The 57,503-nt window shown below is 33.9% G+C and carries 67 protein-coding genes and 2 pseudogenes (2 of these 69 only partly in view); 15 read left to right on the forward strand and 54 right to left on the reverse strand.

The annotated features are described in order from the left end of the window. Positions 1 to 1,229, reverse strand: partial view of a germination protein YpeB gene (ypeB, locus tag PSR14_RS14060; protein WP_000943715.1) — the 5' portion only. The gene continues 112 nt to the left of window position 1, outside the view; 1,229 of the gene's 1,341 nt are visible here — the first part of the coding sequence; its start codon is at positions 1,227 to 1,229; its stop codon lies off the left edge, out of view. Between the two features lie 15 nt (positions 1,230 to 1,244). Further along, a complete protein-coding gene (gene sleB / locus PSR14_RS14065) occupies positions 1,245 to 2,024 on the reverse strand; it encodes a spore cortex-lytic enzyme (protein ID WP_001249248.1) in 780 nt (259 codons plus the stop codon). 144 nt (positions 2,025 to 2,168) lie between these two features. Here sleB and PSR14_RS14070 point away from each other — a divergent pair, with 144 nt between their 5' ends. Then, on the forward strand, positions 2,169 to 2,501 hold the full coding sequence (locus PSR14_RS14070; protein WP_000734898.1) for a DUF3889 domain-containing protein: 333 nt from the start codon (positions 2,169 to 2,171) through the stop codon (positions 2,499 to 2,501). Between the two features lie 112 nt (positions 2,502 to 2,613). On the opposite strand, the gene PSR14_RS14075 is transcribed toward PSR14_RS14070, so the two are convergent. The 4 genes from PSR14_RS14075 to kynU form a co-directional block, all read right to left on the reverse strand. Continuing rightward, on the reverse strand, positions 2,614 to 3,531 hold the full coding sequence (locus PSR14_RS14075) for a serine hydrolase (protein ID WP_048557912.1): 918 nt from the start codon (positions 3,529 to 3,531) through the stop codon (positions 2,614 to 2,616). Between the two features lie 116 nt (positions 3,532 to 3,647). Beyond that, positions 3,648 to 4,487 carry a tryptophan 2,3-dioxygenase gene (kynA, locus tag PSR14_RS14080; protein WP_000661965.1) on the reverse strand — a complete coding sequence of 280 codons (840 nt, stop codon included), beginning with the start codon at positions 4,485 to 4,487 and terminating at the stop codon, positions 3,648 to 3,650. Positions 4,488 to 4,520: 33 nt separating this feature from the next. Further along, the gene (kynB, locus tag PSR14_RS14085) at positions 4,521 to 5,150 is read right to left on the reverse strand and encodes an arylformamidase (protein WP_000858056.1); all 630 of its coding nucleotides are present in this window, start codon (positions 5,148 to 5,150) and stop codon (positions 4,521 to 4,523) included. Between the two features lie 2 nt (positions 5,151 to 5,152). Further along, positions 5,153 to 6,439, reverse strand: a complete 1,287-nt coding sequence (kynU, locus tag PSR14_RS14090; protein ID WP_073541721.1) for a kynureninase — start codon at positions 6,437 to 6,439, stop codon at positions 5,153 to 5,155. 159 nt (positions 6,440 to 6,598) lie between these two features. Here kynU and PSR14_RS14095 point away from each other — a divergent pair, with 159 nt between their 5' ends. Further along, a complete protein-coding gene (locus PSR14_RS14095; protein WP_000799604.1) occupies positions 6,599 to 7,210 on the forward strand; it encodes a TetR/AcrR family transcriptional regulator in 612 nt (203 codons plus the stop codon). A 35-nt stretch (positions 7,211 to 7,245) separates the two neighbouring features. Here PSR14_RS14095 and PSR14_RS14100 read toward each other — a convergent pair whose 3' ends face one another. The 13 genes from PSR14_RS14100 to PSR14_RS14160 form a co-directional block, all read right to left on the reverse strand. Next, complete coding sequence (locus PSR14_RS14100; protein ID WP_000028082.1) at positions 7,246 to 7,683, reverse strand: NUDIX domain-containing protein; 438 nt, start codon at positions 7,681 to 7,683, stop codon at positions 7,246 to 7,248. A 299-nt stretch (positions 7,684 to 7,982) separates the two neighbouring features. After that, positions 7,983 to 9,059, reverse strand: coding sequence for a hypothetical protein (locus tag PSR14_RS14105; RefSeq protein ID WP_406644230.1), 1,077 nt, complete (start codon positions 9,057 to 9,059; stop codon positions 7,983 to 7,985). An 82-nt stretch (positions 9,060 to 9,141) separates the two neighbouring features. After that, entirely contained in the window at positions 9,142 to 10,248 is a 1,107-nt protein-coding gene (gene menC / locus PSR14_RS14110) for an o-succinylbenzoate synthase (RefSeq protein WP_000635662.1), read from the reverse strand. Positions 10,249 to 10,301: 53 nt separating this feature from the next. Further along, positions 10,302 to 11,108, reverse strand: coding sequence for a GNAT family N-acetyltransferase (locus PSR14_RS14115; RefSeq protein ID WP_050587898.1), 807 nt, complete (start codon positions 11,106 to 11,108; stop codon positions 10,302 to 10,304). A gap of 41 nt (positions 11,109 to 11,149) precedes the next feature. Then, positions 11,150 to 12,289 (reverse strand): M20 peptidase aminoacylase family protein, encoded by a 1,140-nt coding sequence (locus PSR14_RS14120; protein WP_048557913.1) that lies wholly within the window; start codon positions 12,287 to 12,289, stop codon positions 11,150 to 11,152. Positions 12,290 to 12,306: 17 nt separating this feature from the next. Continuing rightward, positions 12,307 to 13,149 (reverse strand): MurR/RpiR family transcriptional regulator, encoded by an 843-nt coding sequence (locus PSR14_RS14125; RefSeq protein ID WP_000364407.1) that lies wholly within the window; start codon positions 13,147 to 13,149, stop codon positions 12,307 to 12,309. Positions 13,150 to 13,434: 285 nt separating this feature from the next. After that, positions 13,435 to 13,584 carry a hypothetical protein gene (locus tag PSR14_RS14130; RefSeq protein ID WP_001997635.1) on the reverse strand — a complete coding sequence of 50 codons (150 nt, stop codon included), beginning with the start codon at positions 13,582 to 13,584 and terminating at the stop codon, positions 13,435 to 13,437. A 149-nt stretch (positions 13,585 to 13,733) separates the two neighbouring features. Continuing rightward, positions 13,734 to 13,991 (reverse strand): DUF3977 family protein, encoded by a 258-nt coding sequence (locus tag PSR14_RS14135; protein ID WP_000873860.1) that lies wholly within the window; start codon positions 13,989 to 13,991, stop codon positions 13,734 to 13,736. A gap of 112 nt (positions 13,992 to 14,103) precedes the next feature. Then, a complete protein-coding gene (locus PSR14_RS14140) occupies positions 14,104 to 15,954 on the reverse strand; it encodes a sigma-54-dependent Fis family transcriptional regulator (protein ID WP_073541723.1) in 1,851 nt (616 codons plus the stop codon). Between the two features lie 123 nt (positions 15,955 to 16,077). Continuing rightward, positions 16,078 to 16,245: a hypothetical protein gene (locus PSR14_RS14145; protein WP_163258192.1), complete on the reverse strand. Its 168-nt coding sequence runs from the start codon at positions 16,243 to 16,245 to the stop codon at positions 16,078 to 16,080. Positions 16,246 to 16,268: 23 nt separating this feature from the next. After that, positions 16,269 to 16,607, reverse strand: a complete 339-nt coding sequence (locus tag PSR14_RS14150; RefSeq protein ID WP_000499969.1) for an NIPSNAP family protein — start codon at positions 16,605 to 16,607, stop codon at positions 16,269 to 16,271. 27 nt (positions 16,608 to 16,634) lie between these two features. Next, positions 16,635 to 17,177, reverse strand: coding sequence for a GNAT family N-acetyltransferase (locus PSR14_RS14155; protein ID WP_073541724.1), 543 nt, complete (start codon positions 17,175 to 17,177; stop codon positions 16,635 to 16,637). A gap of 12 nt (positions 17,178 to 17,189) precedes the next feature. Then, the gene (locus PSR14_RS14160; RefSeq protein WP_073541725.1) at positions 17,190 to 17,960 is read right to left on the reverse strand and encodes a DeoR/GlpR family DNA-binding transcription regulator; all 771 of its coding nucleotides are present in this window, start codon (positions 17,958 to 17,960) and stop codon (positions 17,190 to 17,192) included. A gap of 250 nt (positions 17,961 to 18,210) precedes the next feature. Here PSR14_RS14160 and PSR14_RS14165 point away from each other — a divergent pair, with 250 nt between their 5' ends. Both PSR14_RS14165 and PSR14_RS14170 read left to right on the forward strand, forming a co-directional pair. After that, positions 18,211 to 18,702: a hypothetical protein gene (locus PSR14_RS14165; RefSeq protein WP_073541726.1), complete on the forward strand. Its 492-nt coding sequence runs from the start codon at positions 18,211 to 18,213 to the stop codon at positions 18,700 to 18,702. 320 nt (positions 18,703 to 19,022) lie between these two features. Continuing rightward, entirely contained in the window at positions 19,023 to 19,619 is a 597-nt protein-coding gene (locus tag PSR14_RS14170; protein ID WP_000914447.1) for a hypothetical protein, read from the forward strand. A gap of 82 nt (positions 19,620 to 19,701) precedes the next feature. Here PSR14_RS14170 and lpdA read toward each other — a convergent pair whose 3' ends face one another. The 5 genes from lpdA to PSR14_RS14195 form a co-directional block, all read right to left on the reverse strand. Then, positions 19,702 to 21,081: a dihydrolipoyl dehydrogenase gene (gene lpdA / locus PSR14_RS14175; protein WP_061184437.1), complete on the reverse strand. Its 1,380-nt coding sequence runs from the start codon at positions 21,079 to 21,081 to the stop codon at positions 19,702 to 19,704. Positions 21,082 to 21,096: 15 nt separating this feature from the next. Next, a complete protein-coding gene (locus PSR14_RS14180) occupies positions 21,097 to 22,296 on the reverse strand; it encodes a dihydrolipoamide acetyltransferase family protein (RefSeq protein WP_073541727.1) in 1,200 nt (399 codons plus the stop codon). Between the two features lie 27 nt (positions 22,297 to 22,323). Next, positions 22,324 to 23,358, reverse strand: a complete 1,035-nt coding sequence (gene acoB / locus PSR14_RS14185) for an acetoin:2,6-dichlorophenolindophenol oxidoreductase subunit beta (protein ID WP_000198894.1) — start codon at positions 23,356 to 23,358, stop codon at positions 22,324 to 22,326. 17 nt (positions 23,359 to 23,375) lie between these two features. Then, positions 23,376 to 24,374 (reverse strand): acetoin:2,6-dichlorophenolindophenol oxidoreductase subunit alpha, encoded by a 999-nt coding sequence (gene acoA / locus PSR14_RS14190; protein WP_073541728.1) that lies wholly within the window; start codon positions 24,372 to 24,374, stop codon positions 23,376 to 23,378. Positions 24,375 to 24,543: 169 nt separating this feature from the next. Further along, positions 24,544 to 25,023 carry a DinB family protein gene (locus tag PSR14_RS14195; protein WP_000951610.1) on the reverse strand — a complete coding sequence of 160 codons (480 nt, stop codon included), beginning with the start codon at positions 25,021 to 25,023 and terminating at the stop codon, positions 24,544 to 24,546. A gap of 188 nt (positions 25,024 to 25,211) precedes the next feature. On the opposite strand from PSR14_RS14195, the gene PSR14_RS14200 reads away from it, so the two are divergent. Both PSR14_RS14200 and PSR14_RS14205 read left to right on the forward strand, forming a co-directional pair. Beyond that, a complete protein-coding gene (locus tag PSR14_RS14200) occupies positions 25,212 to 26,057 on the forward strand; it encodes an oxidoreductase (protein ID WP_212566750.1) in 846 nt (281 codons plus the stop codon). A gap of 41 nt (positions 26,058 to 26,098) precedes the next feature. Next, a complete protein-coding gene (locus tag PSR14_RS14205; protein ID WP_073535898.1) occupies positions 26,099 to 26,608 on the forward strand; it encodes a GrpB family protein in 510 nt (169 codons plus the stop codon). Positions 26,609 to 26,684: 76 nt separating this feature from the next. On the opposite strand, the gene PSR14_RS14210 is transcribed toward PSR14_RS14205, so the two are convergent. From PSR14_RS14210 to PSR14_RS14245, 8 genes are all read right to left on the reverse strand, one after another. Next, on the reverse strand, positions 26,685 to 27,065 hold the full coding sequence (locus PSR14_RS14210; RefSeq protein ID WP_000381562.1) for a DUF4181 domain-containing protein: 381 nt from the start codon (positions 27,063 to 27,065) through the stop codon (positions 26,685 to 26,687). Positions 27,066 to 27,084: 19 nt separating this feature from the next. Further along, the gene (locus PSR14_RS14215; protein WP_001082139.1) at positions 27,085 to 27,525 is read right to left on the reverse strand and encodes an NUDIX domain-containing protein; all 441 of its coding nucleotides are present in this window, start codon (positions 27,523 to 27,525) and stop codon (positions 27,085 to 27,087) included. Positions 27,526 to 27,560: 35 nt separating this feature from the next. After that, the gene (locus PSR14_RS14220; RefSeq protein WP_163258297.1) at positions 27,561 to 27,899 is read right to left on the reverse strand and encodes a DUF4181 domain-containing protein; all 339 of its coding nucleotides are present in this window, start codon (positions 27,897 to 27,899) and stop codon (positions 27,561 to 27,563) included. Positions 27,900 to 27,940: 41 nt separating this feature from the next. Next, positions 27,941 to 28,777 carry a PP2C family serine/threonine-protein phosphatase gene (locus PSR14_RS14225; RefSeq protein ID WP_000557569.1) on the reverse strand — a complete coding sequence of 279 codons (837 nt, stop codon included), beginning with the start codon at positions 28,775 to 28,777 and terminating at the stop codon, positions 27,941 to 27,943. Continuing rightward, complete coding sequence (locus PSR14_RS14230) at positions 28,761 to 29,246, reverse strand: HIT family protein (protein ID WP_002163623.1); 486 nt, start codon at positions 29,244 to 29,246, stop codon at positions 28,761 to 28,763. The genes PSR14_RS14225 and PSR14_RS14230 overlap by 17 nt, the downstream gene beginning before the upstream one ends. A gap of 102 nt (positions 29,247 to 29,348) precedes the next feature. Next, a complete protein-coding gene (locus tag PSR14_RS14235; RefSeq protein ID WP_001992228.1) occupies positions 29,349 to 29,519 on the reverse strand; it encodes a hypothetical protein in 171 nt (56 codons plus the stop codon). A gap of 296 nt (positions 29,520 to 29,815) precedes the next feature. Further along, a complete protein-coding gene (locus PSR14_RS14240; RefSeq protein ID WP_001084764.1) occupies positions 29,816 to 30,652 on the reverse strand; it encodes a proline/glycine betaine ABC transporter permease in 837 nt (278 codons plus the stop codon). Continuing rightward, positions 30,645 to 31,850, reverse strand: a complete 1,206-nt coding sequence (locus tag PSR14_RS14245; protein ID WP_000370624.1) for a glycine betaine/L-proline ABC transporter ATP-binding protein — start codon at positions 31,848 to 31,850, stop codon at positions 30,645 to 30,647. Before PSR14_RS14245 ends, PSR14_RS14240 begins: the two co-directional genes overlap by 8 nt. A gap of 170 nt (positions 31,851 to 32,020) precedes the next feature. On the opposite strand from PSR14_RS14245, the gene PSR14_RS14250 reads away from it, so the two are divergent. Then, on the forward strand, positions 32,021 to 32,878 hold the full coding sequence (locus PSR14_RS14250; RefSeq protein WP_001227647.1) for a glycine betaine ABC transporter substrate-binding protein: 858 nt from the start codon (positions 32,021 to 32,023) through the stop codon (positions 32,876 to 32,878). 45 nt (positions 32,879 to 32,923) lie between these two features. Here the strand turns inward: PSR14_RS14250 and clpP are convergent, their stop codons facing one another. Together clpP and PSR14_RS14260 are read right to left on the reverse strand one after the other, a co-directional pair. Beyond that, complete coding sequence (clpP, locus tag PSR14_RS14255; RefSeq protein ID WP_000991625.1) at positions 32,924 to 33,505, reverse strand: ATP-dependent Clp endopeptidase proteolytic subunit ClpP; 582 nt, start codon at positions 33,503 to 33,505, stop codon at positions 32,924 to 32,926. Between the two features lie 21 nt (positions 33,506 to 33,526). Next, complete coding sequence (locus PSR14_RS14260; RefSeq protein WP_000337494.1) at positions 33,527 to 34,213, reverse strand: RNA polymerase subunit sigma-70; 687 nt, start codon at positions 34,211 to 34,213, stop codon at positions 33,527 to 33,529. Between the two features lie 143 nt (positions 34,214 to 34,356). On the opposite strand from PSR14_RS14260, the gene PSR14_RS14265 reads away from it, so the two are divergent. The 3 genes from PSR14_RS14265 (at position 34,357) to PSR14_RS14275 (ending at position 35,886) form a co-directional block, all read left to right on the forward strand. Further along, positions 34,357 to 34,677 carry a 2Fe-2S iron-sulfur cluster-binding protein gene (locus PSR14_RS14265; protein WP_001125380.1) on the forward strand — a complete coding sequence of 107 codons (321 nt, stop codon included), beginning with the start codon at positions 34,357 to 34,359 and terminating at the stop codon, positions 34,675 to 34,677. Positions 34,678 to 34,681: 4 nt separating this feature from the next. Beyond that, positions 34,682 to 35,344: a ribose 5-phosphate isomerase A gene (gene rpiA, locus PSR14_RS14270; RefSeq protein WP_073541730.1), complete on the forward strand. Its 663-nt coding sequence runs from the start codon at positions 34,682 to 34,684 to the stop codon at positions 35,342 to 35,344. A 107-nt stretch (positions 35,345 to 35,451) separates the two neighbouring features. Continuing rightward, the gene (locus PSR14_RS14275) at positions 35,452 to 35,886 is read left to right on the forward strand and encodes a GNAT family N-acetyltransferase (protein WP_000555715.1); all 435 of its coding nucleotides are present in this window, start codon (positions 35,452 to 35,454) and stop codon (positions 35,884 to 35,886) included. 130 nt (positions 35,887 to 36,016) lie between these two features. Here PSR14_RS14275 and PSR14_RS14280 read toward each other — a convergent pair whose 3' ends face one another. The 9 genes and pseudogenes from PSR14_RS14280 to PSR14_RS14320 all read right to left on the reverse strand — a co-directional run bounded on the left by PSR14_RS14280 (position 36,017) and on the right by PSR14_RS14320 (position 42,692). Beyond that, a complete protein-coding gene (locus PSR14_RS14280; RefSeq protein WP_098487559.1) occupies positions 36,017 to 37,384 on the reverse strand; it encodes a lytic polysaccharide monooxygenase in 1,368 nt (455 codons plus the stop codon). A gap of 357 nt (positions 37,385 to 37,741) precedes the next feature. Next, complete coding sequence (locus PSR14_RS14285; RefSeq protein WP_000124899.1) at positions 37,742 to 38,935, reverse strand: macrolide family glycosyltransferase; 1,194 nt, start codon at positions 38,933 to 38,935, stop codon at positions 37,742 to 37,744. Positions 38,936 to 39,035: 100 nt separating this feature from the next. Further along, positions 39,036 to 39,242: pseudogene (locus PSR14_RS14290) on the reverse strand (hypothetical protein); the annotation flags it as partial. A 32-nt stretch (positions 39,243 to 39,274) separates the two neighbouring features. Next, a pseudogene (locus tag PSR14_RS14295) lies at positions 39,275 to 39,802 on the reverse strand (DNA topology modulation protein). Next, on the reverse strand, positions 39,789 to 40,715 hold the full coding sequence (locus PSR14_RS14300) for a phosphotransferase enzyme family protein (RefSeq protein WP_000389484.1): 927 nt from the start codon (positions 40,713 to 40,715) through the stop codon (positions 39,789 to 39,791). The pseudogene PSR14_RS14295 and the gene PSR14_RS14300 overlap by 14 nt, the downstream one beginning before the upstream one ends. A 15-nt stretch (positions 40,716 to 40,730) precedes the next feature. Next, positions 40,731 to 41,126, reverse strand: a complete 396-nt coding sequence (locus PSR14_RS14305; protein WP_001093430.1) for a DUF2809 domain-containing protein — start codon at positions 41,124 to 41,126, stop codon at positions 40,731 to 40,733. Positions 41,127 to 41,191: 65 nt separating this feature from the next. Continuing rightward, positions 41,192 to 41,899, reverse strand: a complete 708-nt coding sequence (locus PSR14_RS14310; protein WP_073541732.1) for a class I SAM-dependent methyltransferase — start codon at positions 41,897 to 41,899, stop codon at positions 41,192 to 41,194. 21 nt (positions 41,900 to 41,920) lie between these two features. Then, the gene (locus PSR14_RS14315; RefSeq protein ID WP_000994636.1) at positions 41,921 to 42,274 is read right to left on the reverse strand and encodes an MmcQ/YjbR family DNA-binding protein; all 354 of its coding nucleotides are present in this window, start codon (positions 42,272 to 42,274) and stop codon (positions 41,921 to 41,923) included. A gap of 13 nt (positions 42,275 to 42,287) precedes the next feature. Further along, positions 42,288 to 42,692, reverse strand: coding sequence for a GNAT family N-acetyltransferase (locus tag PSR14_RS14320; RefSeq protein WP_000288941.1), 405 nt, complete (start codon positions 42,690 to 42,692; stop codon positions 42,288 to 42,290). 253 nt (positions 42,693 to 42,945) lie between these two features. Between PSR14_RS14320 and PSR14_RS14325 the strand changes: the two genes are divergently transcribed. Both PSR14_RS14325 and PSR14_RS14330 read left to right on the forward strand, forming a co-directional pair. Beyond that, the gene (locus tag PSR14_RS14325) at positions 42,946 to 44,331 is read left to right on the forward strand and encodes an S-layer homology domain-containing protein (protein WP_000714654.1); all 1,386 of its coding nucleotides are present in this window, start codon (positions 42,946 to 42,948) and stop codon (positions 44,329 to 44,331) included. A gap of 2 nt (positions 44,332 to 44,333) precedes the next feature. Beyond that, complete coding sequence (locus PSR14_RS14330; protein WP_000820164.1) at positions 44,334 to 44,546, forward strand: DUF3006 domain-containing protein; 213 nt, start codon at positions 44,334 to 44,336, stop codon at positions 44,544 to 44,546. 141 nt (positions 44,547 to 44,687) lie between these two features. Here the strand turns inward: PSR14_RS14330 and PSR14_RS14335 are convergent, their stop codons facing one another. The 8 genes from PSR14_RS14335 to PSR14_RS14370 form a co-directional block, all read right to left on the reverse strand. Beyond that, complete coding sequence (locus tag PSR14_RS14335) at positions 44,688 to 45,104, reverse strand: GNAT family N-acetyltransferase (RefSeq protein WP_000680403.1); 417 nt, start codon at positions 45,102 to 45,104, stop codon at positions 44,688 to 44,690. Positions 45,105 to 45,136: 32 nt separating this feature from the next. Further along, positions 45,137 to 45,493 (reverse strand): hypothetical protein, encoded by a 357-nt coding sequence (locus tag PSR14_RS14340; protein WP_000828020.1) that lies wholly within the window; start codon positions 45,491 to 45,493, stop codon positions 45,137 to 45,139. Next, complete coding sequence (locus tag PSR14_RS14345; RefSeq protein WP_000450765.1) at positions 45,490 to 46,266, reverse strand: serine hydrolase; 777 nt, start codon at positions 46,264 to 46,266, stop codon at positions 45,490 to 45,492. The genes PSR14_RS14340 and PSR14_RS14345 overlap by 4 nt, the downstream gene beginning before the upstream one ends. Before the next feature lie 144 nt (positions 46,267 to 46,410). After that, positions 46,411 to 46,923 carry a GNAT family N-acetyltransferase gene (locus PSR14_RS14350; protein ID WP_000617502.1) on the reverse strand — a complete coding sequence of 171 codons (513 nt, stop codon included), beginning with the start codon at positions 46,921 to 46,923 and terminating at the stop codon, positions 46,411 to 46,413. Between the two features lie 34 nt (positions 46,924 to 46,957). Beyond that, positions 46,958 to 47,968, reverse strand: coding sequence for an HAAS signaling domain-containing protein (locus PSR14_RS14355; protein ID WP_001048848.1), 1,011 nt, complete (start codon positions 47,966 to 47,968; stop codon positions 46,958 to 46,960). Beyond that, complete coding sequence (locus tag PSR14_RS14360; protein WP_000339350.1) at positions 47,955 to 48,302, reverse strand: PadR family transcriptional regulator; 348 nt, start codon at positions 48,300 to 48,302, stop codon at positions 47,955 to 47,957. The genes PSR14_RS14355 and PSR14_RS14360 overlap by 14 nt, the downstream gene beginning before the upstream one ends. A gap of 169 nt (positions 48,303 to 48,471) precedes the next feature. Next, the gene (locus PSR14_RS14365; protein ID WP_000629057.1) at positions 48,472 to 48,804 is read right to left on the reverse strand and encodes a DUF952 domain-containing protein; all 333 of its coding nucleotides are present in this window, start codon (positions 48,802 to 48,804) and stop codon (positions 48,472 to 48,474) included. 82 nt (positions 48,805 to 48,886) lie between these two features. Then, complete coding sequence (locus PSR14_RS14370) at positions 48,887 to 50,962, reverse strand: 3'-5' exonuclease (protein WP_001059513.1); 2,076 nt, start codon at positions 50,960 to 50,962, stop codon at positions 48,887 to 48,889. A gap of 365 nt (positions 50,963 to 51,327) precedes the next feature. Between PSR14_RS14370 and PSR14_RS14375 the strand changes: the two genes are divergently transcribed. Further along, positions 51,328 to 52,182 (forward strand): type II CAAX prenyl endopeptidase Rce1 family protein, encoded by an 855-nt coding sequence (locus PSR14_RS14375; RefSeq protein WP_000127497.1) that lies wholly within the window; start codon positions 51,328 to 51,330, stop codon positions 52,180 to 52,182. Positions 52,183 to 52,221: 39 nt separating this feature from the next. On the opposite strand, the gene PSR14_RS14380 is transcribed toward PSR14_RS14375, so the two are convergent. The 3 genes from PSR14_RS14380 to recQ all read right to left on the reverse strand — a co-directional run bounded on the left by PSR14_RS14380 (position 52,222) and on the right by recQ (position 55,670). Further along, the gene (locus tag PSR14_RS14380; protein WP_001004313.1) at positions 52,222 to 52,959 is read right to left on the reverse strand and encodes a cyclopropane-fatty-acyl-phospholipid synthase family protein; all 738 of its coding nucleotides are present in this window, start codon (positions 52,957 to 52,959) and stop codon (positions 52,222 to 52,224) included. A 184-nt stretch (positions 52,960 to 53,143) separates the two neighbouring features. Then, positions 53,144 to 53,527, reverse strand: coding sequence for a gamma-glutamylcyclotransferase (locus PSR14_RS14385; RefSeq protein WP_000546576.1), 384 nt, complete (start codon positions 53,525 to 53,527; stop codon positions 53,144 to 53,146). 25 nt (positions 53,528 to 53,552) lie between these two features. Next, complete coding sequence (gene recQ / locus PSR14_RS14390) at positions 53,553 to 55,670, reverse strand: DNA helicase RecQ (RefSeq protein WP_073541734.1); 2,118 nt, start codon at positions 55,668 to 55,670, stop codon at positions 53,553 to 53,555. Between the two features lie 1,058 nt (positions 55,671 to 56,728). Between recQ and PSR14_RS14395 the strand changes: the two genes are divergently transcribed. Both PSR14_RS14395 and PSR14_RS14400 read left to right on the forward strand, forming a co-directional pair. Beyond that, positions 56,729 to 57,352, forward strand: a complete 624-nt coding sequence (locus PSR14_RS14395; RefSeq protein WP_000289004.1) for a hypothetical protein — start codon at positions 56,729 to 56,731, stop codon at positions 57,350 to 57,352. A 108-nt stretch (positions 57,353 to 57,460) separates the two neighbouring features. Further along, on the forward strand, positions 57,461 to 57,503 hold the 5' end (the start) of the coding sequence (locus PSR14_RS14400; protein WP_000606238.1) for a hypothetical protein. Its footprint extends 314 nt past the window's final position; the window shows 43 of its 357 coding nt (coding positions 1–43); its start codon is at positions 57,461 to 57,463; the stop codon falls past the right edge of the window.

Below are 57,503 nucleotides of genomic sequence, written 5' to 3' on the forward strand. Positions count from 1 at the left end.
TAGCAAAGTACTTCGTTATGCAAATCGTTTACTACCATTGCTTTTCGCTCTTCCATTACCTTTACATCAGGGTTTATTTTCTTTCTTGCTTCTGCTGCAGTTAGCTTTGCCGAAGGGATTGTTCGTTTTTGATGTGATGCTAAATATTCTTTCGCCGAAAATCCGACGATAGAACCGTCATCTAAAGCAATTTTCATTTGAATTGCCTCTGGATAAATTCGTACGCCATTCTCATTTACTACATACGTAAATACTCCAACATTATCATATTGTGAGCTATCATAAAGCTCCATATTATGAAACTTATGGTCCTTTAAGAATTTCAAACCTTTACTTCCTGCATCGTTTAAACTAATTTTCTGTTCTTTAATTTCTCGATTATTCATAACCCAAATTGGATATCCGCCTTTTCCGGTAATATCCATATAAAACTCATTATTCGTTGCCTCGTCTTTAATTTTCACACTATAGAAAGATTCTTTCGCACCTTTTCCGCTTTTCTCGACTTCTACTTTTTCATTTCCTTTTAAATTTAAAAACGATTTTGCAATTTTCGCCGCTTCATCTTTTGAAATTGCTTTTCCTTCTGCTTCAAATCCACCTTTTTTATTTTTTTGTGCACTTGTAAAGGTAGGTCCGAAGTTTGTAGATGAATACGATGTTACATTTTTTTCTACTGTTTTTAACCCGTCAATAATTGTATTGTCTGCAGGATCACGATTTGATGCGAGTGCCATCTCAACATCCATCCAGCGTAAATTGTTTTTCAAAACAAGATGTTGCACTTTTCTTAGTTCATCTTGTATATTCCCTGCATTGGAATATAAAGTTTGCAACGTTTTGTATTCTTGATCATTTAATGGTTCTTTTTCTAAATCACGAATGGCTGCACGGTAACTAAAATCACCGATATTCGCTAAAAATTCTTCCGTTTTATTAAAAGGCATTAATGTTAAAGGAAGTTGTCCTACATCCGAACGAGCTTCCGATGTTAATCTCCATACATCTGCTAATGCAGGCGATAAAGATGCGCGCGAATTCATCGCAAGCGTTGTTCCAATTTTATCGTGCAATAAATCAACCTCATACGCTAAATCATGAAACGCACGTTGATAGCTATTTTCTGCTCGAATTAATACTGCATTCTTTTCTTGGTGCTCTTTATAGCCCCAGTATCCAGTTCCAACTACACCAACTGTTAATAATACGATTATAATACCTCGTAACATAGTTCCACCTCCGCTCTATTTACAGAAAATATGTTTCCCGATCTTTTTAATTTGTGGACGAGTCCAAATCCATTTACTTGTTGCAGTATCTGGATTGAAATAATACAATGCGTTTCCTGTTGGATCCCATCCATTAATTGCATCTAATACAGCTTTTTTCGCTGTTTCATTTGGTGTTAAATATATTTGTCCGTCTGCTACCGCTGTAAATGCTCTTGGCTCAAAAATCACACCCGAAACAGTATTTGGAAATGATGCACTTGTAACACGATTTAAAATAACTGCAGCGACTGCAACTTGTCCTAAGTACGGCTCCCCACGAGACTCTCCATATACTGCGTTTGCCATGAGCTGTATATCATTTTGAGAATAACCATTTGGAACATTTGTCCCTTTATTTTGAGGTGGTTTATTTTCTTGTGCAGTACCTCCACTATTTCCTTTATTCGTTGTCGTTCCTTTATTAGCAGTTGACTTATCATACTTCGTTGCCTTCACGAGCATTTGCTTCGTTTTAGCTCCAGCTAAACCATCAACCGGTAAACCAAATTTCTCTTGAAAATTCCGAAGTGCCCAGTATGTACCCCATCCGAAAACACCATCTACTTTTCCCGTATAAAATCCGTTATATTTCAAACGAGATTGCAGTTCAATGACATCTTCACCAGATGCTCCCCTTTGAATGACTTGATTAGAAAAGGCTTCTACATTTTTTAGTTGTATACTACTGACCATGAAAGACAGTCCTATGAACGCAAGCAAAACTGCTATTTTAAAAACAGGTTTTTGGCGCATAATTTTCCCTCCTTAATTATGTAAATGATTTCTTGGTTATGTTTTGTAAAAGGCTCGCTTTTATGTAATGAAGACAAAAAAATCCAAACTAATATCGTTGAAAAAGTATGTAAACAATATAAAAAAAGGTAAAAGGAGTTCATTATGAAAAAATTGTTAAAGCGTGTCGCACTCGTTATTCTGTTCCTAACAATATGTTCAAATGTATATACAGGCTCAGCAATTGTTCATGCACAGCCGCCGTATGCGAAATGGGGTAAGCTTGCTGTAGAAAAAACGAAAGAACAATACCCAAAAGCAGAGATTATTGATTACCTTCATATAGGTAGAAAACCAAAAACCGTTCAAATAACAGTTGAAAAATTTAAATTATGGCTACGTGAGGACGGAAAAGAATATGGCGTTTTTGTTGATGTAGAATTTGAAACGAAGACGGAGAAATTTATTAAGGTGTCATTTCAGAAGACGAGTAGATAAAATGAAAACCTCACTGTTTATAATATAAACAGTGAGGTTTTCATTTCTAAATTACTTTCAATTGTGAAGAAATGAAACAATTGAACTGGATTAAATGGATTTACTTGTGCCCTTACTGAAAATTACAATTCTCTTGTATATGTTCAATAAATAAATTTAATGGAACAAGTCCACGTTTAGGCATATGACTACTTATTACAGCAGCTACCTCTAACTGCGGAATGATAACGATATATTGCCCGCCATATCCCATAGCAAAGTACATACAGTACGGTATGTGAAATCTTTCGTTATTCAATACCCACCAGTGATATCCATACGCCCCGACATGTTCATACGTTTCAAATAGAGGTGTACTTGATTCTTCTAACCATTTCGATGATACAATTTCATTCCCCTGCCAATATCCATTTTGTAAACATAATATTCCTAGCTTTAATAAGTCTTTTGATTTCATTTTCATACCGAAACCACCGACATATATTCCTTGGGGATCTTGCTGCCACTCATATTCGGTAATTTCTAATGGATCAAATACATATCTTTTTGCAAACTGCTCTGTCGATATTCCAGTAGCTTTTTGGATAATGTAGCTAAGCAAATGCGAAGAACCTGAGTTATAATTCATTTTTGTAGCGGGTTCTTCAATTATTGGTTTTTCTAATATATATTGCACCCAGTTCGCTGATTCTACAAAGTCATTCGGGAATACTACTCCATTTCCAAACTCTTTCCACTCCTCACCAGTAGTCATTGTTAATAAGTGATAAAGCGTCAAATCATGTTTTCCCTCAGGTATATTTTCAATCCACTCTGTAATCGGTGTATGTATATCATTTATATAGCCTTTATCAATTGCAATACCAATTAATATAGATACAATGCTTTTTGTAATCGAATTTATTTTAAATACATTATTTTCGCATTCTAACGTTTTATAATATTCAGTCGTTAACTCACCTTTTTGATAAACAAGAAATGTATTTACTTTTTTCTTTTCAAATTTATTTTCTAGCTGCTTGAAATCCAATACTTTACCTCCAATTAAATCATTACCTAATTTATTATATCTTGTAGCTTTAATTAAAACATACTTGTGTTCAAATAAAAAACAAACCTGCCAGTAATGAACTGACAGGTTTGTTTTTATAATTTCGTGCGAACATTCCAAAGCTCTGGGAAGAAGCGTTGATCAAGTACTCGTTTTAAATAAGATACACCAGAAGAGCCACCTGTTCCCATTTTATGTCCGATAATACGTTCTACTGTTTTCATATGACGGAAACGCCATTGTTGTAGCCAATCTTCGATATCAATTAATTTTTCAGCAAGTTGGTATAAATCCCAATATTTTTTTACATCCGCATACACTTCAAGCCATGCCGCTTCTACTGTAGCGTCTTCTTCATAAGGCTGCGTAATATCCCGATTCAACACATCTTTATGAATAGGAAATCCTTCTTTTACAAGAGCTTGAATTGCGACATCATACAAACTTGGTGCATGTAGCGCCGTATGAAGTCGAGCGTGTAATTCTGGATCTTTTTCATAAATTTTTAAGGCATGCGGCGTTTTATAACCAAGTGCATACTCAATCATACGATATTGATACGATTGAAAACCTGAAGCTTGACCGAGCGAGTCACGAAACTCAATGTACTCTGACGGCGTTAATGTCGCAAGAATATCCCAAGATTGAATGATTTGTGATTGAATTTTTGATACACGTGCTAACATTTTAAAAGCTGGTTGTAATTTGTCTTGTTTAATAGATTCAATTGCTGCGTTTAACTCATGTAAAATAAGCTTCATCCAAAGTTCGCTTGCTTGGTGAATAACGATGAACAACATTTCATCATGGTGGTCTGATAATCTCTTTTGAGAAGATAGTAAACTATCTAATTGTAAATATTCCCCGTACGTCATATTCTCTTTAAAGTCCGTATGAATCCCTTTTTCCATAATTACCTTTTCATTTTCTTTCATATTAGCAAAACGCCCCTTTATATATATTTCTACTTATATTGGTCTAATAACTGCTCGAACTGGACTTCCATCTGCATCTGATAAGGCAAGTGGTAATGCGATTAGTTCGTAATCGCCATCTGCTACATGATCTAGTACGACATTTTCTAAAATGTGTATACCATGTTTAAACAATTGATGATGCGCTGCTAATTCTTTATCATCTAATGGATCAACTGATGGTACATCCACCCCGATTAAACGTATACCTTTTTCTGAAAGAAACGGTGCTATATCCGCACGTAAATGCGGGATTATATCTGGGAATTCATTCGCTTTACCATGTGAAGATGTGCGTAACAACAAGCGTTCTACGCCTTCTAAATGAAATTTCTCTAATTCCTTTTTCCCAATGCTTTCAAGATTAGAAACGTCAATGATTCGCGTAGGTCCGACATAAACTTGGATATCTAAATCTAACACTTTCTTTCCATCATTATCAAAATGAAACGGTGCATCAATATGAGTACCTGTATGAATACTCATCGTTAACTTTCCGACATTTACTGAGCCACTCTCTTCTTTTGACCATGATACTTCATACGAGAACGGTGTATCCCCTGGCCAAGTAGCAATATCATTATTTAGCGGTTGTGAAATATCAATCCACTCTGATGTTTTCATACTTATGCCACAACCTCTCGCTTATTTTCAAATTGCTTATACTCTTCATCTTTCATGATTTTCTTTAATATTTGTACAGATTTCCACACTTCTTCGTATGTGTTATATAAAGCAACTGGCGCAAGTCTCACTCCATTTGGCGCTCTAAAATCTGGAATTACTCCATTTGCTTTTAACGCTTTACATATACGTGCTGCTTCTGCATGCTCTAAATAAATATGCCCGCCTCGTTTTTCATCCTCTAATGGATTTCCAATTGTAAATCCAAAATCACTTAATTCGTGAGCAATTAAATTAAGCATGTATCTTGTAATATGTAAGGATTTTTCACGTAAACGTTCTATACCAGCATCTTTAAATATTTCAAGTGAACCGATTAAAGGTGCAGTACTTAATACGTGCGGTGTACCAATTTGATACGCACCTGCATGATCAGCAGCTGTTAATGTATGTTCCATATCAAACTGCTTATCTTTTCTAGAACTAAACCAGCCAGACAAGCCTGGAAGTCTATTAAAATGTTTTTTATTTACATAAAGGCCGGCAACACCACCAGGTCCTGCGTTTAAGTATTTGTAATTACACCAAATAGCAAAATCAACATCCCACTCTTTGAAATGATGCGGAATAGAACCGATTGAGTGACATAAATCGAACCCGATATGAATACCACGCTTATGTGCTTCCGCTGTTAAACGTTCCATATCAAGAATTTGGCCACTTCTATATAGTACAGAAGGTAATAAAATTAACGCGATATCATCTGTCATTGCATGAATAATATCATCTTCAGAAAGTGTTCTACCATCTCGGCTCTTTACTCGTACTAAATGCTCATCTGGATCTAAGCCTTTTAAACGAATTTGACTTTGAAGTGCATATATATCAGACGGGAATGTTAACTCATCCGCAAGAATTTTTGTGCGAATTCCTTTCGGCTCATAGAAAGTTGCGATTACTTGATGAATATTCGTTGTCGTGGAACCGGTTACAATAGTTTCTTCTGGTAAAGCTCCAATAAGAGGTGCAGTCAATTCACCTAATTTCTCCGAAAGGAAAAACCACGGATGCTCACCCTCGGTCCAGCCGTCAATGCCATACTCTTTCCATGAATCTAGCAAAGTAAGTAATGATTTCTCTGCTCTCTTTGAAAGTAGCCCTAATGAGTTTCCATCTAAATATATTGTTCCTTCTTTTTTATAAAATTCAGTTTGAAAATCTTTCAGTTCATCATGTTTATCACATTCAAGCGCATACTCATAAGTTGGTTGAAATGGTTCTGTATACATGGTGTCACCTTCTCTTAATTTTCTTTTTATTCTAACTAATTGAAATATATCACCTTAGTTGATATAACGTCAATGATATTATGTCAGTTGACTTTATATATGAATTTCTTTTACAATACAGTTATATTTTCAGATATTTCAGTATAAAGAGGTGATTCTTTGAAAAACACGACTCTTTCATCAAGAAAACACCGCTCCTTAGAAACAAAGAAGAAACTATTACACTCTGGTTACACTATTTTTATTCGTAACGGATTTCAAAAAACGACAATTACACAAATTATTAAACATGCAGAAACTGGTTATGGCACGGCATATGTATACTTTAAAAACAAAGATGATCTCCTCATCGTTTTAATGGAAGATGTTATGAATCAATTTTATGATATTGCTGAGCGCTCTTTTTCGCCTCAAACGACAGAAGAAGCACGTACAATGATTCAAAATCAAGTTAAAGCATTTCTACAATTAGCAGAGAAAGAACGAGCAATTTTACAAGTTGTAGAAGAAGCAATTGGGTTATCAAAAGAGATACGTCAAAAATGGGACGAGATACGGGAACGCTTTATAAACAGTATTACGCAAGATATTACATACTCTCAAAAAAGTGGATTAGCACATACTGAATTAAATAGAGAAATTGTAGCGCGTGCTTGGTTCGCTATGAATGAGATGTTTCTTTGGACGATTGTGCAAAATGATAAAAAGATCGACCTAGAAGAAATTGTGCATACATTGACGAAAATGTATACGACTGGTTTATATAAATAGCACACCTTCAATACATAAGGTGTGCTATTTTACATCTATAAAAATATATTATTTGGGTATGGTAGCGCTAAAGAAGGCTTTTCAGATAATGAGAAATATTGTAGTTTTAAAGATTCACCATCTATTGATTTCAGTTTTCCACTAGTAATTTCACATTCAAACACAACAACAATATATTCTACTTGATCGCCATTCGGATATGTATGGCGATACTCTTCTCCTCCAAACACCCCTTTTTGTTTTTTTACTTGCACTTTCAACCCTGTTTCTTCCCACACTTCACGAACTACCGCTTCTTCTGGAGTTTCTCCAGGCTCAATTGCTCCAGCTGGCAAACTCCAGTATTCTCCACCAGGATATTGAAACAAGATTTTCCCTTGCTCATTTTTAATAACAGCAGCTACACTCGGTATTAGAATTAGTTCATGGCCTAATTGCTCACGGATTTTTTTATAATATAATGAGATTGACATATATTTCACCCCTTTTAAATCCAATTCGAAACAATACTGATTCATAGACTCCTGGCTAGGTGTTTTTAACTTTGCCAAAACGGTAGAAGTAATGATAAGAAAGAAGATGTTCCATAAAACACATAATTTTTTTTCAACAAAACCAAATACAGTACTATAATTTATTTGAGTTTGCATTCGTGCAACTTTATTTATAAGACTTCTACTATGCATAGAAAAGAGGATATTTGTTTCTAAATGAAATAAATAATCCTCTCTTTATAATACTTAAATTCACGTATAATATCTATATTTTGTAATTAAGCGTCTATTTTAGTAATAGCATTCTTCATTCGCTGTTTACCCCTAAGCCAGGTAATGGTGATAGAGGCAATAAGAATAAATCCAAGATAGCCCGTTATAGGATATATAGTTCCTACTAATTTAGTAAATCCGATAAAACTAGCACTAAATGCCACAATTCCAAATAGAACAACAAACATTTTAAATGTTGGTAATTCTGGTTTTATAACCCTTGCTGTGAAAGCATATAACATTCCTACTGCAGTATTGTAAATCATACCTAATAATACAATAGACATCAGCATTCCAAATATTGGAGAAATCTCATTAGCCAAAAATAGTATAGGCATATCTACGTCTGTAATTTTATTTAGTTTAGTGAGCATACCAAGATTAATAAGTAAAATAAGGATGCCTAATCCTATACCACCGAATATCCCTCCAAATCCCGCTTTTTTTTCATCTTTTATCGTTCCTCCCATCACGATAAGCATAGCAGCACCTGCGGCAATGTTATATGAAACGTATAATAACGCTCCTAATCCCCAATTAGATGCAGCTGCGCTTTGTTTATCTGCGATTTGTTGCAATTCATTAAAACCCATATCCATTGTAATAAAAGAATAAACAGCAATGATGATAACAAGCACAAGTAAAAACGGTGTAACAAGCCCAATTATCGAAATAACCCTTTGAATATTAAAACAAACTGTTACAATAGTTAATACAGTCATAATAATATTACCGATAATACTTGGAATACCAAACTGCTGTTCAAAAATCGAACCTGCCCCAGCCATCATGACAGCTGTTACACCAAATAAGAAAAATGTTATGATTATATCAACAACTATACCGAGGTATGAGCCGCAAATGTAGTAAATCACATTTTTATGAGAATTTGTCTGTAAACGACTGCCCAGTTGAGTTAAATTCATTCCTAAAAATGCAAAAAGAATAGTTGCAACACATGCTCCCAGAATACTTACCCATCCGAAATTTGTGAAAAATTGTAAAACCTCCTGTCCTGAAGCAAATCCTGCTCCGACAATTAAACCAATAAATGCTCCTGCAATTCGAGTACTTTCCTTCATACTTACCTCCTTTTTAATCTGAATTTTCTGATAAGTTAATGTAAATAAAGACCAGGAGGAACATGTCCTCCCTTTAGCTATATTAAATATATTTTTTTTCAAAAACTGTAAATCGCTTAATCATTTCTCGATCTGGTTCATAGCCAATCCCTGGTCGCTCTGGAATGATAATCATTCCATTTTCAACAACTACCTCAGGTTCTATAATGTCTTGCTCCCAATAGCGAGAAGATCCTGCAGTATCGCCAGGCATAATAAAGTTTGATAATGTTGTTAAAGCAATATTATGTGCTCTCCCTATACCCGATTCCAGCATACCACCGCACCAAACTGGAATACCTTGTTCCTGGCACAAATCATGTATTTGTTTAGACTCAGTTAGCCCTCCAACTCTTCCAATTTTTATATTGATAATCTTACAACTTCCTAGTTCAATTGCTTTTCTAGCATCCTCATAAGAATGAATACTCTCATCCAGACAAATTGGAGTTAAAAGTTCCCTTTGCAACTGCGCATGATCAACGATGTCATCTGAGGCTAAAGGTTGCTCAATCATCATTAAATCGAATTCATCAAGCTCTTTTAATCGTTCTATATCTTTTAGTCGATAGGCAGAATTGGCATCAGCCATCAATGGAACATTAGGAAACTGTTTCCGGACTTCCCTGATCACCTCGACATCCCAACCCGGTTTTATTTTTATTTTCATTCTTTTATATCCTTCATTAACATACTCATCAACCAATTGAAGTAAATCGTCAACCTTTTCCTGGATGCCAATACTAATCCCAACTTCTATTGCTTTCTTCTCTCCACCAAGGGCGAATGCGAGCGGAATTCCTTTTTGCTTTGCATATAAGTCCCAAATAGCACCCTCAATAGCAGACTTTGCCATATTGTTCTTACGAATATATGATAGGCGTTCAAATACTTCCTGTGGATGTTCAATTTCTTTATTGAGTATACTAGGAATAATAAAATCTTCTAACATATGCCAATTTGTCTTTAGAGTTTCTTCGTTATACCAGGGCGAATGAAATGCAACCGATTCTCCCCATCCGCTAATACCGTTTTCATCCTTCGCTTCAAGCAAGAGAAACTCTTTGTCTTGGAATGTTCCAAAACTTGTCGTGAACGGCGCTTTCAATTGCATTTTTATACGTCGTAAAATAATCTCTTTTACTATCATTTTTCATTTCCCCCTCTATATTTAGATAAGTATAAGTGTATTTTTATCCTCCGCTATTGAATCCTTCTCATAATTCCGTTCTTCTCTAAGTCTTGTTGCTTGACAAAAACATAATAGTGCACAAGTTCATTAGTATCTTTTATTAATGAAACAGCAACATACTGATATGAAAATAAAGTTTGAAAGATTTCTCTCGTTTTAAAACGCCAATCAATTGCAAGTTCATAATCTTTATTTTTCACTTGTTGAAAGCTAGATGGTACCGGTACTAATATAGGTTGATCCATAGTAGCAATACAATGTAGACCTTGCTCAATATTTATAAGTTTTGGCAAATGATTCTTCGATTGTATCCACTGAAAAATATGTTGCGCTTGTTTCATATAATCCTCTTGCCGTTTAGAAATATGAGAACTATTAATCCACCATTCAACTTTAAAACGATCCGAAGGAAGTCCTCGATTCAAGTTATCTTCCATTTCTCCATAGCAATTTTCCATATATGTAGAACAAAAAGCACGTAACTTCGATAAATTTAAATACGCATTTCGTGTTTCAAGTGGATCATACGTCCATGTGATTAAGTTATATCCCTTTTCATAAGCAAGTTCTTTTTGAACTTGTTTTAGTCTAACTCCAACTCCTTTTCCTTGATGACTTGGATGAATACCAAGCATATGGGAACATAGATAGTTTTGTCCTTCAAGAAAACCAGGAAAACTGTAGCAAAATCCAATCATTTCCTCATTTACAAAAGCTCCTAGTAAAAGACCTCCATTTTGGGAAGCTGTAATTATTTGGTGAAGAGGAATTGGTTCCATATTCCATACATCTTTTTCAAGGTTTTGCACAAACTTCATCTCGTGATAACTGTTTAATTCACGTATTTCAATTGTTGAATTCACGCTAACTCCCCCGTTTTATATGCTTTTATTGTATTTAATACTGTCCTTGCTAGAATTTCCATACCAGTATATATAGCATTTTGATTAAAGGTCATCTGCGGATGATGAAGTCCTGGCTGCAAATCGCACCCTAATCCCAACATAGTTGCTTTAACGGTTGGATTTTTCAACGTATAAAAATGAAAATCTTCCCCACCTGAAGTAATTATAGGCTCTCGAAGCAGTTGCTCACCTAAGGATTCCACAATCGCTTTTTTCATGAAATGCTGAGCTTCTTTATTTACCTCAGCGGCAGCTACACTCGCTTTTGTTTCTAGCTCAATTTCAACCCCATAAATCTTTTCCATACTCTTAACAATATTCTCGATTTTTTCGGTAAGTTCATTCATGACTCCATTTGTTTGCGCACGCAAATCTATACTAAATGATGCTTTACCTGGAATAATATTTCCTGCCTCACTCCCGGCATAGAACTTTGTCATTTTCGCGGTGTAAGGCACCATCGGGTCTAAATGAATGCTTTTCATTTCATTAATTATAGATGCCCCAATTTCAATCGAATTTTGCCCCAGATGTGGTCGTGCTCCATGTGCATCTTCACCATGGATTTCACCTACTATAAATTTTGCTGCCCCATGATAAATTGCAGGTATAGCTTGACCATCTTGTAATTCTTGAATTGGTCTAAGGTGAACACCATATAAAAAATGCACATCATCCAACACGTTTTTTTCAATCATTTTTAATGCGCCTGTTCCCTTTTCTTCCGCAGGTTGAAAAATGAATTTAAGTTTAACAGTGGAAACATCTAACTTTTGAAATAAAAGCATTGTACCAAGAACTATGGCCATATGTGCATCGTGACCGCAAGAATGTTTCGCTTGAAATTGACCATCAACCTCTTGCCAGAGCGCATCCATATCTGTACGTAAAGCAATGCAAAAGTCTCCGGTTCCTACCTCACTGACAAGACCTGGACAATCATCAAAGGTTTGCACAATAAAGCCCCGTTCTTGTAAAAAACGTTGTATATATGCCGTTGTTTTATACTCCTTCCAACTAATTTCTGGATGATTATGTAAGTATTCGTAGACTGAATCAATCGTCGACTTAAGTTCTTGTATATATTCCTTCAATTTTTCTTCTCCTCACTTTATACAAAAAAGTAATCTCCATTCAGCTTTTCGTATCGGTCCTTACGCTTTTCAAATCGCTCTTTATCTTTGATAGAAACACCGGCAACAATAGCATTCAAAAACGAAAACAGTACCGGAGTAGCATCAATCGTTGACCTCTCAGATGAATACATGGAAAAAATAGCATCTGCATATTCCCTAATTGGAGCAAGTGGTGAATCAGTAATTCCAATCACAAAAGCTCCTTGCTCCTTAGCCATCTCAGCCACTTTAATTGTTTCTTTCAAATAACGATGAAACGAAATAGTAATTAAAGTTGATCGATGATCCATCTCGCTTAAAGTACAAAGCAAATCGTTTGTTTCCGGATGAAGAATTTGAACATTTCCCCTCACTAAACCAAGAGTCATTGTAAGCCAATTAGCTGCAGAAAAAGAAGATTTTAACCCTAAAACATAGATTTTCTCCGTTTTTATTAATTGATCAACAACCTGTTCAATCTCATTTTCATCAATATTATTGATTGTTTGTTGTATATATTGACAATCTCGTTCCATGACTTTTGCATAAAAATGAGGTTGTTCAGCTAACTCGAGTTTGCTAGAAAAGTATTGTCCAAGACTGCTTTGCATTAAAAGAAGTTGCTCCCGAACCATTTTTTGAAGTTCAGAAAATCCCGATAGTTTTATAGAGTAACAAAAACGAATCACCGTTGTTTCACTGACTCCAACTTGCTCACCAATCTCACTTGCTAATTTAACAGCAAATTCGCCTGGTTGTTCTAATAAATATTTAGCAACTTTTTGTTGACCTTTAGAAAGTTGATTATATTCCTGTTGAATAATTTTTTTCAGATCCAAACATGTCATCCTTCCTAAATGAATTTAAAACTTCTATCAATCGAAAACACGAAGTCTAAACTTCACATTTGCGATTGATAGAAGATTAACACATATTACTAAAAAACTCAATAATAATTCCGAAAATTTAATCTTTTATAATAATCTCTCCTATTTTTTTATCATTACCTTAAGGGGTACCGCCACATTTCTATCAAGATAAGAAAGATAAATCCCCAATTACTGAAATATTTAACGAGAAATCTTTATAAAAATAAACCATTACCCCAAATGTTAAGTAATGGTTTATTCAATCGTTCCTTCATATGCGATTATAAAACGTTCTAGTGCTTCAATTGCATACACATCTAAAAAGTTAGTCGGTTTAAAATATGGTATTCTCCTAAAAACAATAAGCACAACTGAAGACGAATAGCTTCCTCTCCATTCAAACATTTCACACTCTTTAAGAGGTCTTCATGACGAAATTACATCGAGTGTAATACTGTACGTAAAAAACTTCTTCATACTGTAATCTATTTTAAGAAATCGCGGTATTGGTTCATCAGTTGTATATTGATAGCTCCTTAAATTACAGGTGCCAACTAGCGTACTTTTTCTTCATTCAGTCTACTTACAATTCCAACTATAAATTTATATTCAATCCTCCTCTTCTTAACTTTTTTAAACCCTTCTTTCGTATCAAAAATTAAACACGTTTTTCGAAACCACACTCGTACATATAAAGACTCAAAATAAATAGGTTTTATAATTCCTCGTTCTTCAAATTCAGTTCCATCTTTATTTTCAGTTTCTGTTCGAACGAACCACGTATTCCCAATACCAATTTCAATATATTTCACCTAAGTCCTCCTTCCGGAAATTAATTTCTAACTATTCTATTATTTCCCCGGTAAGCGCACATTCCGACAGAACATGAGCCCACAAAGAAAAAGTAGATTACAAAAATCTACTTTATAACTTATATTTTTGCATTCGTTTATAAAATGTACTTCGAGGTACATCTAAAAGTTTTGCAGCTAATGAAACATTTCCATTTGTCTTTTCTAACGCTTCAATCATGCTATCACGCTGTATTTTTTCACGGAAATTTAATGTGTTCTCTGTTTTATTTTCTGCTTGCAATGCAAGTTGATGTTGATTTCCCATCATTGTTTGTAATAAAAAAGAGATTTGTTTTTCGCATATTTCTCGTCCTTGCGACAAAATATAGATGCGTTCTAATACATTTAATAATTCTCGAATATTTCCGGGCCATGTATGCTGAGAAAATTGATTACAAATACTTTTTGGAAATACAACATTCCAATTCTTTCGTTTGCAAAAATGTTTTATGAAGTACGGAATATCCTCTTTTCTTTCTATTAACGATGGGACATATAGTGGATAAACATGTAAGCGATAATATAAATCTTGACGGAATTTCCCTTCTTCTACTAATCGCAATAGATCTTTATGTGTCGCAGTAATAATACGAATATTTACTGGTATCTCTTTTGAACTGCCAATTGGGTTTACTGTTCGTTCTTGTAAAACACGCAATAATGCTACTTGCATCTCTGGTGGCACTTCACCAATTTCATCTAAAAATATTGTTCCTCCGTCTGCTTGTTCGAATTTCCCTTTATATCCTTGGCGTCGTGCACCTGTAAACGCTCCTTCAGCATAACCGAACAATTCACTTTCCATTAATTCTTTCGGTAATGAACCGCAGTTAACAGCTATAAAAGGACCATTTTTTCTTGGACTATTTTCATGAATCGCTCTCGCTACATATTCTTTTCCTACACCTGTTTCACCACAAACATATACACTTGCGTCAGTTGGTGATACAAGCTTAATTTCTTCTAAAGTATGTTGAAATGCACTGCTTGTCCCAATTACTCCAGGAAAAGTGATGCCATTTATAAATGGGGACGTTGAAAATGATTTTACTTGTTTATTTCCCTTTACATAAATACATTTCCCAATCATTCTATTATTACTGTATACTGGAACTTCTAATTTAGTTTTCAATCCATAGTGCATTAAATCTTCAAGTTTCATCCGTGACCAATTACATACTCGTTCCCGAACCCTCTTGCTTGCAGAAACGATAACATCACGATGATTACAAATTACAACTTGTTCATCACTATCAATTACATCTAAAAAACGATGGATTAACTGCAGTTCATTTTGATGTACTCGAATACTACATTCACGTTCAATCGCATGTGCAATCGAAGTTACCATACCGAGCATATATGGATGCGAAAACTCAATCGGACAAGAGAAATCTAGAACGCCTATTAATTTCCCATCATCATTATGAATAGGAGCGGCCGCACAGCTCCAGCTATGAGATGCGACAGAATAATGCTCTGTACCACTTATCATAATAGCCTCTTCAATCTCAAGCGCTGTTCCTATCGCATTTGTACCAACAGCAGCTTCCGTCCATTTCACACCTTCAATGAAATTAATCTGTTTCGCTCGTTGCAACGTTTGTTTATTTCCACTTAACGATAGAACGTAACCGTCTGGATCAATTAATAATGCCATCATTTGCAGTTCATCAATGGTTTTTCTCATATTTTGTATTTGAGGTATTGCTATATCTAGGAAGATTTCACTCTTTTTCTTTTGGTCTTGAAAAATATTAGAAGACAAAATTTTCTGACCTTTATTCATATGAGGATTCACATTTGCTTGTTTACATCGATACCATGACTCTGAAATTCTTTCGTTTATACGGTTCGAATCAAGGACACCTTCATCAACAAACTTTTTCCATGTATGTAAGTAAAACGGTGAAGCTAGCATTGTATCATCTCCCTATTCATTATTTTGGAGATTTGTAAAAACATACTTTTATTATAAAACTGAATAAAAGCGTTTTCAACAAAACTAGAAAGACGACACAAATATGTTAATAATTTGAATATCTTAATGCACTTCTTTATTCTTTTTTAGTAGCACTATATTTTGTATAATGGAAGCAAAGAAAATACATAACCAAAACCACTTTTGTGGATTTCCATTTATAAAGAAAACACTCACGACTATTGCAAATAAAATTGTGGATGCTACACTAAAATATAATTTTGTTTTCATTCCCATTATCCCTCACCTCTCTATCACTTTACAGTACACACTAACTCTTCATTTTTCATCTCTACTATGTACTCCTGTAAAACATATTCTCTTCCGCCATGTTTTTCATACCATTCATGTATTCTTCTAATATGCTTCTCGTCATTTCTAATCTTTGATTCTATTTCTTTATATTGTTCATAACTATCATATTCCCATATGGCAAACACTTCAGTCGTACCATTCTTATTATCTTTCATCCAGCGTCCTATTAGCCTAGAGCCATGCTTTAACTGATTAGGTAAGTTCGTATGATTGAAATGATCATTAAAAATTTTAATAAATTCATTTTTTACTATATAGTACTTTCTTCTATAAAACATACATTTTCACCTCTTTAATGAACAGACTCAAATACACCTTCCCATTACAACCGTATTATAATACTTCCCATCCGACAGCCTTTTATCATTTTTTAAAATACCTTCTACTTCAAAACCTAATTTTTTATATAGCTGAATGGCTTTTTCATTTGTTTCTAATACTTGTAATGATATCTTTTTAATCTCATTTTCATCAGCCCAATGAATAGATTGTTGCAATAGACTCTTACCCATTCCATATCCCCAAAACTCTTTTAAAATACAAACGCCAAATTCTACTTTATGAGATAACCTCTTCAGATTTGAACCTTCGCACCTTGAAAATCCAACGATTCGGTTGTGTACTTCTGCAACTAAAAACAGATTCTTACTCTCTTCACTATCTGTTTTTATTATTTTTTGAAACCCTATCTTATCTATAAATCCCTCTCCAGCTTCTCTATCCATATTTTCAGTTTCTCCATCGATCTGAACTCTAATTTCCGACAACTGTTCCGCATCTGTTTCAGCTGCAGAACGAACTGTATAAACTAATCCATTTATGTGAAACTCTTGCCCTTTTATAATCATTTCAAACTCCTTTTAAATGCAGTCTATTGATGCTATTACAATTTCTTTACCTTGTTTCTCAAATTCTTGAATTGTTTCTTTACTAGCCTCCGAATCTGTTATTATAATGTCAATTTCAATCAGTGACTCTCCTTTTATAAAGTAGTCTATTCCAAGTTTATTGTGAGGAGCTAAACAAATATTTCTTCTAGCAATCTTACTTACTGTTTTACTAAAAAAAGCAACTTCAGGCGTTGCAGTACTTATACCATTCAATGAAATGCCACCACCTGTAGAGAAATACAGATCAATAGAGAGTCTACTTATCAATTCTGAGGCAAGTGTATCTGTCATATTTCCTGATGGTTTCACCTTTCCACCAATTAAGTACGTATCAATGTTCTTATATTCCCGTAACGTACTAGCAATTTCTAAAGCATTCGTAACAACTGTAAATGATGTTTCAGGTAAATATTTTAACATGGCATAATGAATGGAAGCTCCACCAATAAAAACGGAATCTCCTTCTTGTATATAAGAAGCTGCGATTTTTGCAATTGCGTCTTCATATACAGAACCATTACTATAACGTTTCAATGGCTTGGTAGCTAAATTCCGTACTCTAGCAAGTTCAATTGCTCCTCCATGTGTTCTTTTTAACAAGCCATCCTTCTCCATAATAGACAAATCTCTTCTTATAGAATCGATAGACATATCGAAACTTTCCGCAAGATCCTTTGCAATTACCCTTCCATTTTTCTTAAGTAACTCTAAAATTTTCTCTCTACGCTCTTCAGTAAACATGTGTCCACCTCTGTTATTGAAGATTCTGAAATCTTATCCTTATTTTAATTATATGCATGTCTCTTCCGCTTTACAATATTTTCACTTCTTATTCACTCCGTTTTATTCAGCTTTTTCCCTCTTTCTATTCCATTAACTTGACAACAAAATAAATGTACATTTGCATATTCCGCAAATATACTTCCATTTCCTTTCCTATTCATGTAAAATTATGCCTATGTTTTACTTTTTAACACAGAAAGGAATTATTATGAAATCTATAATGAAAGTAACTTGTACAGCATTATTATTTACAGGGATAATGGCAGGATGTAGTGGAAATGCTACACCAAAACAAGAAAAAAGCGCTCTAGCAAAAAATGCAATGCACTATGGGGAAATCTTTAAAAACGAATACTATAGAGCAACTGTTGAAAATGCTAAATTTGAAAAAATAGACAAAGAGTGGCGTCTCACAGCTCGCGTTACTATAAATAATGCTCGTGTTGACGGACAAACGATAGATCTTTCAGAAATAAAATATTTCATAAAAGATGAAAAAACGGGTAAAAAATACAAAGGTGAAGTTATACAAAATGAAAATGCTAAAAAGGTTCCACCTGAGTTTTCTTTAACTACCGACATTGTATTTAATATGAAAGATTCTCCAAAAGATTTAAATAATATGTATTTATACATAGATAGCAAAGCTGCGTCATTAACAGATACATATTGGAAACTTGATAATTTAGCAATTAAATAAAAAACAGTCAAATACGACTGTTTTTTTGTTTGTAAAGTAATCAAGTTTACTAGTAATCTATCTCCAGCAATACATCTTTTACACAAATCGTTACTTCTTCAGCTTCCCTCCTAAAACATTTTAACATCCAACAAAAGTGATATATCTATTTATTATATCATTCTAATAACTATTTTTTCTAAAGAAAAAATGCAAAACTGTAAATATTCCATCTTTTATTTCTAAAACTTCAGAATATTTACAATAGTTGATAATTAGAATGCATTTTACTAGTACAAAGATTCACCTGTACAAAAATCTAAACTAAAAGGGATGGTTATATGTTGAAGAAATTAGTAGCAGGTACATTAGTAGCGGGATTTGCATTAACTGGAGGACTAGGAGTAGCAAGTGCTGAAGAAAAAGGTAACACAATTAAGTCTTTTGATTATTTAAAAGTGGATGAACAGAATGTTAATTCTCTTACAAAATTAAGTGATCAAGATAAGAAAGACATCCAAATTACTATGGTATTACCAGAGCAAAATGAAAATGGAGATTGGCTAGCTTATGGTTTTACTAGCCGTGAAACATTAGATGCTTATATTGAAAAGGATAAAAAAGTACTTAAAAATAAAATTAATCCTTTAGGTAGCGGTGCTGGTAGTACTGATTTTTATGAACATAAAGATAAAGGTGGCCAATATATTTACTGGAGCAGCGGCTTTAAAAACTTACCATCTAGCTGGAACGACAGAATTTCCTCTGTAAGTACAGCATCACCTTCAGCAAGTTATTCAACGACACTTTGGGAGCATACTTCAACACAAGGCTATGGAAAAGGTGTTGTATTCAAACATGCGGATTGGTACGGTAAAACTGCTAATTTAGCTGCTGATTGGAACGATATTACTTCAGCGATTGACGTAAAAAAATAATAGGATATTCAATTTCTCCCGTAAAAATTCAAACCACTATTCTCTTATTCATTTAGAGAATAGTGGTTTATTATAATTCCATTTAAGCGTGTACAGCATGTCCTACCGCTTGCAATAAAGCTTCATGAATCGCTTCAGATAAAGTTGGATGCGCTGCAATATAATCTCTCATAATATCGGCAGTAACTTCCGTATGAATCATTACAGTTCCTTGACCAATTAGTTCTGTTGCACGAGGACCAATAATAGAAATTCCAACAATTTCTTGATATTTAGGTTCCACAATAACTTTTACTTTCCCCGTTTGTTCTCCAATAATAAGCGCTTTTCCATTTGCTGTAAAAGGAAATTCTCCAATTTGTATGTCACCGTACTGCTCTCTTGCATCTTTTTCTGTTAAACCGACACTAGCAATTTCTGGAGCGGTATAAATACAGCGAGGTACAGCATGGTAGTTTACTTTTACATCTTCTCCACTCGCGTGTAATGCTGCCGTCGTTCCTTCATGGAATGCAACGTGAGCAAGCTGGATTCCACCAATCACATCTCCTGCTGCATAAATATGTGATACATTGGTTTGCATATGTTCATTCACAGAAATTCCTTTATTTGAATATTGAATGCCTGCTTTTTCTAAATCTAATTGTTGTACACGTGGTTTTCGGCCGACAGAAACGAGAACAAATTCTGGATTAACTTCTTGGATACTTCCTTCATATTCAAATGAAGCCTGCTTCTTATAATTATTTAATCCTTTTAAAGCTGCTCCTGTAAATATTTCTACACCATCATTTTCTAGTTTCCCTCTTAAAATGTGTGCGATATCTTCATCTTCACCTGGTAATAATTGCGGTGCCATTTCAACAATCGTAACTTTTGTTCCAAGACGACTATAAATACTTGCAAACTCGCATCCTATTACACCACCGCCAACGATTAATAATGATTTTGGTATATAATCTATGGACATTGCATGGCTACTATTTAAAATCCACTTTCCGTCAAATGGAGCAAAGGGTAATGCAGTCGGTTCTGAACCTGCCGCTATAATGAACTGTTCTCCATCTACTACATCTTCTTTATCACCGTATATAACTCGCACACGATGATCCGTTTCAAAGTTCGCTTTACCTTGTATAACTTTTATTTTATTTTTCTTCATTAAATATTGAATTCCTTGAACGAGCTGCGTTACGATTTGTGATTTCCTCGCCTGCATTTGCTTCCAATCAATTGATATACTTCCATTATTGAGTGTAACTCCATAATGATTCGCTTTTCTTACAATGTCATGCACTTCTGCACTTTCTAACAATGATTTTGTAGGCATGCACCCAACATTTAAACAAGTCCCGCCAAGATCAGCTTCATCAATAAGAGTGACATCTTTTCCATTTTGAGCTGCGGTAATTGCCGCTACATAGCCAGCAGGTCCGCCACCAATAACGACTAGTTTACTCATTCTCTCACCTTCTCTTTATAAAAGAATTGTTACAGGTTCTTCTAAATAACGTTTAATTGTGCGTAAAAATGCAGCTGCTGGTGCACCATCTAATACACGATGATCGAATGTTAAACTTAAAGGTAACATACTGCCTTTTTTTATTTTCTTCCCTTTATATACTGGAACATGTTCAATTGCACCTACACCTAAAATACCAGTTTCAGGTGTATTTAATACTGGCGTAAAATATTCAATACCGAAGCTACCTAAATTACTAATTGTAAAGGTTGTCCCTTGCATATCATCACTACTTAAACTACCTTCTCTTGCTTTTTGTGCAACGTTTTTAATTTGTTTAGATAACTCTACTAAAGATAGATGATTAGCAAAGCGAATAGCTGGAACGACTAATCCTTTTTCTAATGCGACTGCCATGCCTAAATGAACATGTTCAAATTGATGAATTGTATCATCCATATAAGCACTGTTCATTTCTTTATGCTCTCCAAGCGCTAATACAACAGCACGAGAAACGAAATCCGTAATAGTTAGTTTGTTATCGTATCGTTTTTGTACAACTGCCGCTATTTCTTTATGTAAAGCAACTAAATCTGTAACATCTACTTTCATCGTTAATGTTAATTGCGCACTATTTTGTAAACTTGCATGCATACGGTTTGCGATTGCTTTCCGCATACCAGTAACAGGAATTACTTTACTTTCTTCTTGTTCAAGTACTTCTGGAATTGTTACTCTTTCTTCAATCGCTTTTAATACGTCTACTTTTATAATCCTTCCGCCAGGGCCTGTACCAACTAATGCTTTGATATCTAGATTTTCAGACTTTGCAATTTTCTTCGCTACAGGTGAAATTTTGATTCTTTGCTTCGCCACTTCTTTCGCATATGGTTCTGGATGTTGGACCTTTTTAGGCTCTAGATTAGGTGCTTTTTCTTCTACAACATTTATACTTTCATTGATTTCTACTTTTTCGTTCAGCTTACCGATATAGCAAATGACAGTGCCAGGTGGAACTCCCTCATCTTCACTAACAGCTATATCAAGAACAGTTCCATCAGCTGGTGCTTCTATTTCCGTTTCGATTTTTTCCGAATTAATACTAGCAATTAGTTCACCTTTTGAGACATGATCGCCTGCTTTAATATTCCAGCTTGTAATAATACCTTCTTTCATCGCCATACCTAACTTCGGCATTACAACTTCTACAGCCATGCTTCTCTCTCCCTTCTCATCGTTTTATTACACATGTAATAAAGTTTGGTCTCCGATCATTTCTGATACAGTTTCAATTACTTTTTCCGGCGTTGGTAAATATAACTTTTCAAGTGGTGGCGAGAACGGAACTGGTGTATGTGGTGCTGTAATTCGTTTAATAGGCGCATCTAACAAATCGAATCCTTTATCTGCTACAATTGCCGCAATATCCGTTGCGATACTACATCTTGGATTTGCTTCATCAATAACAATAAGGCGATTTGTTTTTTCAACTGATGCTAAAATCGTATCTTCATCCAGTGGTGATAAAGAACGTGGATCAATTACTTCTACTTCAAGTCCTTTTTTCGATAATTGCTCAGCAGCCGCAAGTGCTGTATGAACTTGTTTTCCAATTGCGACGATTGTTACGTCAGAACCTTCCCGTTTAATATCCGCTTTTCCTAATGGAATTGTGTAATAACCTTCTGGCACTTCACCCTTCATATTGTAGAGTGTTTTATCTTCAAAGAAGATTACCGGATCATCATCTTCAATTGCCGCTAATAGTAAGCCTTTTGCGTCATATGGAGTAGAAGGAACGACAACTTTTATACCTGGAATGCTCGTAAATAACGCATACAAACTTTGTGAATGTTGTGCAGCTGCGCTAAAACCTGCACCATGCATCGTACGTACTGTAACTGGTACTTTCGCTTTACCACCGAACATATAGCGGAACTTTGCACCTTGGTTTAATACTTGATCAAGACAACTACCGATAAAATCATTAAACATTAATTCAGCAATCGGACGTAGTCCTGTTGCCGCAGCTGCCATTGCTGCTCCCATGTAACCCGCTTCTGAAATTGGTGTATCTAAAATACGATTTCGGCCAAATTCTTGTACAAGGCCTTTCGTAACACCAAGAACACCGCCCCATGCTTCATCATCTTGCAAGTGATCAACTTGTGCACCACCTGCAACGTCTTCTCCTATTAAAATTACATTTTCATCACGGCGCATCGATATTTTCATCGCTTCATTAATTGCGGTTGACATACTTACTGTTCTAGTCATTATTTTTCACCCTCCTCTTATTTGTAAGAAACGTATACATCTTTTAATAACTCTTCATCCTCTGGATATGGACTATTTTCACTAAATTCAATTGATTTTTGAACCGCTTCATCTACTGCCTTTTCCATATCTACAAGCTCAGATTCAGTTAATAAAGCTTCATGAATTAAATGCTTACGGAAATTCACAATCGCATCTTTTTCATTTAAATGTTCTTCTTTTTCTTCTGAAGTTTTATACGTTTGTGCTTCACCTTCGAAATGACCGTAATTACGATATGTCATACATTCAATTATTGTTGGACCACCGCCATTACGCGCACGTTCTACTGCTTCCTCAGCAGCTTTATATACAGCTAGCAGATCTTTTCCATCTACTTGAACACCTGGAATATTGTAAGCTTTTGCACGATCCGCAATAGAATCACAACTTGAAGCATATTCAAATGTCGTTGCTTCACCGTAACCGTTATTTTCAGCGATAAAAATAACTGGTAACTTCCAAATCGCCGCTAAGTTAACCCCTTCATGAAACGTACCTTCATTATTTGCTCCATCACCGAAGAAACAAACACTTACATCTTTCGTTCCTTTATATTTAGCTGTTAATGCCGAACCGCAAGCAAGCGGGAAACCACCACCTACAATGCCATTTGCACCAAGCATTCCTTTATCTAAATCAGCAATATGCATGGATCCGCCTTTACCTTTACATAATCCTGTCGCTTTCCCGAAAAGTTCAGCCATCATACCGTTTAAATCACAACCTTTTGCGATACAGTGTCCATGTCCTCTATGCGTACTTGTAATACTGTCACTATCCGTTAAGTGGGCACATACACCAACTGCTACCGCTTCTTCCCCAGCGTATAAATGGACGAAACCTGGTAGCACGCCTTGAGCGAACAATTCATGTACCTTATCTTCAAACTTACGAATCTCTAACATTTTTTCGTACATCCAGCGAGCTCGTTCTTTCGTAATTCCATTCCCTTTACTTTCAGTTGTTTTTAACATGTTCAGCCCTCCTATTTTCTTGTTCATCTTTTATATTGCAAGTACCGTGCCAATTTCCAATCCTTGATTTAATAGGTTTTCTCTCTATGTTGAAAATAAAAAAGTGGACAAAACGAGACTAATGTCTCGTTTTGTCCACTTTTGTTCACCTAATTTGAAAATTATTATCTTATTCACCATCAAAACTCTTCTGTAATTTTCGGATGTAAATAATTTGACCGATATGATATGCATTATGAGTAGTTACATTGGCTAGCACTTCCCACCACTTTGCAGAAACAGGAAATCCCACTACATCGCTTTCAACCCTTTCTTCATTTATGAGATTTTGCCATAGTAACAGTTTCTCTAGTAGTTTTTCTCGTAATTCATCGAAAGTTTGATTATTTGAAAGCATAAAACTTTTGTTATTATCTCCAATAGCGGGCACAGCATTCACATTCGATTCTTTATATCTAGTTTGCCACGTAGAATTCCAATACAATAAATGTTGTACAATTTCAGCTATACTGTTACTCTCTTCATTCGGTTTCCAGAAAGCTTCCCTCTCAGATAAACCCTTAACTGCATCTGAAAACGGAATATACCAACTAGGATCGTTCGCATTCGCTAATAACTGATCTGCTAATACATCCTTCACATGGGCCATTATTCTTCCCTCATTTCATAAACGTATTCATACTCACTTCTCTATATACGCTGAGTCCGTATAATTTCCTCTTTTAAAAATCTCATAGAATATAGAATTAACGGGTAATGCTCTCAAAACGAATGTAAGAATAATAGATTTTCTTATCATAAATCGTTATGATAAAAGAAAAAGAAAGCTGGCAGAAAATGAACAAAAAAGTCGCAATTATTACAGGATCCTCAAGTGGATTTGGACTATTAACTACACTCGAACTCGCAAAAAAAGATTATTTAGTTATCGCTACAATGAGAAACCTTGAAAAACAAGCGAACTTACTATCTCAAGCTACTCAACTAAACTTGCTGCACAACATAACAGTCCAACAATTAGATATAACCGATCAAAACTCTATACATACCTTTCAATTATTTTTAAAAGAAATAAACAGAGTAGACCTCCTTATTAATAATGCAGGATATGCTAATGGTGGCTTTGTAGAAGAAATTCCAGTAGAGGAATATCGCAAACAATTTGAAACGAATCTTTTTGGTGCTATATCGATTACTCAGCTTGTTTTACCATATATGAGAGAACAACAAAGTGGGAAAATTATTAATATAAGTAGCATTAGTGGTCAAGTTGGATTCCCTGGTCTATCTCCTTACGTTTCTTCAAAACATGCATTAGAAGGATGGAGTGAATCCCTTCGTTTAGAAGTAAAACCTTTTGGAATAGATGTTGTTTTAGTGGAACCTGGTTCTTATAACACGAATATATGGGAAGTTGGTAAACAACTAGCTACAAACCAATCTGATACTACTTCTCCTTACAAAGAATATATGGATAAAATACAAAAACATATTAATAGCGGCAGTGATACATTTGGTAATCCGATAGATGTTGCTAATAAAATTGTAGAAATTGCTGAGTCTAAGCGTACGAATTTACGTTATCCAATCGGTAAAGGTGTAAAATTTATGATCTTTGCAAAGAAAATTCTTCCTTGGAGATTGTGGGAATATCTTGTTTTGAGAAGCTTTAAGAAAATGTAATTACCTTTATTGAAAAACATTTTGAAAGAGGTGCTAATTAAATGTTAGGTTTACCCTGTGGTAAAGTGTTTTTAGTTCCGTGGACTGAAGAGTGGGCAATTGAATTTATAAAGGAGAAACAATTCATTGAGGAACAAATTGGCGAACATATTTTAGCGATACACCATATTGGCAGTACTGCTATTACGCATTTAAGTGCAAAGCCAATTATTGATATTGCAATCGAACTAGAAGATTATAAAGACGCTTTAAAATGTATTCAAAAGTTAGAACTATTAAATTATAAATATAGAAAGGATGTATTACCCGAAAGATATTATTTTAATAAAGGTGAACCAAGAACTCATCAAATTCATATGTATGAACAAAGGAATAAACATTTAATAGAACAATTACAATTTCGAGATTACTTAATAGACAATAAGACTGCTCGTATACAGTATGAACAGTTGAAGATTCAACTTTCACAAGCTAATCCTAATGATAAACATCAATATGCAGAGGATAAAACAAATTTCATTAAATCCGTATTAGCGAAATTAAATGGTTAAATTGAATAAGAAACCATTTAGCAGTAAATGGTTTCTTATTTATTAGTTATCTCATTATTTATAATCAAATTTTTAATTATACAGCAGGTGGAACGAAATAAAATAGTATCGAGAGCATCAATATAAAAGAAACCATTCCCGTTATCGAAAGTATATATTCTTTTGATTTTCTATCATATTTCCATTCCATCCATGCTCTTAAAGTCCATGATATCCCTAAATAAGTGAACATGACATAAGCCATTTTAGCGTTTTCAAATTTAAACATATAATAACAACTACTTATTACATAAATAATAATAAGACCTATTTCTAATTTTACATGTAAACTATTCACATGCTTATATCCAAAGAAGCCTCTTTTCTCCATATTTAATTTTCTTCTTAAAAACTGTTCTAAAAAGTAACCACCTATACCCAGTCCAATAATAATAATTAAAATTGTAGAGGTATCCATTGTTATCCCTCCAATTACTTTATATATTTTTAGAAACAAAGTGGACTATATTATGGTTATTCTCTTCTAAATAACTTACAATTCCTTCAGGATATGTTGGCTTCTCCTTTAATTCCTCTATGCTCTTCCATATTAATATAATATTCTCATGTTCTTTATGCCTTATTTCATTTGTAACCATCTCTTGAACAGTTCCCCAATATATCAATGTACAATGATGTCCTTTTTCGTTGTTCCACTCGAAAATATGCTCATTTACAACAGCTAGCTCTTGGACATCAATTTTCAAATCGTATTCTTCCATTAATTCTCGTATTATCGCTTCTTTTGCTGGTTCACCAAATTCAATAGAGCCTCCTGGAAAACGATAAAATGATTCATTTTCATCGCATTGAACGAGCACTTTTGAGTTATCTCCATTATAAATAATAACTTCTACACGTAATACAGATCTATTCATTATTTTCCTCCTTTAATTCTTTAATTGAAAATTTATTAAAGAAAGAAGTATATAATTAATCCAGTTATTATTAGCGCTGTAACTGCAAATAATGAAATCAAGAACTCGCGCGATTCCTTATCATATTTCCACTCCATATATGATTGAAATCCATATAACGTGATAAAAAACAAAAGAGGTACATACCCCATAAATATACGGTTTGGAAACAAAGCACTTATCGCAATAACAACTATATAAGAGAAAATAATAATTCTATTCCCCCATTTATGTGTTTTATTCACATATTGATTATCCCATCCCTTTTGTTTCGGTATGTTTAATCTTCTTCTTGCTATTTTTTCAAAAACGAATATACATAGTACCCATAAAATTAATAGCGTTATTTTGGTAATTGACAGAAAACCCTCTCCTTTTATTTTCTTACTTTTATTTTCTCTGGCTGATCACTCGGATAAGTAGCTTTTCCTTTATTATCAATGTCCCAACTAATAATTGTCGCACTATCGCGTCCGAATTGATGATGAACGTGCTCTAATACATGATGAACACTTTCTTCAAGTTTTATATTATTTCTATTCATATCACTATACAGATTTACAGGAGTTTCATACCGACGTTCCCCGCATTCTAATACTCCATCTGTCACCATTACAATTCGATTCTTTCCATTACGTAATTCACGAATGCCTGTTGAATAACAAGGAACAGGTAAATCAAAAGTATTTACGTTACCAATCCATTCGTAAAAATGACGTTGATTTAGTGCGTATTGTCCTAATTTGTGTAATTCATCATGAAATACATACACTAAACAGTCTCCGATAGATAACCACCATATATAGTTTTCTTTTCTTACACATAGTAAGCAAGCTGTTTCACCTTTAATTCTTTTGCACTTTTCCTTAAATGAAGAAGATTGTAAGATTGTAAGAATATGATTTTCAATAGATCGAAATACTGTATCAATCGATTCATTCATCATTTCTTTTATATTTTCATATTCTTTTTGAATTGTATTTACTACTAAATCAACACTTTCTGCACTATTATGTCCATCTAATATAGCTGCAAATTCCCAATCACCATTTGACCAAACTAACGCACCATCTTCATTCTTTTTTGCTCCGGCACTAATATTCCCACCATATGCACCGAGCACGATATCACCATATTGCTTTACCGAAATTTCGTCTAAACACATTTCTCTACTTCCAATCCATGAATGTTGTCTATTATTTGTTGTATGCATATTCACTCACCATATACTTTCGTATTCTTTCGCATAGTTTTTTGATTTTTTCTGTATCACTATAAGGCGCACCGTTCCATTTCTCTACTTCAGTCAGTGACCAAAACTCTTTTGGTGTATTTGCATAACGCGGTATGATGTGCATATGCATATGTGGTACACCATTCCCTGAAACAAAAGTGTAAATATGTTCGGCACCTTCACTTTCTTTTAGTGCTTTACTTACTCTACTTGATATAAGTCCGAACCTTTTTGCTTCTTCATCTGTTAGCTCAGCAAGACCAGGTACATATCTTTTTATATCTATCATTACATAACCAAGATACGTTTCTTCGCTATCCCAGTGGACATGTCCAACGTAAACGAGTTCATCTTCGTAAATAGCTCCACCTGGAACTGTAATATTTCCTTTATGGTTTTCACAAATGAAGCAGTTTTGTTCTTCTTGATTATTTGTTGGCATATCCATTACCATCCTTTTTATATATAATATCATAAAAAAAGGAAAAATAGGATTTATATTCCGAAAATTCATTCTTTTAACACGACAATTTTGAATTGAATTTACACCTCATTTTTTCTTCAAAACCACAACTCCAATTACAATCCCAATCACAATTCCGATTACTAAATTATTTGTAAAATAACCTTGGACTACACCGATTACAACCCCTATACCGACGCCTATCGCCAAGGCATCATTGCTTTTTTTCTTTTTAGACAAAATAGCATCTCCTCTCATAATTTCTTCCAAAATACTATCTATTTACATGAAGTCACTGTCTCCTAATATATTCGCTATTCCACTTAATAATTTCCAAAAAATGTACTTTATTACTTATACTTTTCCACCACATAATCCTCTTCTTAAGAAGAGATTTTCAAGTCGCTGTTAAACAAACATATCGTTATTCATCGAAGAATTAAATCAATGAAATAAAAAAACAAGTTTTTGCGTCAGCTGACGGTTCTGTTATCGTTCGAATATAATCTATTCAAACAAAAAACACACTTTGTATAATAAAGTGTGTTTTCTTGTTATCTTCTTTTTTGGTGAAATCCTTGTGTAATACGATCTAATATAATCGCAATGACAACAATGGCTAGTCCCGCTTCAAATCCCATCCCGATATTAACTTGTGTCACAGAGCGGTATACATCAACTCCAAGACCTGGAGCTCCTACAAGCGATGCTGTTACTACCATTGATAAAGAGAGCATAATACTTTGGTTCACACCAGCCATGATCGTTCCAGTTGCGAGTGGTAATTGTACTTTAAATAATTTTTGTGATGCGGTTGAGCCAAATGCATTCGCTGCTTCAATTAAATCTTCTGGAACTTGTCTAATTCCTAAATCAGTAAAACGAATTGTCGGTGGCATTGCAAAGATTACTGATGCAATAATCCCGGGTACTACACCTACTCCGAAAAATGTAATCGCGGGAATAAGATATACGAAAGCCGGCATTGTTTGCATAAAATCTAACGTTGGTTTTAAAAATTTTGAGAAACGCTCATTTTGAGATGCTAATATCCCAATTGGAATTCCGACAATAATTGAAATAATAACGGAAGTAAGTACGAGTGATAATGTTTGCATCGTTTGTGCCCAGTAGTTAATATTCAAAATAAATAATAATCCGATGAGTGTAAAAATAACTAAAGATACTTTTCTCGTTGTGTACCAAATGAGGAAACACAAAATAATAATCATCAATATAGCCGGTATTATTGTTAAAAAATTAGTGAGTAAATCAACGAATCCGCCGATAATATAAGAGAATCCTCGGAATAAGCCTTCAAAGTGCTCATATAAACTTGCAACAAATGAGTCGACCCATTCCCCTAAAGGAATACGCGGTATACTATTCATCGTCTTTCACCTCTTCTTCAATATTACCTGCAAGAGCTTGAATGACACTTTCACGTTTAATAATTCCTCTTAGCCTTTTCTTCTCATCAATTACTGGTAACGGATATTTCATCTCCGCCATTTTCGCATAAGTTTCTTCCAGTAAAGTATCTAAATACACGTGCGGAATATCGGTAAGTAATAAATCAGCAATCGGCCATTGCTTTTGTACTGCTTTACTCGCATCATCTGCCGTTAATATTCCTAAAAACTCATATTTTTTGTTAACAACATACACTGTAGAAACGCCGGCATTTCTCATAATTTGAAGTGCTACACGTGGTCCACGGTCAATTAATAACGTCTCTGGTCGTTTTAATATAGATTCCGCCGTTATTACTTTTCCTAAATTCACATCCGCCACGAATTTCTCTACAAATTCATTCGCAGGACTCATCATAATTTCTTCTGGCGTTCCAATTTGGACAACTTCTCCATCTTTCATTAACGCAATTCGATCACCAATTCGAAGGGCTTCATCTAAATCATGCGTAATAAAAATAATTGTTTTTTCCATTTTATCTTGTAATTCTAACAGTTCATCTTGCATTTCTTTTCGAATCAGTGGATCTAATGCACTAAATGACTCATCCATAAGTAAAACATCCGGATTATTCGTAAGCGCTCTCGCAATGCCGACACGCTGTTGCATACCACCACTCAGTTGACTTGGATAATTATCTTTATGATGATCAAGTCCAACTAACTTCAAGGACTCTAACGCTTTTCTCTCTCGTTCCTCTACTGGAACTCCTTGTATTTCCAACCCATATGCAACATTTTGCAAAACGGTACGATGAGGGAATAGAGCGAATTTCTGAAACACCATGCTCATCTTCGTTCTTCTCACTCTTCGCAACTCTTCTTTTCCCATCGTTGCGATATCCTCTCCATCTATGTATATATGCCCCGCTGTTGGTCTAATCAGTTGGTTTAACATACGAACTAATGTCGATTTCCCGCTACCAGACAATCCCATAATAACGAAAATTTCTCCCGTATATACTTCGAACGTCGCCTTTTTTACGCCAACGTTCATTCCTGTCTCTTTCAAAATTTCCGATTTACTTTTTCCCTCTTTTAATAAGGTAAGCGCTCTTTGCGGGTGTTTCCCAAATACTTTTGTTACGTTTTCAACACGTACCTTTGTATTATCCATGTCACTACTCCTTTTCTACCCATCTATTCACATAGTGTTGCGATTTTGCAAAGAAATATTACATAAAAATAACATTTATAAGATTTCTTTAAAATTCTTTTTTCCGTTCATAATAAGAATGCTTACTTATACATTTATTTAAAAAGCAAACGTTTCTTAGGAGGTTTTTAATGAGAAAGAAAATATGGCTCATATGCCTTGCATTATTTATTACTATGATTTTCTCTTCATGTAATGCAACAAATGCAAATTCGAAAGGAAAAATTAAACTAGGTGTAACAAGTTGGAAAGAAAACATTGCAACTGCAAATATGTGGAAGGTACTACTAGAACAAAAAGGCTACAAAGTTGAACTCATGTATTTAGAAAAAGCGGCAATTTGGACTGGTGTTGCTCGCGGTGATGTTGATGCTAATTTAGAAGTATGGCTACCCGTTACGGATAAACCACTAAATGATCGTTATAAAGATGATATTGTCTTAAAATCAAAATGGTATGAAGGAACCGGACTAGGTTTAGTTGTCCCTTCTTATGTGAAAAACATAAACAGCATTGAAGATCTAAATGCACATAAAGATGAACTAGATAATAAAATTGTCGGAATTGAACCTGGCAGCAGTCTTATGAATTTAACGAATAAAGCGATGAAGGAATATGATATAAAGCTAAAACTTGTCCAGTCTTCTGAAGCTGCTTTGATGAGTGAACTAAAAAAAGCATATACGAAAAAGAAACCAATCGCTGTTACGCTTTGGAATCCACATTGGGGTTTTTCAGAATTTGACTTAAAATATTTAAAAGACCCTAAGAAAGTATATGGTGAAAAAGATGACATTTATTACTCCGTTCGTAAAGGTTTCGAAAAAGATCATCCGGATATCATAAAATACTTTGATAAATGGAAAATGAACGATGAACAGCTTGGTACATTAATGGTTGAGTTAAATAAAACGAAAGATTCCGAAGAAGCGGCGCGAAAATGGATTAAAAAGAATCAAGCGTTAGTCGATGAATGGATAAAAGATTAATAAAACAGGCTAGAGAATATACTTTACTCTCTAGCCTGCTTTCTGCTATTTTTTCGTAACAACATCATCTACAATCCCATATGCCTTCGCTTCTTCTGCAGTCATAAAATAATCTCTTTCTGTATCATGTGCTACTCTTTCAATCGGTTGCCCTGTTTTTTCTGCAATCATTTTATTAATATCATGTTTTAACTTTAAAATTCTTTTTGCTGTGATTTCAATTTCCGTTGCTTGCCCTTGTGCACCACCAAGCGGCTGATGAATCATAATTTCACTATTTGGGAGTGCAAACCGTTTTCCTTTTGCACCTGATAATAATAGCAATGCACCAAATGATGCTGCAAAGCCCATGCATAGCGTTTGCACGTCTGGTTTGATTAAATTCATCGTATCCAATATGGCAAAACCTGCTGTCGTTGATCCGCCTGGGCTATTAATGTATAAAAATATATCTTTCTCTGCATCTTCTGCTTCTAAAAATAATAATTGAGCTACGACACTACTCGCTACTTGATCATTTATTTCTGAACCGATAATAACAATACGGTCTTTTAATAACCTTGAGTATATATCATAGGAACGTTCTCCTAATTTCGTTTGCTCTACAACATATGGAATTGCATTCATTTTAAATCCCTCCAATAATTGTTATGCTGCTAAAAGCATACAACTGTAGGAAGAAGGTTGTTTCACATTAAATAATAAGACTGGCTGTTTAGATGGTAACTTAGTAAAATCTATTGTTGGAAGCAGTTTCGTTAATAATTCCGGTCTCTCTTCTCGAATAGACGTTACTACAACTTCCATATCGTCTGTGAATTCAACTATCTCTATCCCTTCTTCACTTACAGTTTTCAACCTATTTCTACTCCGAAACAAAGAAGCTTTTACTGCCCCTTCCGATACGGAACATACTTTAGCAATATCAGCGATACTATATTGAAAAACATCTTTTAATAATAGAATTGCGGATTGCTGTACATTTAATGAAGATAATACTTTCCCTACCATTTCATGCAAATCTGCAATTTTTTCATGTGGTTCTTCAAAAGTAATTTGGTCTCTTATTTTTTCATGAACTGATTTTGACTTTATTTGATCTAACCAACGATTTCTAGCTATTTTATATACGAGCGTCATACAAATATCTTTATTACTATATTTTTGAAGTACTTTACAAACTGTTTCTTGGGCAAGATCTTCGCCATCCCATTTATTTTTCGTTAAAAATGTACAGTATCTTTTCAACTCTCCGTATTGCTCAATTAAAAAAGTTATATTTGAATGATTCATATCGATATGATTTTTCAAAATATGAGTTACTTTTGTGCACAAAATAACCACTCCTTTTCAGCGCTTACTTAATTAACGATTCAACAAATAAAAAAGTTACGGGGCATATAAAAAAATTATGTTTATGTTCAATAATTCGCGGTCATAAATATGTTATGTACAATTTTACGTGAGGAGGAACAAATTTGCCAAAATTAACAATTGAAGGTGCGGGAACTTTTGATGTAAAAGAAGGAACAAAATTAGTATTAGCAATTGAAGATAACGGTGTAAACATACTCCATCGTTGCGGCGGAAAAGCACGTTGCACAACTTGTAGAGTAGAAATTATAGCCGGTGATTTTTGTGAAGCGAGTGCGAATGAAAAAAATGCGATGACAGAAAAAGGAATTGAAGATCATTTACGATTATCTTGTCAAATGCGTGTACATAAGGATATAGTAGTTCGTCCAGTACTTACAGTTGAAAGTTCAGGTCTTGATGCTGGACCACGTCCGGCGGAGTAAAGCGATGGATTTAAAACAGATAGCTGGTGAATATGCTGCAACCTTCGTAAAAGATGGTATGAAGATTGGTCTTGGTACAGGATCAACCGCATACTGGACGATACAAAAATTAGGTCAACGTGTAAAAGAGGGATTATCAATTCAAGCTGTCCCGACATCAAAGGAAACGGAAGCATTGGCACAGCAGCTAAATATTCCGTTGATTTCGTTAAACGACGTACAAAGTCTTGATCTTACAATTGATGGAGCTGATGAAATTGATTCTAATTTACAGCTTATTAAAGGAGGCGGTGGCGCATTACTTCGCGAAAAAATCGTTGCCTCTTCCTCTAAGGAACTACTTATCATTGCTGATGAATCGAAACTCGTAACGCATTTAGGTACTTTCCCATTACCTGTTGAAATTATACCTTTTTCATGGAAACAAACCGAAAGTAAAATTCAATCTTTAGGATGTCAAACAACGTTACGTTTAAAAAATAATGAAATATTTATAACCGATAATAATAATATGATTGTCGATTGTATATTTCCTAATCATATAGCTACTCCTTCCGATTTACACAAAAGATTAAAAATGATTACTGGTGTAGTTGAAACCGGATTGTTTGTTAATATGACTAGTAAGGCGATTATTGGAACAAAAAACGGGATACAGGAATTATAATGAACGCTGACTCTTACAGTCAGCTTTTTTATATTTTCTCGTTATTACGTAACATTATGATATACTATGAAAACAAAAGCACATTACACTAGAAAGGATTGAACAATTTGCACTCCAAACTCATAACAGAACTTACAGATTTAGAAACTGCCTTTCATATTCGAAAAGAAGTATTTGTAAAAGAACAAAATGTCCCACTTGAAGATGAATTCGATATGTTTGATGAAATCGGGGAGAAATGTAAACATATTTTAGTTTATTATAACGAGCTTCCTGTTGGTACAGGTCGCATACGATTTGTTGATGGAACTGGAAAATTAGAACGTATTTGTATTTTAAAAGACTATCGTAAATACGGTTTAGGAAAAGTAATTATTCAAACGTTAGAAGAAATTGCTCGTGAAAAAGAATCTACAAAAGTAAAACTACACGGTCAAACACAGGCTGAAGGATTTTATAAAAAACTAGGTTATCAAACCTCTTCTGATGTATTTATGGAAGATGGCATTCCGCATATACTTATGACGAAAATGTTATCATAATAAAAAAGGCAGTATATGAAACTACTTTACGTATTCATATACTGCCCTTTTTTATTTATAGAAAAATGAATTCTCAAGATGTCCTTTTGCATCAAAGCCCATTATCTCTTAGTTCATACCAAGGTAAAGCTTACACTGTTTTCCATAATGATAAGGCATAAATCCAGTTTGGATCCCCATTTCCTTTATAACTTTGGACTGCTTCATATACTTTTCCCTCGTGTAGAACTTTATCTCCCTTTTCATATGCTTTCTTTGCATCCCATTCTTCATATGAAACGCTTTCAGTTTTTGTAGTAATTATGAATATATCACTCTGTACAGATTCATTTCCAGCTACATCAACAGCTTTCACTACATATTTATAAGTAGTATTAGAGAGTAAATATTTATCCATATAAGAAGTCGTATTGGATGTTGCAATTTTTTCCATTGATCCTTTTGTTTCTCTATAAATATCGTAATGGTCTACACCAATATTATCGTCAGAAGGACTCCACATTAGATCCACACTTGACGCTGTCGTTCCCATACTATATAATCCTTTTGGTTGTGTTGGTGCTTCTGTATCAGGAGCCTCAACTGTTGTTTTCACTGTAAGCGTTGCACTTTCTTTCGATACATTTCCAGCTGCGTCAATTGCTTTTATAGTATAAGAGTATTCTGTACTTGGTTGTAATTTTTTATCAATAAAATGAGTTCCTGGTACTGTATCAATCATCTCTCCGTTACGGAAGATTTGATACCCTTTTACCCCTACATTATCCGTAGAAGCGGTCCATGCTAGTTCTATACTATTCGCTGTTACTTTTTGTGCCTGAATTCTATTTGGAATGCTTGGAGCTTCTGTGTCTGGTTTTACGTCATTGATGAGATTAACATCAATTACATTATAGAATGCATTTGCTGTATCAGCTACATCCCATACTGCTAAAATTACATGATACCCACTTCTATCAGTAGGTACATTGATTTTGTGAGTTAAATGATTTGAGGCTGCAGAACCATCATGTTGCACAGTTCCAATTGGTTCAAAATCTGCTCTTGTGAGCGCTTTATTTGGATTCCATCCTTTTTTTGTAATATAGTAATGCCATTTGCTCGTTAAGTGAGGCGCTGTATATTTCCACGTAAATGTATTTTCCCCGCCTGTAATTGTATTTTTAAACCAACGATCGGCAGTTTGTTGATCTAAAATACCACCAAACTTACCACCTGCAGAAGCGATTTGACCATCAACTGGGCCAGTTTGCGGGAACCCTTTTGGAGCTTCCAAACTTTGTGGTTCATACATAACACTTCCGCAGTTTACATTTAGTGCACCATAAGTTGGACTACATAAAGCAGATCGGCTGCTCGGCTTTTCAACAAAACCGTGCGCGTATGCGTTTTGAGGAATAAGTGTCGTGCCAATAATTCCAGCTGTTAATGCAACAGCTCCTAGACTTTTTTTGTTCATTTTCATGTTTTGTAGTTGTTTTAAAAATTGATTCTTCATGTTCCTGTCCCCTTCTTGTTATAATTCGTAGTGTAATGTGGGCTTCGATGTAAAAGAATAACAAGAGACAATCTTGTAACGATGTATGTGTGTGTTATGCATACACCGCAGTGAAAATATATTTCATTTCTTGTGAAATATTTCACTTGATGAATATATCATGACATAGAAATCATCAAAGTATGTGCAGAAGTTGTGCAGAAATGATGAAAGCATTAGTAACACGTAAAACTATGGTCCGAATTTGCAAAACAGAATATTTAACATTTCAAAACAACGAATTCTCCGCTTCATATAAAAAAAGAGTGTCTATATCATTTCATATAGACACTCTTCTCATGTATAATTTTCTATTTATTATTGACCTATAAATGTAAAAATCTCATCAGCAGCTTCCTGATAGCCACCAGATTTCAGGAAAGATTCCTTCAAATTCCATGCAACTTCTTTATATGATGGATTATTTAATACAAGTTCTACACTTTCACGTAGTTGTTCTACAGTTAATTCTTTCATAGATAACTTAATCCCAGCTCCTAGATTCTCCACTTGCTTTGCGATTACTGGCTGATCTGCACTTTGCGGAATTACAATGAGTGGAATCCCGTTATATAGCCCTTCATGTGTACTGTTCATTCCACCATGTGTAATAAACAACTTTGTATATGCAAGTAGTTTCGTTTGTGGTACATAGTTTTTCACAATGAAGTTTTTAGGAATTTCACCTAAATCACTTATGTTCGTTTTATTACCAATAGACATTACAATAGTATGCTCGCTATTCTCGAACGCCTTCATACAAAGTTTATAAAAATCAAGCGCTTCATTAAAAACAGTGCCTAGCGAAATGTAAATCGGGCTTTTTTCTTCAATTGAAGTAAAATCAAAGTCTTCATTTTTTACTTGTGCAGGGACGGATGGACCTACAAATTTAAATGTTTCATTAAACATATCTCCAAAAGGCTGGAACTCTTTTATTGTATATACAATAGTAAGTGACGCTGGATTACAGAAAACTTCATATGGTGAGTTTATTTCAACACTATACTTTTCCGCAACCTCCTTAGTTAATCTTTCAAAATCATTATGTATCCTCTCCTGAACTTTCACTGGGATACTTTTAGACAAGTGATCTAACATTTGTTGAAATGATTTTTCATCTTGTGCAAAAGATGTACAGGAATTTATTGCCGGAAGCTTTAAAATTTGAGCAATTATACGGCCACAGCCAAACATCGAATCATGAATCATATAATCAAAATGTTCTCCTTCAATTTGTTCAAGAACACTTGGTATAATAACATCTGCTGTATGTAGAAGGCCATTTATTCTTTCCTGCAAATAATTTCGGCCACCGGAAAGAAATGCTTTTATAAACCTTTGGTCGTCAATTGTTCTTACAATAGCCCCTGTTTTTTCAATACGTTCTCTGAAAGCTTCTATCGAAAAATAAACTACCTCTTCCCCACGCGAAACTAATTCTTCTACAACTTGCAACGTTGGATTTATATGTCCTTCTGATCCAGCATTAATGAATAAAACACGTGCCACTTAAAACACTCCTTACTTTAAATCTTATCTATATTATTTTGCTCTTATAATTTTTCTAAATGGACTTAGCGAGCCTAAATCCAAGGTCATCTATGTAAATTACAACTGGTTTGTTTTTATCTTTGGATAAATTTGATGTATGATTCGTAATCGCATCATATAATTCCATCGTTACAACATACTTTGCAAGAAGAAACGAATTAACTTGGGCTTTCCATTCTTTCTTTATTCGATCATCTCTTAATTCTACTTTTCCTGCTGGAATTTTCACCATATTAGAATCAACTAGCCTAATAAATCTATCCAATTCTATACCCCCAGGTTATTTCTTTTTATAATCTAACCATTTATAGCACTGTACTTCTCTAAAAATAGTCTTACTTCATTTGTAGATTTTAAAATAATAACATCTTTATCCTTACTCAATTGATTTAACTTCTTTAAAATTGTAGGTCGCTTCGTCTTAGGATATTCCCATATCCATTTAAAAAATTGTAAATCAAATCTTTCCTTACATCCCGCGCCCATATTTGGTCTTGTTTTATTCCGATATTGTATAACTCTTTTAAAAGCACGATAAACACATATTGTTCTATGAATATCAAGAAAAATAATTGTATCAGCTGCGTTCATTCTTATGTCCATTGTCCCGCCATAATTCCCATCAATAATCCACTCATCTTCTTTCACTAATTCATTTTAAACTGTTCTTTGCTCCTCTTTCGGTACCCCTTCCCAATTCGGTTTCCAAAATAACGCATCAAGATGATGTACTTTAATATTTAATTTATTTCCTAACTGCCTTGCTAATGTAGACTTCCCTGAACCACCAGAACCTATTAATATTATTTTTTCATATTTGTACACTACTTTCTATTAATTCTTCAATAGTTTCTTTATTAGCAAAAATCCAGAAAAACATCTCTTCATTTAACTTTAATAAATCTTTTAACTGAACAAAATAAGTAATAAAGATAACTTGAATCGAAAGCATGACATACCAAATAGACTGTAGTTCTTCTTTCATTAAAATGTTTTGTTTATTATATCCTTCAAAGATTGTGCTGATAATATGTTGCCACTTCCCTCTTAATACTTCATCACTATATAACTCACTCAAAATACTCGTACAGCAATAGCATAAATCGAATACTCTTACATTACTTTCTAATAGTTCAAAATCTATAAAACCTTGAAATTCATTATCTTTAAAGATTACATTGGATAAGTGCATATCACGATGAATAATTTGCTCTCGTAATGGGTGAACTATTTCTTTGAAAGCTGTATGTATTTGATTCATTTTTCGAATTACATCCTGATGAACATACTCATTCTTTTCTAAAATAGGTAAAGCCCATCCGTATACTACTTTATACAAATCTCTTTTTACTAACTCATTATTATTCACCGAATTAAGTACTTGATGTAAATTAGCTATTTCTTCTCCAATTGTACTTCCTAGCTCCTTCAGATTTTCTGTATCTTTTATTTCAAGTCCACTTCCAGCAATATATTTGTACAAACAATAATACTTCTCTTTATAAAATACATACTTTTTACTATTACTCGTTTTCACTAATTTTTGTACTTTAACCCCTTTTTCCTCAAGCTGTTTTAATACATGTATTTCAACTAATAGTTGTTTTATCGATCCCTTTTCCTTCAAAATATAGGATTTATTATTACAATGAATCTTTGTTACGTTTGCTTTTATTTCAGTAGCTGTGACATCTTTATCTTCAAACCAAAAATTCACAATTTCTAATATATCCTCCATAATAAATACCTCCATTTAAAATCGCTTATTCGTCCTTAATATAAACTCAAAAAGAAATCCTACCCCAACACCAATTGTATAAGCAACTAAATCACTCCACAAAAATCCATAACCTAATACGAGTCCACCTAAAGTCGTTGCACGAATACTATCTATCCATTCAGCATGATACAATTGGCTCACTTCAATCCCGTAGCAAAACATTAAACTAACAAAAGCCAATTTCTTCATTTCTATTTTAGGAAATAAAAATCCAAATCCAATAAAAATCATTAACGCCCATAAAGCATCACCTAAATAATCATTTAATAGAGCCGGCAGCGCAAAAGCAAACTTTCTTGAACTAAGCCCTAAAATAATAACAAGGATTGTAAACATTGCGTATAGTAATCTATTTCGTTTCGTATTCATTTCAAAACTCCTAATTCATCATTTATAACTGCAAAATAGCTAGTAAAATATAATCATTTTACTAGCTATTTATTAACTGCTTTAACAATAAGAAAATGTGGATTTGTATTTAAATAGTAATAAGATTTTTCATTTACTTCTTTCATCTTTTCAACTGGCCTTGGTTCGACCATTTTTTCTAACATAAAATAATTTGTTGTTTCATTAATAATATCTTGAAGTGACCTTCTAAAAAATTCAACTTCAATTGTAATATTAGGTTTAATCCAAGTATCTACTAATAATTGTTTTTCAAAATAATTTTTACAAGTAAACTTTGTAAAATCCATAAAAGGATGATGAATAGAGTATATAAATTCTCCACCTGGCTTCAATACTCGACGAAATTCCTGAAATACTTGATTCCAATTTTGTAAATAATGAAGAGTTAATGAACTTACAATTATATCAAAAGTATGATCTTCAAACGGTAATACTTCTTGCAAGTCATGACAAAGAAACGTTGCTTTATCCCCCATACTATCCTTTGCAGCTTTTACCATTTCATAACTTACGTCAATTGCAGTAACATTTGCTCCTCTTTCTACAAATTGAGAAGTATACCATCCAGCTGCACATCCGGCATCTAGTATACTCTTCCCTTCTAATTTCTTTGGAACCATCTCCATCATCGCTGGTCTTTCATAATAGCTGTTATATGGATTTGCCACATCTAGATTTTCTTTATATGTACTCGCTAATTTATCATATGTATCTTTGATCGTGTCTTTCAATACATCCACCCCTTATACATATTAATCTAATAACTCTTGCTGCTTTCTCTTTGAAAATGATTGTAGAACTAAATCATACGACCAATCAATCATCTTATTAATTTGCACTTGTTCTACATCTTTATGTACATACACCGTATTCCAATGTTTTTTATTCATATGATAACCCGGAATGATTGTTTCTGGATACTCTTCTCTTAATCTTAGCGCAAGTTCTGGATCACATTTTAATGTTATTGCCGCTTTTTCGCCTTCTTCATGGTTCAATATCGCAAATATTTTATTATTAAGCCTCATACACGTTGCATTCCAACCATCTGGTGAATCTTCTGTCGCTTTTCTTTTCGATAAACAATATTCCCTTGTTGCATTCATTCTAATTCTCCCCTTATTCTTTCACTATTTGATTACGATGCATCACAATTTGTTTCGTCGCTTGAAATTGTTTTTGACCATAAAACTTTATAAGCTTCTCTCCACAAAATAAGCTCACAATATCGATATGAGATATTTCTTCAAGTAACATTGTAAGCATCTTCTCTCCAATACCTTTATTCCTTACACTCTCATGCACAACAACATCTTCTAAGTACGCTCGAAAAACACCATCTGAAACAACTCTAGCAAAACCAATTAACTCATTTTCTTTCCATACCCCAATTGCTATACTATTTTTTAACATTTTTTGAATATCGATTTCTTTTCTTTCTGGCCACCAACCGACAGAATCGTAAAGCCTCTTTAATTTTTCTGAACAGATTGGTTTCTCATCTTGTAATTTATATGTATACATTTTCTTTCTCCCATTTAACATGATATAAATTATTATAAATGATTTTATAAATTTATAATATGGATTTTACAATTGCAATATAAACAATTCTCTAATACCTTTCCTATCCCCTCTATTAAGTTAGATTATTTCAAATTAACGAATTTATGGAAATACAAAACAACTAATAAAATATTTACTTATTAAACTTTGAATTACTTGTAATAAATGGTAAAGTTAATAAGGTAAAAAATACATTAAGTGAGGCGATTTTTTGAAAAAGTTTAGTTTATTACTAACAGCATTTGTCATGATTTTAACATTGTTCATTCCAAATCTTACAAGTGCTAAAGCTTTCCCAGATGTCCAATCTAATCATTGGGCAATTAAGGAAATTAACTATTTATCGGATAAAGGTATCATTAATGGTACGCCAGAAGGAACTTTTAAACCGGGTGATGATGTAACTCGTGGACAAATGGCCTTAATGCTAGATTTATCATTAAAATTAGCAAAACCATCTAGCTATAATCATATTTTTTCCGATGTAGCCAAAGGTATCTATTACTATGATTCTGTACATAAGTTAGCACATAATAACATTGTACAACGTGAAACAAACTATTTCCCTGACCGTTCATTAACTCGTGCAGAAATGGCAGTAGTTTTAGTTAAAACTTTTAATTTGCAACCTACAGGTGCAGACGTCAATTTCCCTGATGTTCCATCTACTCATTGGGGTTACAATTTTGTCAAAATTTTAGCTCAAAATAATATTACAGCTGGGTTTCCTGATGGTACATTTGGTCCAGACGTAAAAGTAACTCGTGAACAGTTCGCCGCATTTTTAGCTCGTGTATTAGAACCTAGTTTCCGTCCGGCTCTTCCTAAGCCTAAAGGAGAGTTAGAAGTTCATTATATTGATGTAGGACAAGGTGATGCTACTTTTATTAAATCTCCAAGTGGCGAAACGATCCTTATTGACGGTGGTAACAACGGAAAAGGTAAAGTAGTAGCAAATTATTTAAAAGGATTAGGATTCCAAACTATCGATTATATGATTGCTACTCATCCTGATGCCGATCATGTAGGCGGATTGGATGAAGTACTTTATGCTATGAATGTAAAAAACGTTTACTCACCTAAAGTAAGCCATACGACACAAACGTTTCAAGACTTTTTAACTGCAGTAGCTAACAAAGGGTTAACTATTAAAGAAGCGAAGTCTGGAGTAACTTTACCAATCAATGGTTTAAACTCACAATTTTTAGCTCCTGTTAAAGAATACGGTAACGATCTAAATGAGTGGAGTGCTGTATTAAAAGTAACACATGGCAGCAAATCTTTCTTATTTACTGGTGATGCTGAATCTAAAAGTGAAAAAGATATGGTTGCAACGTATGGTTCCGGCCTAAAATCCGATGTATTAAAACCTGGCCATCACGGAAGTAAGACTTCTTCTTCTCAACCATTTTTAGATGCAGTGAAACCAAGTATCGCTGTAATCAGTGCAGGTGCAGGTAACCGATATGGCCATCCCACACAGGAAACTTTAGCAAAGTTAAATGCAATGTCTGTTAAAGTATATAGAACGGATTTAAATGGAACTGTAATTATTACTAGTGATAGTTCTAACATTTCTGTAAGAACGGAGAGATAATTATGAAGAGAGGTATTATTGACCGTTTCGAAGGCGAACTAGCAGTTATTGAAGTGAATAACGTAACAATTGATGTACCTAAATCCAAACTCCCTTCCACTGCAAAAGAGGGTGATGTTCTCATAATAGAGGATGATACGTATACAATTGATAAGGATGAAACAGATAAAAGAAGACGTGAAATACAAGATTTAATGAATAAGCTATTTGAATAGTAAAAAAAGAAAATCCTTGTAATACGAATCGAACTATTTCTTCGCATAATTGCATCAGATGGATTAGTTTCTATAAACTAAAAAAAGCATCGCCTTATTGGCGATGCTTTTAAAAAACACTTTTCTCGCAAAACACGAATACTATAACCTCTTCTCTAAAAAGTGTTGACTATGCCCTTTCGGATGATCTTCAACAACACCATATTCTCGGTAGCCATGCTTTTTATAAAATTCTGGTGCTTGAAAACTAAATGAATCTAATAATATTAATCTACAACCTTTTTCCTTCGCAATATCTTCAATTTTATGTAATAGTTGACTACCATAACCATCATGACGAACTGAATCATCAACCCATAAAAAATCTATATGAAGATGATAAAAATACATCGTACCTGTTACGCCGCCAAAGATTTTCCCAGCCTCATCTTTCACAACAAAACTTACTTGTTCCATCGGCTGTTTTGCTTCATCAGTTAAAATAGACATGTTATATTGAATGACTTTATTTTTTATGTATTCTCCTTCAGCGCGAGTACCATTCTCTATGTGTTTCATATATTCCTTCCTTTCAACTTAGTAAGTTATCTTTAATTTTTACTTTTCCTCTTTAAAATACTAATAAATAAGAATCCACCATATGTAACAAAGCATGAAAAACCAATTATCCCTGGTACAGAGACATAGCCTATTCTTATATAACTTATAACTGCAAAAGAAGCAATAGATAGTAAAATAGATGGCCAAAATAAAAGAGCTGTTTTTTTTCGTCTCTCTTTCTTCTCAGAAACACGTGTACCAAAAAGTAATACAATACAAATGAGGATCGCTGCAAAATAAATAGTATCTAATGACAAATTGTGATCGTATAGTGCGATACCCACTTCAAGAGCAATAATCGTTACAATTAACATAATGATTGTTGATGTCTTTAAGTTTCTTTTCAATTACTCACTCCTAGCATACTTTGACTATATTCTTTGTATATGTACTTCAAAGCTACCACAAAAGCTTCATCTACCTCTTTATTTTCAAGTCGATTAGGTAAATCTTTTCCCCCAATAACATAAAGAAACGGGAATTCGTTAAATATTCCTATTATACCAATATTTATTGCAGCTGAAGATAGCCCACCTGTCATATGAGCTAAGTGATATGAATGTATTCCTTCATATTCACCTTGCTGTCTTACCATGCCGCTAATAATTGGTTCCCATAATTCTGCTTCTGACTTATAACCCTGAAAAATATGTACTAAAAGTGAAAGAACTTCATTTAATTCTCCAACATTTTTCTCATCTCTAGCGTCCTCTTGTATATAAATTTTTGAAAAGTACGTTTGGGCATACATTTTCACAGCATCCCATCCACCACAGTACATTACAACTGACTGTGCAACGTAACTATCATGACATGCTATCATCACTTCTACTGCTTTACCAAGTGTTAAAGTCCTTCTTCCTTGTAAATGTGGATACAACTGCGCACTATCTTCATTTGGATTAAATTTAACATGATGAAGTATATCATGCCAATTACATTTATTTTCCTTCACCATCTGCGCTACTACAAATCCTATTGTTACTTTTGCTGCCGATGCTAACGGAATATTTAATTCACTATTATATGAAGCAACTATGCGATTATTTTTTGTAGAATAAATAGCTATTCCAACATGATCAGATTGTATCTCTTTCATTTTTTGAATGACAGTTTCCATTTCCCAGCCTCTTTTCCAAACGTTATATTATTTTTTAATAATTCAATATATAATATGAAATCCCTTTTTTAGATAAGCATTCTTATGATTACAATAAGAAAAAGGTAACATGAATAACTCCATGCTACCTAAGATACTAATTTTCTATTCTTCTAAAGGATTTTTAGGACCATTAAGCTCCAATTGATAAAAAGCTAAATCTAGCCATTTATTAAACTTATACCCAGCCTTTTTAATCGTCCCTGCATGAACAAATCCATAGTTTTCATGTAAGGCAATACTTTTCTCGTTTTCCGCATCAATTCCAGCAATTAAAGTCATATATTCTCTTTCTTTTGCAATTGTGATCAATGCTCTCATCAAAGAAGTTCCAATCCCACATTTTCTATATTCCTTATCAACATACACAGAATGCTCAATTGAATATTTGTAGGCAGGCCAAGCTCTAAACGGACCGAATGTCGCAAATCCTACTACTTTATTATCTAGTTCGTATACAAAAATCGGATAACCATCAGCCTTTTTTTGTTCATACCAATCTATTCTATTTTCAAGGGTTACGGGTTTATACGTATATACAGCAGTTGTATTCAGTATCGCATCATTATAAATATCTAAAATGTATATTACATCTTTTTCCGTTGCTTCCCTTATCATCGTTTTCTTCCTTTCATATACGTTCTCTTTTTAACTACCTATTTGTTACACGAACACTAGCTTTTCGAAAGCCATCATAAATGTTTAATGCAGCAGATAAAACGTAAATGAGAATACCCCCACTAATTAGCCACTTTTTAAGTTCTTCCGGAGAAATAGTGAACACATTTGCCACAAACGTAATAAATCCATCGGTAAATATGTGCGGATTTACTACAATTATAATGAATACTATCGTTCCAGCTATTTGGAGAATAGCATTCCCGATTGCCAATCTTTTTGTCCATTGTCCCTGTACTAATTTATAAAGAGATATCGCTATTTCAAAAACAATTATCATCACAACGATTGGCCAATACTGAAGTAACACATCTTGATTAAACGTTGGCGCGACAAACTTCAATCCACTTCCCGTACCACTGTATACGCCAACGAGATGATTCGCATAAAAATAAAGTGTACCCCATATTGCCGTCCACATTAACCCTCCAAAAACTTCAAACTTGGAGATTGCTTTTTTCTTCGGAATGTACGAAATGTTTTTCAAATCATCTGGCGTCCACTTTTTTAAATTTGTCGTCAACGGCTCGGTATCTTTGTTTTTATCCGTTCTTTCTAAAATAGCAAATACGAGTGTTAACCAGAAAAATACATGGAGGGCTACTTCAAAAATTTCTCCAATGCCTTTACCTATTACTTGTAAAATAACATTTAATACTGCTTGATCACCAGTATAACTTAAAAAATTTTCTGCAACCATTGCAATGAGTGCAATAACAACTGCAATTGGAATGATCATTTTTAATAATGTCGTATATACATCAAAATAACGCGGTCCAATTAAATGCATCGGTCTATCCAAATATCCATTAGCTAATGAAACCGGACTCCCCAATTTTTCAAGAACCCTTTTTTCATCATCTTCATTATAATCATCAGGCAACATATCCTCAATCGTTGACCGTAGCTCAAGAATAATATCTTCACGATTTTTTTCAGGTAATCTCTTCGCTACTTCCTCGACATAAATATCAATCAAATTCATTCTTGTCCTCCTCCTTTAATAAGTTATAAAGTTTTTTCGAATCCTTTATCCATTCCTTTCTCAACTGCTGGAATATTTCTAATCCGTATTCAGTTAAAACATAATATTTACGAGGTCTACTCTCTGTTTTATCCCAACTACTCGTCACTAGCTCTTGCTTTTCTAACCGGCGAAGTAGTGGATATAAAGTACTTTGATCGATTACGATTCCTGATTTCTCTAATAATTGGACAAGTGAATATCCATACTGCGGCGTTCTTAATTGGCTTAAAACTGCTAATGTTAATGTACCTCTTCTTAGTTCAGTAATTAACGAATTTAATAAAGCATCCATGTATTCACCTCATTTTCATTACTATATGTCATACAGTATATGTTTTATACTATGTGTCGTACAGTATTAGTGTGACAAAAACAACGATATTTTACCAAAAAACGGATAATAAAAAGCACAAACTATGTGATTTGTGCTTTTCTAACTAAATTATTTACTTGTAACACGCTTACCTTTGTAACTCTGGTAATATAAATTCCCCGTTTTCCTTAAGCAATGGAACAACATCTATAATTGCATCTATATTAATTGCTCCGTAAACATGCGGATATTCTTGGCCGTTAGAAGCAAGTTCATATTTTATTTCTGCTTTTAACAGAGTTAGATCAATTGTTAGTAATAAAACTTCTTCTTCATGACTAAAATGTTTTTCTGCGACTTTTAAAGCTTGTTCAAAAAACGAACAATGAATAAATCCCTCTTCTTTTAATGAGGCTTCATTAATTTCTCCCTTTATCTTTGCGATTTCCCAATTTCTTTTCGTTATTACTTTTGTAATCATTGTTATTCTCTCCCCGAACCTTTATATGGAAAAACAAGAGGTCCTTCTTTTTGTTACTAGAAAAGCCTCTTGCGTTTCATTTTTATTTTAATCCGTTAATTAAAGGTGATGCTTCCCCACTATGGAAAATCCATAAATCATGAAGTGATCTCGTACATCCGACATATAGTAACTTCGCATCGTGTTTTGTATTTTTGTAATGTTCTTCATCAACATCAATGAGTAGCACAGCGTCAAATTCTAGCCCTTTTGCCAAGTATACAGGTACTACTGAAATACCACCTTCATATTTACTTTGATCTGCTTCAATGACGTTTACAGCTACTCCTGCCTTTGTTAATTTCTCATATATATCGCGACATTCATCGTCTGTTCTTCCTATTACCGCAATTGTTTTCACATCATCATTTTGTAAATGTTTTAACGTCTTCATAATCTCATTAAATTGATCTTCTGCTTGAATTACTTTGACCTCTTCACCACTACGAAAAACTGGTGTCGCAAGCCCTACTGGAATCTCGGCGTTTTTAATTATTTCGTTCGCAAATTCAATAATTTCTTTTGTAGAACGATAGCTCCTCGTCAGTTCATAATAGCCTGTTTCTTGGAATACTTCCTTAAACGCACTCCAATCTTCAATCCCTTGGTAATCATAAATCGCTTGAGATAAATCACCTAATATAGTGAAAGAATTACCTAATGTAATTTCTTTTAATACATAAACTTGGAATGGTGAGAAATCTTGCGCTTCATCAATAACGACGTGATGAAATTTCTGCCCGATTTCAATACCTGTTATGCGATGATGTATGTAAATTAAAGCGGGTAAATCTTCTACATACACTTCTTTTTTACGACAACTCTTCTCAGTTTCTTTCACAAGTTCCTCGGGTAATACTTCGAGTATTTCTTTGCTTTTCAATATTGAACTATATATTGAAAGCGAGCTCATTTTCGGCCAAAACTTCATATAACTGTTCAATCTCTTTGTCGCTTCTTTTTTTAATAATTTCTTCTCGTTTGTTTCGCCATACTTTTTTAGTTCAATTTCAATCCAGCGCTTCATTCGGCCAACTAAACGTTCTCTTCTTTTCTTTAATGGATAATGTTTATACTCAACTTGCATCCATTTTTTTATATCTTCCACTGGAATAACAGCTTTATCCCATGCCTCAAAATTACTTGTTGGCACTAGTTCTTTTTCAAATTGAACCATTTGCTCTTCAATAAAGGACTTAAATTCTAGCGTACCTTTCAATTTACCAAGCATAACCTTTTTTTCATCACGATTAATAGAAAATGCTTCTTTCAACTTTTCTTCTGTCTGCTTCAGTTTCACCGAATCATCTAACGTACGTAATGCCCAGTCCGGAAATGTTGTTTGACTAATATTCCCAACACCTAATTCAGGAAGCACACTCGAAATATAGTCTAAAAACAGACTATTCGGAGCGAATACAATCATTCTTTCAGCTTCTAGTTGCTCACGATATTCATAAATTAAAAAAGCAAGGCGATGTAAAGCGATCGTTGTTTTACCGCTCCCTGCAACCCCTTGAATTAATAATGGCAAGTTTCTTTCCGCACGAATAATATCATTTTGCTCCGATTGTATCGTCGAAACAATATCCTTTAGTTTATTATCTTTATTCTCACCTAATCGATATAGAAGAAAATCATCGGCATGCGAGACATCTTCATTTCCTTTTACATATGTATCAACAACACGTTCTAATTCTCTTTTTCGAATAGAGATATTTCGCTTTAAATAAACATCACCTTCTACTAATCCATCTGGCGATTGATAAAATGCTAGTTCATCACCGCCGGTAAATGAATAAAACATACTTGCGACAGGTGCCCGCCAATCAATTACAATTGGCTTCATCGTATCTTTATCTGAAACACCAACTTTACCGATGTAAATCGGCATAACTTCTTCCTTGCCATCCTCTTGAAAATCTAATCTACCAAAGTACGGTTCTTGTACCCCAATACGTAAGTTTTGTCTATTAGACTCCCTCATACTTTCAAGAATTTGCTCTTTAAAATCATCGCCGTAATAAACTGGAATTTTTTCAAGCTGTTCTAATTGATCATCCATCGTACGTAATGTATCTTTCATTTTTTGTAACTCTTCTTCAAAAATGTTGTTCATTTGATGATTCCCTCCTGTCCGTTCTAATTTTTCAGTCGAAATATAATTGTATTAAAAATCCAATTATAAAGTCAAGGACTTAATTTGTTTTTTCTGAAAAAACTTACTTTTCACCTTTCTAATATTGAAATTCCAATGAGATTTTTACATGATAAGAATATATAACATCTAAATCATACAACTACACATATAATAAAGTGATTTATACAAAAGCCGCTATTTTCTATTGATTAAAAGGACTTTATACTATCTAACTAAGTTCCCCTTACATACTCTCCAGCTTCTTTTCTAGTTATCTATTATTTCATTGATAAAATACCCAAGGTCACAAAAGTCAAAAATAAGAGTAAAGGAGTCTATTGAAAATGACTGCTACCAAAAGAAAAACCCTTAAGTTACATTTACTTATTTTTGTGTTCATTGTATTGGCAAGTGGCTGGATTGGCGTAATTCTAGATTCTTTTCTAACAGATCAGCCTGAAGGAAACTCTTTAGGCATGGGACTGTGGTTAATATTACCTTTCCTCTCATGTATTTTCCTTAGAGTTATTAGCCGAGATTGGAATGATTTTGGTATAAAACTAAATTTGAAGGCAAACTTTAAATGGTACTTCGTTGCGATACTAATTTACCCGTTCGTTACAGTAATAACGATAAGTTTAGCACTTATTTTTGGAGTAGCAAACATAACTAGTTTTGAAATATATTCGTTATTGTCACTCATATTCATGTCTACTATTGGTAACTTTATTAAAAATATTTTTGAAGAGTTTTCATGGCGCGGTTATTTAACCCCTAAGCTCATTGAACTAAAGTTAAACGATTGGTTTATTTATATTATTTCTGGTTTAGTTTGGTCTCTTTGGCATGCCGCTTATTATTTAGTTTTTTTACCAAATGAATATTTCGAATCTATTTCAAGGTTAAATATGCTTTTATCCGGTTGCATACTTATGGTTTCTTGGTCTATTATGTATGTTGAAATATATAGACTTACAAAGTCAGTATGGCCATGCGTTATCATGCATGCAATTGAAGATGCTGTTCCTACCGTTTTAGTTACAATAACAGGGATTATTACACTTACCAAAGGCAGTGATTTTTGGTTAAACCCTATTAGCGGAGTCGTTGCTACTATTGTATTTCTTGGAATTGGGATTGTACTAAGATCTATAAGAATTAAAAAAGAACGACAATTAAATACGAAAAACAGTCAATGATTCACATTATAAAAGCACAAAAGAGTAAGGAATTAATCCCTACTCTTTTTTTATTTTTATTCGATATGATAAACATTCATTTAAAGACGCTTGCTCTTTATATTTCCTCTCTTCAAAGTCATACGCTCCTCCTGGGAAAATCCCAACTATACTGAAACCAGCCTCTGCACATAAATTACTAATCTCATCTATCGTATAGCAACGTAAAGATTGTGTCACGATATCATTTGAAGAATCCTTTTCCCACCAGTGGTCCAGCATCCTAGCATTCTCACTATCATATTCATATTTTCGCATTGCAGAATAAATCGGCATTTCTTGTCCATTTGCTTTTTCCCAATATAATGGTTGATAAATATCAATAAGTGCACACCCATCATCTTTCAACCAATTATGGATTCGTTTTAATAAAACCAATTGTTCTTCATCTGTCCCTACACCAAATCCATCTAAATAACTAACAACATCAAACTTTTCTTCAAAGTTAATTTTATAAAAATCAGCGCAATGAATCTCAATATCACTAGTAGAATGTTCTTTAGCAAACATAACTAACTCTGGTACAAGCTCAACAGTAGTCATTTTTACATCCAAATTAGACATCGCTCTTGCAAAACCACCATTTCCAGCTCCTAGTTCTAACATCGTTTGAAATGAATATCCAATTTGTTCTTGTACTTCTTTCGCAACTTCCTGCAACCAATTTTCATTTTTTATATTATAGCTTAGTAATTCAAATTGTTTTTTATAAAATTCTTTTACATTTAATTCGTTCATTATTATTCTCCTCCTGTACGTTATTTTTCTACTACAGGTGAGAAACTAAATTTCTGATACCCATGAAAAATCCTCCTTTTGATTTCCCTACATTTACATTTTATCTAAATAATAAGAATTTTTAAAGTACCAAAAATAAAAGAGCAGATAATGGAAAATTCCAATATCTGCTCTATGGCTGCTATTATTTCCCTTGTTGATACTTCAACCAATCACCAGAAATGATAACTTTCTTTAGCATATTTTTATCTTGAGCGAGATACACATATGCCTCTATTTCCCTATCACCATCAAATACTATTTGTGTGATTCGTTCATATAAATCCGTCTCTGCATTACCTGTATATTCTTCTAGTTCGTCTAACTTATGCAATATGTCATCATTTACTTCATAAACTTCTCCATACACCTTTTCTTCATTCGAATAAGTCATCGCCGGATACCCTTCGTTTGTATCAAATAATTCCCCATACGTCCATGCTTCGTCTGCAATGCATATTGCACCTTGCATATAATGAGCATTCGTTTGCTTTTTTCTTAACGTGCCATACACAAAAACGTGATGCATTAATCCCTATCCCCTTTACATGTCACTACTTTCTAATTTGTAAATAAGCACGAATCATAAAGTAACTCACTTCATTCGGAAGTTGTTCCTTAATCGATTTCAGACCACCATCAGCATTTTGCACAGCAGTTTCAATCAGTTGTTCGTATTCTGCAGGAACAAAACTGTTCCAGTCTACTTCCATTCCATCTTCAAAACAACGAATTAAATGATTTTCAATCGTTTGTCTTGATAATCCACGTTCTTTCGCAATTTCATCTAGATTAATACCTTGTTTATACATTTCATACGTTTCCAAATGAGAATTTGCTGAAGCTTTCCCTGATTTCTTCCGTTCTGTCATCACTTCTGTTTTAATAGTTTCAGCATAGTTTGGGTTTTCCTCAATAAAGTGCTGAACTGCTTGTAAGAAGTGCGAACCATACTTCACAAGTTTGTGTTCACCAATCCCTTTCACAGTTAAAAGTTCAGAATTGCTTTGCGGCATTTTTGCGCACATATCTTTCAACGTTTGGTCAGAGAAAATAACGAATGGAGGTACCCCTTCTCCTTGCGCAATTTCTTTACGTACTTCGCGAAGTACTTCAAATAAAGGATGATCTTGAACGATTTGTCTTGTCTCTACTCGTTCTTTACGTAAAACATTCTCTTTACCAAGTAACACTTCTTTCCCTTTTTCCGTTACTTTTAGTGTCGGGTAAGTACCATGTTCAACTGCAATTAGCTCGTCTGAAATTAAAAACTCAATAAATTCACTCACTTCTTTTACACTACGATTTGATAAAAGTCCGTAAGTTGGCAAAGTATGAAAATTAAATTCAATGACTTTCTTATTTTTAGATCCAGTTAGTACTTGTGCAATCATTTGTTTACCAAATCGTTGGTTCGTCCTAATCATACAAGATAAAACCATTTGCGATTCTCTCGTCACATCGATACTTTCTCGGTCGTCTGTACAATTACCGCAGCGGCCACAATCTTCTTTTGGTTCTTCTCCAAAGTATTGCAAAATAAATGATTGTAAACATTGTTCTGTATGACAGTAGTCAGTCATATTTTGCAGTTTTTCAAGTTCGTTTGAAAAACGAGACTCTCCTGTCGATTGATCAATTAAAAAGCGTTGTACTTGTACATCTTGAGAAGAATAAAGCAATATACATGCACTATCTAATCCGTCACGGCCAGCACGTCCTGCTTCTTGGTAATAACTTTCCATATTTTTTGGAAGTTGATAATGGATAACGTAACGAATATTCGATTTATCAATACCCATCCCAAACGCAGATGTGGCTACCATTACACTCACCTCATCACGTAAAAAGAGTTCTTGTTGCTCATTTCGATCGTTATCACTCATACCGGCATGATATTTTGATACAGAAACTCCCGCTTTCATTAAATCCTCATACAACTGATCAACTACTTTTCTAGTAGCTGCATATATAATCCCAGATTCCTTTTGATTTTGACGAATATAATCCGCTAAATATGCATTACGATCTTGTCCTTTAATAACAGAAAATGATAAGTTCTCGCGCTCAAACGTTGTCATAATCGTGTTTTCTTGATTAATTCCAAGCGTGTTGCAAATATCATCACGAACTTGTGGTGTTGCCGTAGCAGTTAATGCTAATACGAGCGGTTTTTCTGGAAGATAATCTAATATACGGTGTATATGTAAATAGCTCGGACGGAAATCATGTCCCCACTGCGAAATACAGTGCGCCTCATCAATGGCAATCATCGGGATTTTCATATCGATCAGTTGGTCAACAAACTCCATTGAATCAAGTCGCTCTGGCGCTACATAAAGTAACTTATAATGGCCCTGTTTCGCTAATTGAATTCGTTGATTCGCTTCTGTAATCGAAATAGAACTATTAATATATGTAGCTGAAATACCATTTTGTACTAATGTATCTACTTGGTCTTTCATAAGTGATATTAAAGGCGATATAACTAACGTTGTTCCTTCAAATACTAATGCGGGAATTTGATAACAAATTGACTTACCACCACCTGTAGGCATAATACAGACAGTATCTTTCCCATCTAATACATTTTTAATTGTTTCATCTTGTCCTCTTCGGAATGACGAATAACCGAAATAAGACGCTAAAAGTTCTTGTGCTTTTGTAAACAAAAAAGAGTCACCTGCTTTTCTTTATCTTTCATCTACTCCTATTATATCATCTCTTATGCATCATGAAAGTGATGAATACATGACTATCAGCCTGCTTTTTCATTATTTTATGCTTCTTTACGTTTTTGAGAATGATTAACAATTATAACGAATTTCAAAATAAATACACATTTTATTAATTCTCCTTGAATACTACTAATCTTATACATATGAATTCAGGAGGTTACTATATGAAGCACCATAATATTAGTTTCATCAAACAGAAAAGCGTATCGAACCAACCCCAATTCTCAAATAATGAAGCGTGGAAATATGAATCATACTATAAGTATCTACCATTATTTTCTTATAGAAAGCTTTTTCATTTTCTTTCTCAACTTTTTAAACGTTAATACACGTGCGAAATAAATCGTTCATAATCATTTTCTCAATATGAACCTTATAGACTTAATACAATACAGTTGTTAACATATGAAATATTCTGTTTGATAACCCCCTAAGTTGACCTGCTTATATAAGTGGGTCTTTTATTATTATTATTATATATTTCATAATATTAGATGTAATTATAAATCTTATCGCCATTTTATAATCTTAATCCACTCACTACAAATGGTGATAATCACAAAAGGTAAAATATAAATGCTTAACATTTAATTATCTAATTCTTTTTTCTCAATACACAAAACGAATTTCACTTGTTACTATAAAGGTACTCCAGATGAGTTTTTGCTCATCGACATTATCTAGTGAAAGGGATCTGCCGCGGGAAGCAGGTCCCTTTCACTTTATTAAAGACTCACTTTCAATTGGACACATTTACCAGGTTTTTTTAATAGAATTTTATGATAATATTACGTAGTCGAGTCCGACATCTCGGCAATACCCTTTTGAGGCTCTGCAACTTCCCTTGCAGAGCCTCTTTTATTTTATATTCGTTTTATCTATATATACCACAATAAGATCGCTCAAATTTTAAAAATAAACGAGGACACGTAACTAAAAATAAAATTCCATCATACTTTGAGTTATACATGTTCAAAGGAGTGTTACCGTTTATGTATACTTATTGGCAATCGTATTACTCCCCCTACCATAATCCTTATGTAAACTTTGATGTATCTGTACGTAACTACCGAATTAGTAAAAACGAGAATTTTTTAAAAGGTTATATGCGTTCCTTATGGGAACAACATGTCGCTTGGACGAGATTGGCTATTATAAGTATTGTTTTTCATTTACCAGACGTAAACGTTACAGTTAAACGGCTTCTTCAAAATGCAACACATATGGGACTATCTCTTGAACCATTCTATGGTGAAGATGCAGTAAAAAAATATAGTGCATTAATTAAAGACCACTTAGTAATTGCAGCAGATCTTGTTAAAGCTGCAAAAGCTGGTGACCAAAACGCAGCTGTCGCTATAGAGAAAAAATGGTACGCTAACGGTGATGAAATTGTTGCGTTTCTTACTAGCATCAACCCATATATAGATAAAGAAGAATTTAGAAAAATGTTTTATGAACATTTAGCACTTACGAAAGCAGAAGCACTAGCATTCCTAAATAAAGATTATGAAGCAGGCGTAAAACTGTACGATAAAATTGAAAAAGAAGCTTTAGAAATGTCCGACATGATAACAAACGCAATCGTAAAGCAATTCCCGCAAGTATTTCAATAACAAATCGGCTTATTGAGCTTTCTATCAATGATATTTCGTCCCCGCTCTTTACATTTAGCTTATATCGATATATTTTATTAATATCCGTTTTTTATAGGAGGAAATAGTTTGATTAACGCCATTGGTCTCGTATTCATACTTACAAATAAAC

Source organism: Bacillus sp. A01H, assembly GCF_045277205.1.
Lineage (GTDB): Bacteria > Bacillota > Bacilli > Bacillales > Bacillaceae_G > Bacillus_A > Bacillus_A paranthracis.

Excerpts from the sequence above, each read along its gene's own strand:
- PSR14_RS14205 (WP_073535898.1), top strand. The coding sequence starts at position 26,099 with ATGTTAGGTTTACCCTGTGGTAAAGTGTTTTTAGTTCCGTGGACTGAA.
- PSR14_RS14320 (WP_000288941.1), bottom strand. The coding sequence starts at position 42,692 with ATGTATACATATAAATTACAAGATGAGAAACCAATCTGTTCAGAAAAA.
- PSR14_RS14385 (WP_000546576.1), bottom strand. The coding sequence starts at position 53,527 with ATGCATCACGTTTTTGTGTATGGCACGTTAAGAAAAAAGCAAACGAAT.
- PSR14_RS14375 (WP_000127497.1), top strand. The coding sequence starts at position 51,328 with ATGACTGCTACCAAAAGAAAAACCCTTAAGTTACATTTACTTATTTTT.
- PSR14_RS14160 (WP_073541725.1), bottom strand. The coding sequence starts at position 17,960 with ATGTTTACTGAAGAGCGTAGAGAGAAAATTTTAGAGTTACTTAAGAAA.
- PSR14_RS14230 (WP_002163623.1), bottom strand. The coding sequence starts at position 29,246 with ATGGATATGCCAACAAATAATCAAGAAGAACAAAACTGCTTCATTTGT.
- PSR14_RS14365 (WP_000629057.1), bottom strand. The coding sequence starts at position 48,804 with ATGATTACAAAAGTAATAACGAAAAGAAATTGGGAAATCGCAAAGATA.
- PSR14_RS14305 (WP_001093430.1), bottom strand. The coding sequence starts at position 41,126 with ATGAATACGAAACGAAATAGATTACTATACGCAATGTTTACAATCCTT.
- PSR14_RS14155 (WP_073541724.1), bottom strand. The coding sequence starts at position 17,177 with ATGATTATAAAAGGGCAAGAGTTTCACATAAATGGATTAGTTTATACA.
- PSR14_RS14200 (WP_212566750.1), top strand. The coding sequence starts at position 25,212 with ATGAACAAAAAAGTCGCAATTATTACAGGATCCTCAAGTGGATTTGGA.
- sleB (WP_001249248.1), bottom strand. The coding sequence starts at position 2,024 with ATGCGCCAAAAACCTGTTTTTAAAATAGCAGTTTTGCTTGCGTTCATA.
- PSR14_RS14360 (WP_000339350.1), bottom strand. The coding sequence starts at position 48,302 with ATGGATGCTTTATTAAATTCGTTAATTACTGAACTAAGAAGAGGTACA.
- PSR14_RS14150 (WP_000499969.1), bottom strand. The coding sequence starts at position 16,607 with ATGTTTTATAGAAGAAAGTACTATATAGTAAAAAATGAATTTATTAAA.
- acoA (WP_073541728.1), bottom strand. The coding sequence starts at position 24,374 with ATGTTAAAAACAACTGAAAGTAAAGGGAATGGAATTACGAAAGAACGA.
- PSR14_RS14225 (WP_000557569.1), bottom strand. The coding sequence starts at position 28,777 with ATGCATACAACAAATAATAGACAACATTCATGGATTGGAAGTAGAGAA.
- PSR14_RS14245 (WP_000370624.1), bottom strand. The coding sequence starts at position 31,850 with ATGGATAATACAAAGGTACGTGTTGAAAACGTAACAAAAGTATTTGGG.
- PSR14_RS14115 (WP_050587898.1), bottom strand. The coding sequence starts at position 11,108 with ATGAAGTTTGTGCAAAACCTTGAAAAAGATGTATGGAATATGGAACCA.
- PSR14_RS14345 (WP_000450765.1), bottom strand. The coding sequence starts at position 46,266 with ATGGAAACTGTCATTCAAAAAATGAAAGAGATACAATCTGATCATGTT.
- PSR14_RS14195 (WP_000951610.1), bottom strand. The coding sequence starts at position 25,023 with ATGGCCCATGTGAAGGATGTATTAGCAGATCAGTTATTAGCGAATGCG.
- PSR14_RS14350 (WP_000617502.1), bottom strand. The coding sequence starts at position 46,923 with ATGATAAGGGAAGCAACGGAAAAAGATGTAATATACATTTTAGATATT.
- PSR14_RS14140 (WP_073541723.1), bottom strand. The coding sequence starts at position 15,954 with ATGCTAGCTTCACCGTTTTACTTACATACATGGAAAAAGTTTGTTGAT.
- acoB (WP_000198894.1), bottom strand. The coding sequence starts at position 23,358 with ATGACTAGAACAGTAAGTATGTCAACCGCAATTAATGAAGCGATGAAA.
- PSR14_RS14180 (WP_073541727.1), bottom strand. The coding sequence starts at position 22,296 with ATGGCTGTAGAAGTTGTAATGCCGAAGTTAGGTATGGCGATGAAAGAA.
- PSR14_RS14100 (WP_000028082.1), bottom strand. The coding sequence starts at position 7,683 with ATGTCAATCTCATTATATTATAAAAAAATCCGTGAGCAATTAGGCCAT.
- PSR14_RS14250 (WP_001227647.1), top strand. The coding sequence starts at position 32,021 with ATGAGAAAGAAAATATGGCTCATATGCCTTGCATTATTTATTACTATG.
- PSR14_RS14165 (WP_073541726.1), top strand. The coding sequence starts at position 18,211 with ATGAAATCTATAATGAAAGTAACTTGTACAGCATTATTATTTACAGGG.
- PSR14_RS14355 (WP_001048848.1), bottom strand. The coding sequence starts at position 47,968 with ATGAATTTGATTGATATTTATGTCGAGGAAGTAGCGAAGAGATTACCT.
- lpdA (WP_061184437.1), bottom strand. The coding sequence starts at position 21,081 with ATGAGTAAACTAGTCGTTATTGGTGGCGGACCTGCTGGCTATGTAGCG.
- clpP (WP_000991625.1), bottom strand. The coding sequence starts at position 33,505 with ATGAATGCAATTCCATATGTTGTAGAGCAAACGAAATTAGGAGAACGT.
- PSR14_RS14280 (WP_098487559.1), bottom strand. The coding sequence starts at position 37,384 with ATGAAGAATCAATTTTTAAAACAACTACAAAACATGAAAATGAACAAA.
- PSR14_RS14240 (WP_001084764.1), bottom strand. The coding sequence starts at position 30,652 with ATGAATAGTATACCGCGTATTCCTTTAGGGGAATGGGTCGACTCATTT.
- PSR14_RS14145 (WP_163258192.1), bottom strand. The coding sequence starts at position 16,245 with ATGAAAACAAAATTATATTTTAGTGTAGCATCCACAATTTTATTTGCA.
- rpiA (WP_073541730.1), top strand. The coding sequence starts at position 34,682 with ATGGATTTAAAACAGATAGCTGGTGAATATGCTGCAACCTTCGTAAAA.
- PSR14_RS14335 (WP_000680403.1), bottom strand. The coding sequence starts at position 45,104 with ATGAAACACATAGAGAATGGTACTCGCGCTGAAGGAGAATACATAAAA.
- PSR14_RS14105 (WP_406644230.1), bottom strand. The coding sequence starts at position 9,059 with ATGAAGGAAAGTACTCGAATTGCAGGAGCATTTATTGGTTTAATTGTC.
- kynU (WP_073541721.1), bottom strand. The coding sequence starts at position 6,439 with ATGTATACAGAACCATTTCAACCAACTTATGAGTATGCGCTTGAATGT.
- kynA (WP_000661965.1), bottom strand. The coding sequence starts at position 4,487 with ATGAAAGAAAATGAAAAGGTAATTATGGAAAAAGGGATTCATACGGAC.
- PSR14_RS14130 (WP_001997635.1), bottom strand. The coding sequence starts at position 13,584 with ATGTTTGAATGGAGAGGAAGCTATTCGTCTTCAGTTGTGCTTATTGTT.
- kynB (WP_000858056.1), bottom strand. The coding sequence starts at position 5,150 with ATGAAAACATCAGAGTGGATTGATATTTCACAACCGCTAAATAATGAT.
- PSR14_RS14170 (WP_000914447.1), top strand. The coding sequence starts at position 19,023 with ATGTTGAAGAAATTAGTAGCAGGTACATTAGTAGCGGGATTTGCATTA.
- PSR14_RS14315 (WP_000994636.1), bottom strand. The coding sequence starts at position 42,274 with ATGAATGCAACAAGGGAATATTGTTTATCGAAAAGAAAAGCGACAGAA.
- PSR14_RS14330 (WP_000820164.1), top strand. The coding sequence starts at position 44,334 with ATGAAGAGAGGTATTATTGACCGTTTCGAAGGCGAACTAGCAGTTATT.
- PSR14_RS14235 (WP_001992228.1), bottom strand. The coding sequence starts at position 29,519 with ATGAGAGGAGATGCTATTTTGTCTAAAAAGAAAAAAAGCAATGATGCC.
- PSR14_RS14210 (WP_000381562.1), bottom strand. The coding sequence starts at position 27,065 with ATGGATACCTCTACAATTTTAATTATTATTATTGGACTGGGTATAGGT.
- PSR14_RS14370 (WP_001059513.1), bottom strand. The coding sequence starts at position 50,962 with ATGAACAACATTTTTGAAGAAGAGTTACAAAAAATGAAAGATACATTA.
- PSR14_RS14215 (WP_001082139.1), bottom strand. The coding sequence starts at position 27,525 with ATGAATAGATCTGTATTACGTGTAGAAGTTATTATTTATAATGGAGAT.
- PSR14_RS14380 (WP_001004313.1), bottom strand. The coding sequence starts at position 52,959 with ATGAACGAATTAAATGTAAAAGAATTTTATAAAAAACAATTTGAATTA.
- PSR14_RS14070 (WP_000734898.1), top strand. The coding sequence starts at position 2,169 with ATGAAAAAATTGTTAAAGCGTGTCGCACTCGTTATTCTGTTCCTAACA.
- PSR14_RS14300 (WP_000389484.1), bottom strand. The coding sequence starts at position 40,715 with ATGGAGGATATATTAGAAATTGTGAATTTTTGGTTTGAAGATAAAGAT.
- PSR14_RS14395 (WP_000289004.1), top strand. The coding sequence starts at position 56,729 with ATGTATACTTATTGGCAATCGTATTACTCCCCCTACCATAATCCTTAT.
- menC (WP_000635662.1), bottom strand. The coding sequence starts at position 10,248 with ATGATAGTAAAAGAGATTATTTTACGACGTATAAAAATGCAATTGAAA.